Origin of the sequence: Synechococcus sp. CCY9202 (genome assembly GCF_034931685.1) — a bacterium.
Classification (GTDB): Bacteria; Cyanobacteriota; Cyanobacteriia; order PCC-6307; family Cyanobiaceae; genus CBW1002.
In genome coordinates this window covers 1-40,789 of the sequence record NZ_JAYGID010000010.1, presented here as the reverse complement: position 1 = coordinate 40,789, position 40,789 = coordinate 1, and the positions used below count along the sequence as shown (strand labels likewise).

The window sequence follows — 40,789 nt, the reverse complement described above, 5'->3', positions numbered from 1 at the left end:
GGGAAACGGGCCTGCCCACCCCTTGCAACGTCAGCTGTGGAGCCGATCGACTGAGGTGCGCGGCCCACCCCGGCTACGCCGGGGTGGGAATGCCGGGGGATTTACACCACTGCAGGGGACGCAGGCAACCGGGCCCACTAGCATTTTTGCACTCCTTGGACACGGCGCATGTAATTGCGAGACCTGAATCAAGATCGCCAAATACTACTCTTGACTGCTTGGCAAGAGCTGCATTAAAGAACTTTCCGATCTTCTCTACACATGCAATGTTGAAGGAAACTGGCTTTTCTCGCTCCTTTAGCTCACTTCCACTTGGGGTGGCTTCGCTTTGATCGTCGCCGCCTAGCTCTTCTGGGGTTTCCTCCAAAATATCTTCTGCTGTCGAAAAGACAAGATCAATGATCTCATCTACTCGAGTGTATTCTCGAGGAATGAGAACTTCGCGTATCCTGGCCTCAACGGAAGGACTATCAAGATCCTGGCGAATCTTCATTAAACTCAAGAGAGCGTCAATGGATATAAGACGTACATCCCAAGCATAGCGAGAGCCACGAATCTGGGCCTCAAGCTCTCCAGTGTCTTCGCGACCCACAATGATTAGTATTGAGGACTGATCTTCGGTTATTCGACCCGTCTTGATGAGCCGCCTGCGATACGTCGCGACAGTTTCTACTGGGAGACGATATGCATCAGTCGTCTTGACCTCGGCAACTATGGAATGATTGTTCGGCGCAGTCCAGATGCCATCATGCCCAATATCACTTTTGGTTCCTCGATACCGACCCGGTTCAACCTTAAATCCCAGGCGAGCGGCTATTTCGTTGACGATATCCTGCAGAGCCAGGCCGGAATCCTTGAATGCACTCTCAAGGCAATCGTTGTCGTACTTGCCAAAGGATCACCAGGGACTCGAGCCAGAAAGTCGCGGAATTCTTTCGGAGCCGAGTTGTTATCGCCTAACTTGCCGTCGCCTGCGAATCCAATGATCTGGTCTACGCGCTTTGCTCGAATCTGTTCAGGATTTTCCTTCCAGATCTGAATGAGAGTCATGGGTCACTATTCGTCCCTGAAGCCTAGCCAACGGTTGCCATCAGCTGGCCGCAAAGAGTATGACTGAAAACTGCTTCATGGAATCACCGAACTTCAGGAGGTGGTTCAGATGAATAGCATGGTTGAAGATTGCCCTTTGCCCTGAGAGGAAACCTCTCGGGATTGCGTATCGACTCAACGGACAAGTCAACGTCGAGCTCAGGCCAATAGAGATGATCAGCGGTGGGACGCATAACGTTCATTACTTGCTCAATCGTGGCGGCCTTGAACCACGGAAATTCAGAATATGGGAGAGCCAATTCTTCGTCATCAATAAGCATCCAGATGCAAAATCTGGAAACATTGGTGACCTCAACTTCCAAAGTGGTTGTTCCAGGCATCGATGATCTCCTGTTGACGTGAAACTGCTAGGCGTTCGGCATCCTTGATCTTGGAGGAGCTTAGCCCGATGTTGCGGGCAAGTTCAATGGAAGGACTCAGCCAAAACTTCGCCTCGCCATCTGGATGGCTGACATGGATGTGCATGCGGCTCTCCTCGCGTGAGAAGAAGAAAAACCGAAATTCGCCGTCCCGGAAGACAGTTGGTGACAAGCATGCTCCCAGACTTGAGTTCCAGCATAGCCCTGCTGTCAGGCTGGCAATTCAGTAGATCCGAGCAGGGCTTGATGGCGATTTTACTATCTCGTTATACTTGGGATAGCTGTTTCCATCGTTCTAACGCTGCCCCTGAGTGGCAGGCAGTACCAGTGGAGTGGCAGAGGAGGGCTGGTGGCGGCCTGTCCCTTGGGGGGCTTGCCAGGCATTCTCACGCGCCCATTGATCGACCTGACGGAACACCCAGGCCCACGTGGCAGGGTTGATTTTTCCCTGGCCCCAATGTCTACTGGTCTTTGAAAATATCTCCTCGACAATATCAGTACCTTTATGCATGAGCTCATCGCGTTGAGCAAGACCCAAGAACGGCTTTTCGCCATAAATAAGTTCATATTCCCGAATTCCTCGTTCTTGCCAGTACGTACCATAAAAGGGAACGGCGTGTACACGAAGCCAGACCCACATGAATTCTGGGTCTGCAACATTTGGAGTTTCCGTATGGCACTGAGCGCACAAGAGCACTGGGCTACCGGGACTTTCGCCCCCGCCAAGAGAGCGCGGAATGATGTGGCAACGCTGAAGTTTGCGCTTATGCGCACAGCGCCAACACAATTGTTCTGCCTCCGCCCAGTCGACGGACAGTAGGCATTCGCCCTGGTGGCCAACCCAGTAGTCAACAATTTCGCGGTGAGTCGTGTCCATGACCTTGCTGCCTAACGCTGCCCTTGAGTGGCAGCAAAGAAGTCAGCGCGATGGATCCCGCCGCACGTCCTCCAGATGCCCCCGCTGCACCGGCCTCCCTACGCTGGCTGCGATTGTCGCCACGCCCTGCCTTGATCCCTTGCCTGCCTGACGGTCCCCAGGCCCGGCCCGAGGTGGAGTCGCTGCAGTCCTACAGCGCCCCGCTGGAGGGCAGGCGCGGCCTGTTGCGGCTCGACTTCAACGAGAACACCGTGGGGCCGAGCCCCCGGGTGGTGGAGGCGATTCGCGCCATCCCGGCCGACCACTACGCCATCTATCCCGAATACGACGGCCTGCGCGAGGCGGTGGTGGCCAACCTCATCGCCACGGCCCCAGGGCTAGCCCGGTCGCTCGCCCCCGAGCAGGTCGGCCTGTTCAACGGCGTGGATGCCGCGATCCACGCCCTGTTCCAGGCCTATGGCGCGGCAGGAGACCGGCTGCTCACCACCAGCCCCACCTTCGGCTACTACACGCCCTGCGCCCGGATGCAGGGCATGGCGATCGAGGCGATTCCCTACGAGGCGCCGTCGTTCACGTTCCCGCTGGCCGCGATCCGGGCCGCGCTTCAGCCACCGGCGGCTGGTGATGCGGATGGCGATGCAGCTGGCGATCCAGATGGCGATGAAGCCCAGGCGGGCTGGACGCCGCCTCGCATCCTGTTGCTCTGCAATCCCAACAACCCCACCGGCACCCGACTCGCACCGGAGCGGATCCTGGAGCTGGCGGCGCTGGCACCCCACACCCTGGTGGTGGTGGATGAGCTCTATGAGGCCTTCACCGGCGACAGCGTGCTGCCGCTCCTGCTGCAGGCCAGCGGCGCCGCTGATCCCTTTGCGGCCCACCCCAACCTCCTGGTGCTGCGCTCCCTTGCCAAGACAGCCGGTCTGGCGGGGCTGCGCATCGGTTTCGCGATCGGGCCAGCCGCCGTGGTGGACCGGGTGAGCCGGGTCACCGGCCCCTACGACATCAACAGCTTTGCCGTGACCGCCGCCCATGCCGCCCTGGCTGACCAGCCCTATGTGGAGGCCTATGTGGCGGAAGTGCTGCGGGCCCGGGGCTGGCTCGTGCAGCGCCTGCAGGAGGCCGGTGTGCAGCACCACGTGGACGGCGGCAACTATCTGCTGATCTGGCCCAAGGGAGATCCCGGTGTTGTGGAGGCCGAGTTGCGGCGAGCCGGCATCCTGGTGCGCTCGATGGCGGGCAAGCCCCTGATCGATGGCTCCCTGCGGGTGAGCCTTGGAACGCTGGACCAGATGCAGTGCTTCTGGGCCGCCTATGCCGCCATCGAGCTCAGCGCATCACCATGATCTCGGTGCCCTCACTGAGCTTGCCCGGCAGGGTCACACTGCTGCCCACCCGCTTCACCGGGGTCCCGGCCATGGCCTGCAGAAAGGGTTCGACGCTGCCCTGGTCGCAATCCGGCTTCTCCTTGCCGCTGTTGTGCTGAACGGGGATCACCCGGCGAGGCTTCAGTTCCCGCACAACCTCCGCCGCCTCGGCACCGGTATAGACCTTCGCGCCACCGCCGACCCCGATGATCAGCACATCCGGTGTGCCCAGCAGCACCCGATCGGCCGGGGCCAGCCTGGCGGCGGTACCGCCCAGGTGGGCGAAGGTGAGTCCACCCTGCTGCCAGCGCCACAGGGTGGACTGCCCGAAGCGGCGGCCCCCGACCCGGTCATGGGGTGCGGCGATCCCCTCGATCTGCAGGCCCGCGACGCGATAGGAACCCGGAGTCACCAACATGCGGCCGCTGGCCACCGGGGCTCCTTCATCCAGCAGGCGACTACTGGCCAGGATCACATCGGCACCCACCCGCGGCTCGCTGAGTCCCGCGGCACAACCCACGGCCTTGAACGGATTCACCAGCACGGTGGCGCCGCCGCCACGGATCAACAGGGCGCTGTGGCCATAGCTGGTGATGGTTACCCCGCCTGCAGCCAGCGCAGCCGGGGTGAGGGCCGCTCCTGCCAGGGTGGTTCCCGCCAGCACGCTGGTGGCCGTGAGCGTCGCCAGGGGGCGGAATCGGCGGAAACCGGCAACAGCCATGGGATGGGGGAGGCGGCCCCAAGGGCCCTTGCGTGGCGCGAAACTAGCAGCGATGGGGCGCCAGAACAGTTTGGCCGGGCTGCTCAGCGACTGGCCAGATGCTGGTTGCTCGGATGCAGGCTCGCCTGCCGCAGAAAGTTGGATAGCAGCGCATGGCCGTTCTGGGTGAGCACGCTTTCGGGGTGGAACTGCACCCCCTCGATATGGGGATGGTCACGGTGCCGCAGGCCCATGATCGTGCCGTCGTCGAGCCAGGCCGTGATCTCCAGGCACTCCGGCAGGCTGGCGCGCTCGGCGATCAGGCTGTGATACCGCGTGGCGGTGAGGGGATCAGGCAGGCCGGCGAACACCCCTTCGCCGCCATGGCGCACCGGAGAGGTCTTGCCGTGCATCAGCTCCGCCGCCCGCACCACTCGCCCTCCATACACCTGGGCAATGGCCTGGTGGCCCAGGCACACCCCCAGGGTGGGCACGGTGGGGCTGAGCTGCCGCAACACCTCCAGGCACACACCCGACTGATCTGGATCGCCCGGGCCGGGGGAGATCAGAATCGCGGCGGGGGCGAGTTCCCGGATCTGCTCCAGGCTGAGGGCATCGTTGCGTTCCACCCGCAGCTCAGCAGCCAGGGGATGGTCCGTCGCCAGCTCGCCCAGATACTGCACCAGGTTGAATGTGAAGCTGTCGTAGTTGTCGAGGACCAGCAGCATGGGAGCCTTCGGGCGCCGGCAGGCGCCGCATCGATCGCCCCATTCAACGTTGCCGCCTCAGCAGCGGGATGGCTTGGCAGGGCGCAGCCTCAGAGGCCCAGCCGCAGCATCAGCGGCGGCAGCAGCAACAGGCCCGCCACCAGCAGCGAGGCCAGGGCCGCCACCAGCACAGCGGCGGCGGCGCAGTCTTTGGCGATCTTGGCCAGGGGGTGGAAGGATCGCCCGATCGCAAGGTCGACCACGGCTTCGGTGGCGGTGTTGAGCAGCTCCAGCACCAGCACCGTCGCCACCGTGAGCACCAGCACCGCGAGCCGGTCGGCGCTCAGCCCGAGCCAGAGGCCCAGGGAGAACACCACCACCCCCGTGCCCACATGGATGCGGAAGTTGCGCTGGCTGCGGAAGCCATAGATCACGCCCTGCGCTGCGTAGCGAAAGCTGGAGGGCAGATCCCCTGCCACGGTCCAGGCACCCAGTCGGGGTTTGCGGCTGCGGGAAGTCCCTTGCGTGCTCATCGCCAGGCCGCTGGGCTCATGCAGCGTGAGGATGGGGGGCTCGTGCGGAACCTGCATGGCATCGGTACCGGCAACGCGTCTCTTGGCGCACCCTACCGCCGGTTTTCGGCCTGACCAGTCCTGATCAAACGCTCCTGCAGGGCCAGCATGGCCGCGAGGCTGGGCTCATCGGGATGGTCCCAGCCGAGCAGGTGAAGCAGGCCATGGCTGGCCAGGAACAGCAGCTCATCCTCAAGCGTGTTGCCAGCATCTCCGGCCTGGCGAGCGGCGGTTTCCAGCGAGATCACGATGTCGCCCAGCTCCAGGGCCTCCAGCTCCATCCCAGCCGCCATCGGCAGATCGGGGAACTGTTCGCCTTCAGCGGTCTCCTGGGCGGCGAAGGCGAGCACGTCCGTGGCGCCATTTTTCTGCCGCCAGGAGGCGTTGAGTTCGGCGATTGCGGCATCGCTGCAGAGGCTGAGGCCAAGGCTGTAGGCCGTTGCCTGCAATGTGCCGGGCAGCTCCGGCCTCAGCTCCGCCAGCCAGCGCCCCAGGTGCTCGCTCCAGGGTTCCAGCCCCGCCACGACATCGGCCAGGGGCGCTGCCGCTGCCAGCAGAGCGGCTTCAAGGCTGTCGTCCGCCTGGAAGGCCAGGTCAAGGTCGATCTCGTTGGGGTCGATCTCGATGGTGGAGTCGGCGGGCATGGCGTCAGCCCGTGGGGGGCAGGGTGGGCCGGCCCAGCCAGGCGATCAGCACCAGAAATCCGCACAGGCCCAGGGCGGTGAGGCCGAAATGCACCAGGCTCTGGCGTCCCTTGCGCACCATGTTGCGCATGGCCAGTTTCACGAAACTGGCCGGTGGCGCCTGCGGGTCTGGTGAAGAATCCGGCATCAAGGAAAAGAGACGGGAGAGCGTTCGTTTGCGCCTGTTCAGTGTCGGCGTTTCAGACGCCGATCGTGAGCCCGGAGGTTCAGTCGATTGCTTCAGTCCTGCGCATCGGTCCGGCGCCTCAGTCCGGCGCTTCGGTGGCCATCTCCACCCCCTGGTGCAGCAGGCTCTCGATGAAGGGGTCCAGGTCACCATCCATCACGCCCTGCACGTCGGTGGTTTCGTGCTGGGTGCGCAGATCCTTCACCATCTGGTAAGGGTGGAACACGTAGTTCCGGATCTGATTACCCCAGGCCGCTTCCACGATGTCGCCACGGATGTCGGCGATTTCGGAGGCCCGCTGCTCCTGGGCGATCACCAGCAGCTTGGCCATCAGCAGCGCCATCGCCTTCTCCTTGTTCTGCAGCTGGGAACGTTCCTGGGTGCAGCGCACGAACAGGCCGGTGGGGATGTGCAGGATCCGCACGGCCGTCTCCACCTTGTTGACGTTCTGGCCACCGGCACCGCCCGAACGGGAGGTGGTGATCTCCAGGTCCTTGTCGGGGATGTCGAGTTTCACCTCCTCATCCAGCTTCGGCATCACCTCCACACCAGCGAAGCTGGTCTGGCGCTTGTCGTTGGCGTTGAACGGCGAGATCCGCACCAGCCGGTGGGTGCCCTTTTCATTGCGCAGGTAGCCGTAGGCGTAGCGGCCCTCGATCTCGATCGTGCAGCTCTTGATCCCCGCCTCCTCCCCTTCCGAGAGTTCGTCCACGGTCACCTTCATGCCGTGGTCTTCAGCCCAGCGCGTGTACATGCGCATCAGCATCAGGGCCCAGTCCTGGGCGTCGGTGCCGCCGGCACCGGCATTGATCGAAATCACGGCGCCCTCCTTGTCGTAGGTGCCGGAGAGCAGCCGCTCCAGCTCCCAGCGGTCCAGATCGGAACGCAGGGTGGCGAGGCCGCTGCTGGCCTCCTCCAGCAGGTCATCGTCGGGCTCCAGCCCGTACAGCTCCAGGGTGGCTTCGGCGTCGTCCACGGCGCCGCGCCAGCGGGCCAGCTGCTCGAGCTGGCTCTTCACATCGTCGAGCAGGCGCATCTGGCGGCGCGCCTCCTGCTGGTCATCCCAGAAATCGGGCTGGGAGGCCAGCTGCTCGAGGTCGCGCTGGCGGGCTTTCAGGGCCGGTACGTCAAAGACAGTCCTGGGCATTGCCCAGGCGGTCGGTGAGCTCGGACAGATCGCGTTTGAAGTCGGTGAGGTCGAGCACCGTGGAGGGAGGTCGCATGGGGCGACCGTATCAGCGCAGTTGCTCGTCGAGCCAGTCGAAGACGATCTCCTCCGCCACCTGGGCACCCACCGGCTGGTCGTGCAGGGAGGCCCCTTCGGCCGCCGTGAGACGCACCAGCCGCTTCTGGCTCGGAGGCAGGGCGGTCAACAGGGCAAAGGCCTGCTCCGACTGGTCGGCAAAGGCCCAGTCCCCCTGGTTGGCCAGCACCAGGCTGGGAATCCGGATGCGCTGCCAGTCGCTGCGGAAATCGAAGGGCAACATCGCTTCGAGCAGGCCGTAGTAATCGGAGGGCGGCTGGCCCGCCCTGGCCTCCAGCAGCACCTGGCGGCTGAAGATCTCGCCCCGCTTGTGAATCTGGAACCGCTCGGTCGGGCTCAGGGAGGGCCAGGCGGCCTGCAGGCCGGCATTCACCTGGCGGCACACCTGCTGCTGCTCGCGGCTCCCAGCCCCCTGGCTGCGTTGCACGGCGGCCATGCTGGTCTGATCACCCCAGAGGGGGGTAAAACTCCAGGCCGCCGGTTCGAACACCACCGCATCCAGCCCGCTGAGCGCAGCCGCGGCCCGGGCGCAGAGCATGCCGCCGAAGGAGATCCCGATCAGGGCCACCCGCCCCACGTCGCTGCGTTGACGCACGGCATCCAGCACCGGACCCACCACCTGGTCCCAGTCAGGGGTGAAGGGGATCTGCCGCTGGAACAGCAGCGACATCTGGCCGGGCCCCTCGAACAGGACAACGTTGTATCCCCGGGCCAGGGCAGCGGTGACGCCGAACTGCATCGTTTCGACGTTCTGCCCGTCGCTGCCCTCGCTGATCAGCACCGTGGGGCGCGCTCCGCTTCCGCCAGGGGCGGGGAAGAAGGTGACAGGAAGCTCTCCGAAGCGCGAGGCCACCACGAACCGTTCGACCCGGGGCTCCAGGAGGCGGATCGCCTGCAGCCAGCGGCGCTGGGCAGAGGCAAAGAGAGCCTCCTCTCGCGCGCCATCGCCGCTGCCGAACACGAAGAACAGCTGCTGGGCGGCGCAGGTGGCGGCGCGGAACCAGCGGTGGCGGGAGGTGACGGGGTGCGCACTGGCCTGCTCGGCCAACTGTTCGAGCCGATCTCCGGCGCTACCGAAGGCCTCGACCAGGGCATCGAAGGCAGCCGTGGGTGGATCGGAAGGGTTGCCGCTGCGGGCACGGATCACCTGGGCGATCCGCAGCACTTCTCCCACCTCCGCCGTCTGGGAGCTGGCACCGCCGAGGGCGAACAGAACCTGGTCGTTGAAGACGGGCGCCGCCAGCAGCTGCAACGGCGTGACCGGCAATCCCGAAGACTCGCCTGCCGACGGCCTGGCCTGCGCCCTCCAGGGAACCGTGCCGGCCACTGCACTCGACGCCGCGACCAGCAACAGGTGGCGGCGTGTCCATGTCATGGCCCAGCCCTCAGCCCCCTGATCACCATGCCCAGCCGTGCCGCTATTCACTTCTAGGATCCACCCTTCCGCCTGAGTTGAGGAGATGGCCGCCAACGTTGAGATCTACACCTGGCGGTATTGCCCGTTCTGCATTCGCGCCAAGCAGCTGCTGGAGCGCAAGGGAGTGCCCTACACCGAGTACGGCATCGATGGCGACCATGCCGCCCGGGCGGCGATGAGCGAGCGGGCCGATGGGCGCACGAGCCTGCCCCAGATCTTCATTGATGGCCAGGGCATCGGGGGCTGCGATGAGTTGCATGCCCTCGATCACAAGGGCCAGCTCGATCCCCTCCTGGGCAGCTGACGGTGAGCGTCCTTCCGCCCCCCGGTTCCGCCTCCCAGCTGTTCCTGATCGATCCGATCGCCCGGCTCAATCCCGCCAAGGATTCGAGCGTGGCCCTGATGCAGGCGGCTCAACGGGCCGGCCAGGAGGTCTGGGTGGCCACCATCGCCGACCTGTCGGCCGCACCGCCAGTCAGCGGCGTTGACGACCGCGGCCATCGTGCCTGGGTGTGGGCCCAGCCGGTATGGCTGGAGCCGATGGTGGCCGATCCGACGGGCTGGCAGGTGCCCCAGCCCTGGTACCGGGCCGAGTCGCCACGCTTGCTGCCCCTCGAAGCGTTTCCCCGGGTCTGGATGCGCAAGGATCCGCCCGTGGACGAGGCCTACCTCTATGCCACCCATCTGCTGGAGCTGGCCGAGCGCCAGGGGGTGCGGGTGCTCAACCGGGCCGCCTCCCTGCGCGGCTGGAACGAGAAAGTCGGTTCCCTGCGCTTCAGCCACCTGATGGCGCCCTCGCTGGTGAGTGCCCGGGTGGAGCAGTTGGCCGCCTTTGCCGCCGAGCACGGCGATGTGGTGCTCAAGCCCCTGGGTGGCCGGGCCGGTCAGGGGGTGGTGCGCAGTGCGGCCTCAGCCCCCGGACTCCCGGCCCTGCTGGAGCTGGTGACCCAGCAGGAACGGTTGCCGGTGATGGTGCAGGCCTTCCTGCCGGGGGTGACGGCCGGCGACAAGCGCATCCTGCTGGTGGACGGCGAACCGCTCGGGGCCGTGAACCGCAAGCCCCTGCCGGGTGAGTTCCGCAGCAACCTGGCGGTGGGTGGGGCGCCGGAGGTCACCGAGCTGACGGAGGCGGAGCGGCGGATCTGCGCCGAACTGGCCCCGGTGCTGCGGGCGGAGGGTCTGTTCTTCGTGGGGATCGATGTGATCGATGGCCGCCTCAGCGAAATCAACGTGACCAGCCCCACCGGTGTGCGGGAAGTCGAACGGCTGGCGGGGCAGCCGCTGGCGGATCTGACGATCGAGCGGTTGCTGGCACAGGGCTGAAGCAACCCCACCTGAACCACGCCGGCGCGCCCCCTCAGAGCCCGTTGCCGCACTGGTGGCAGAAGCGGGCATCGCCCTGGTGCCCCCCCTTGCCGCAGCTGGGGCAGCGCCGCACCGGCTCCTGGCGGCGGCGTGCCTGCTGAATCCCCACCGTGAGGATGCCGGTGGGCACCGCGATGATGCTGTAGCCCAGCAACATCACGATCGAAGCGACGAAGCGCCCCAGGGGGGTGACCGGCGCGACATCGCCATAGCCCACGGTGGTCACGGTGACCACGGCCCAGTAGATCCCGACCGGGATGCTGACGAAGCCGCCGGATTCGCCCTCGATCAGATACATCAGAGCTCCGATGATGACCACCAGGAGCACCATGGTCATCAGAAAGACGAGGATCTTGCGCCGGCTGGCTACTATCGCCCTCCAGAGCAGCTCCGATTCCTGCAGATATTCGCCCAGCTTGAGGATCCTGAAAACCCGCAGCAGCCGCAGGATGCGTACCACCAGAAAGAATTTGGTTCCCGCCAGCATCAACCCCAGGAAACTGGGCAGGATCGCGATCAGATCCACCACGCCGAAGAAGCTGGTGGCATACCGCAGCGGCTGACTGGTGCACAACAGCCGCAGCACGTATTCGAGACCGAACAGCAATGTGAAGCCCCATTCCAGCCCCTCGAAGAGATGGGGATGGCTCAAGGCCACGCGGCTGTCGCTTTCCAGGATCACCGCGAACACGCTGGCGCTGATGGCGATCAGCAGCAACAGGTCAAAGGCCTTGCCCGCCGGCGTGTCCGCCTCGACAATCACCCGATGGAGGGTGGCGCGGCCAAAGTGCTGGCGCAGCAGCAGGCCACTGACCAGCAGACCGCTCAGCAGCAACAGCAGAACGAGCAGGGGGGCCATGGCCGGCTAGGGGCAGGGGCGGTGCCGAAGGCCGAAGCAGCGCTCGTGGCTCAAAGCGGCATCGGAGCCAGCGGCAGATTGAGCTGCTGCTGCAGCACCCCCAGCTTGAGGGCCACCTCCTGCAGTTCCCGCTCCGCCACCGAACCCTGCACCAATCCGGCGCCGGCGGTGAGTTCCAGCTCACGGCCGCGCAGGGTGCCGCTGCGGATCGCCACCCGCAGCTCGGCATCCCCCTCGCTGTCGATCCAGCCCAGGGGCGCGGCGTAAGTACCTCGCTCGAAGGGCTCGAGGCTGCGCAACCAGGCCATGGCCTCCCGCCGGGGCAGGCCGGCGACCGCCGGGGTGGGATGCAGGGCCGCGGCCAGGGCCAGGGGTTGCTGCTCCCCGAGGCTGGCGGTGATCGGGGTGTGCAGATGCACCAGCTGGCCGTGGCGGGCCAGCCGCGGTCGCCGCGGCCGGCGCGGATCGAGGCCGGCCTCGCGCAGCACTTCGGTGATCGCCTCCACCACCAGCTCGTGTTCATGCCGGTCTTTGACGGAGCCGGGCAGCAGGTCGGCCGCCGGGCCGATCGGGGCGGTGCCGGCCAGGGCATCGCTGCGCAGCTGGCCCTGGCGCACCGTGAGCAGCCGCTCCGGTGACGCGCCCAGCAACGCCCCACCCTGGGCCTGCTGCCAGAGGAAGCGACAGCTGCCGGGCTGGCGCAGGCGCAGCTGGGCCAGGAGCAGGAGGGGATCCAGGGGGCGATCCAGCTCCAGCCGCTGGCGCACCGCCAGCACCAGCTTGCGCAGCGCCCCCGTCTCCACCAGCTCCAGGCCTCGAGCCACCGCCTCGCGGTAGCCCTCCTGCCAGGGGGAGCTGTGCAACAGGCGGACCCCCAGCAAATCGCCCGCCGGTTCGGCAGACGGCGGCAGTGTGCGCAACAGCTCGGCCTGCTCCCAGAGCTCCTCCGCCACCGAGCGGGGGGTCACGTCGCCGCCGAGGCTGCGCTGCAGCCGCAGCCAGCAGTGGCGCCCCTGGCGGCTGAGCTGCCAGCGCGGCAGTACCGCCTCCACCCCGGCCACGCCCTGGCCGTCCTGCAGGGGGCTGTCGAAGAAGGAGAAGGCCAGCAGCACCCGCGGCCGGGCCAGGGGCGGGCAGGCCTGCGGCGCCACCGCCAGCCGGCTGAGGCTCACGGCGCTGAAGCGCTGGGCCAGCTCGAAGCGGCGCGGTCCACTCAGCTCCAGACTGTGGGTCTTGCCGCTGGCGGCCAGGCAGAGGCCGGGGGCGCTGTCCCAGAGGAAACGGAACCGCTGGCCGTTGGGCAGATGGGCCAGCAGCGCCATCGGGTCTCGCGCGGCCAGCGGCAACGCCAGGCTCAGCACCCCGTCGTCTTCCAGCTGGCTGGCCCCCTGGGCCGCCGCGGCAAGGAGCTCCGTGAAGCTCGCCTCCGGCAGGGAGGGCTCCGCGAGAAACGACGGGAGTGGGGAGGTGACGCTGGGTGGAGCCTGCACCGGGTGGCGCCGAAGCGGCTGCTCAAATGTATGGACCTTCTCGCATCAGCAGCTGCCGGCATCCATGTCCGAGCCCCAGGTCGTCGCAAGCCTTCACGCCGCCGAGGCGCCACGGCAAGGGCCACCGCTGGATCGGCGCCGCCTCTGGAAGGCGGCGATCAAGTGGCCCATGTATGCCGTGGCGGTGATGCCGGCCCTGATCGCCGCCGGCTGGCGGCTGGGCCGCGGTCTGCCGATGCGGCTCGATCAACTGCTGCTGTTTCTCCTGGCAGCTGTCCTGCTGCTGGCCTGGGAGAACCTGGCCAACGACGTCTTCGATGACGAGACCGGCGTCGACACCCATGGCAAGCCCCATTCGGTGGTGGCCCTCACCGGCCGGCGTGACCGGGTGGCGGCCCTGGCCAACGGGGCCCTGGTGCTGGGTCTGCTGGTGATGGCCGTGGTGGCCCTGCGCAGTTCCGCGGCGGTGCTGCTGCTGGTGCTGGCCTGCTGCGGACTGGGTTACCTCTACCAGGGGCCGCCCTTCCGCCTTGGCTACCGGGGTCTGGGGGAGCCGCTCTGCTGGCTGGCCTTCGGCCCCTGCGCCACGGCGGCGGCCCTGCTGGCACTGGCACCGGTCGCCGAGGCCGGTGGGGCGGCGGGAGTCACGATCCCCTGGGCCGATGCCCTGGTGCTGGGGGGAGGTCCGGCCCTGGCCACCACCCTGGTGCTGTTCTGTTCCCACTTCCATCAGGTGGAGGAAGACGCCACCCATGGCAAGCGCTCACCGGTGGTGCAGCTCGGCAGCGATCGGGCGGCGACCCTGGTGCCCTGGTTTGTGGCGGCCACCCTGGCCTGGGAGTGGGCACCGGTGCTGCTCGGCTGGTGGCCCCTCACGGCCCTGCTCGGTGCGATCGGTCTGCCGCCGGCCCGGGCCCTGATCCGCCTGCTGCGCGAGCACCATCATGTGCCCGAGCGCATCAGTGGCAGCAAGTTCCTGGCCCTCCGCTTCCAGGCCCTCAACGGGCTGGGGCTGGCCCTGGGCCTGGCGCTGGGGCCCTGGCTGGCGCGGGCCGGGCATTGAACTCCAGCCCTGGATTCGGAGCGGCCGTTGCGCTGCGGCTGCGGTGGCGCCCGTTCCACCTGGCCTTGCCCCAGCCCCTGCGCACCTCCCAGGGCTGGCTGCGCCAGAAGCAGGGCTGGCTGTTGCGACTGCAGTCGCCCGATCACACCGCCTTGGGCTGGGGCGAGGCGGCGGCCCTGCAAGGCGAAACGGCGGCTCTGGCGGTTGCGATCGCCCGTTGCACGCCTGGACCAGACGCCACCATGACGCGTGTCGCCCTCGAGGCCCTGCTGCCCGGCCTGCCAGAGGTGCTGGCGTTCGCGATCGGTGCCGCCCTGGCGGAGCTGGACGGGCTGATCGGCCCCATCTGGCTGCCGCCGCCGCCCGCCGCCCGGCTGCTTCCGGCCGGAGAGGAAGCCCTGGCTGCCCTTGAGCTCCACCTGAACGCAGACGGGGCCAACAGGGCGGTCTGGCCGAGCTGCAAGTGGAAGGTGGCCGCCAACCCCGATCCACTGGAACGGCAGGTGCTGGAACAGCTGCTGGAGCGGCTGCCTGCCGACGCCCGGCTGCGGCTTGATGCCAATGGCGGCTGGAGCCGCGCCACCGCAACGGCCTGGGCAGAGCGGCTGGCGGAGGAGCCGAGGCTCGAATGGCTGGAGCAGCCGCTCGAACCCTTCGACCTGGAGGGCCATGAGGCCCTGGCCCGACTGCTGCCGGTGGCCCTGGATGAATCCCTGCAGCACAGGCCGGAGCTGCGCCAGCGCTGGCCCGGCTGGCAGGTGCGGCGCCCCTCGCAGGAGGGGGACCCGCGCCCCCTGCTGGCGGCACTGGCAGGGAGGGGGGGCGGGCCATTGCCGCGGCTGGTGCTCAGCACCGCCTTCGAGACCGGCATCGGCCAGCGCTGGCTGAACCATCTGGCGGCCCTGCAGGCTCACCAGGGCGACGCCCCCGCCCCCGGCCTGGCACCGGGCTGGCTGCCAGGCACGGGACTCGGCAGCCTGGACCCTGTGGAGGTGTGGGAGGCGGCGGCTCGATGAAGGATCCGGAGTTACACACGGGCGCCGAACCGCTCTTGTTGCAAAGCGGTGAGGCTGGCGACCCGGCGGAATTGATCGCGACTCTCGAACGTGCCTGGCAGGAGCAGCGCCTGGTGGCCCTGGCCGATCCCGCCGAGGCGCAGCAGCTGCAGAGCGAGTTGATCGGCGCCCAGTTGCCGGTCGGCGCCGGCGTGCTGGTGGGCAGCGGCGGCAGCAGCGGCGGGCGCCGCTGGTGCCTGCAGCCCCTGGCCCACCTTCAGGCCTCGGCTGCGGCCACGGCGCACTGGCTGGAGCAACTGGAGATCGATCCGGCCCGTTGTCTGCACCTCAATCCCCTGCCGCTGCATCACGTCAGCGGTCTGCTGCCGCTGCTGCGGGCTCAGCAGTGGGCACAGCAGCGGACGCGGCCGCATCCCTGGGCGGAGAGCCACCGGTGGCTGCCAGCGACCCTGCTGCGCCAGCCCCAGCACCTGGCAGACGCCCTGCCGCACCCTGGCGATCGGCCGGTGCTGCTCTCGCTGGTGCCCACCCAGCTGGCGCGGCTGCTGGAGCATCCGACTGCCGTGGCCTGGCTGCGTGGCTGTGCCGTGATCTGGGTGGGTGGTGCGGCCCTGCCGCAGGACCTGGCCCGCAGGGCCCGGCACTGGGAGCTGCCGCTGGCCCCCTGCTACGGCGCCACGGAAACCGCCGCCATGGTCTGCGCCTTGGCGCCGCAGCAGTTTCTAGCCGGCGATCCGGCCCAGCCTGGTTGCGGCTTCCCACTCGAGGATGTGGAACTGCGGCTGGAGCCCCAGACCGGCGCCGTGCAGCTGCGCACCGCACGGCTCAGTCCCGGCTGGCTGGCGCAGGGCTTGCTGCAGCCGCTGCCCCGCACCCCGGACGGCTGGTGGACCAGTGGGGATGGTGGGGTGCTGACACTCCAGGGCCTGCACATCCAGGGCCGTCTGGATGGCGCCATCAGCAGCGGCGGTGAGACCGTGTTTCCCGAGCAGCTGGAGGAGCGGCTGCGGCAGCTGGCCGCAGCGCTGCCCCTGCAGGAGGTGTTGCTGCTCGGCGTGGAGGAGCCCCCCTGGGGGCAGCGGCTGGTGGCGCTGGTGCGCGGTCACTCGCCTGACGACTGGGAGTCGCTGCAGCAGGCGCTGCCGGCACTCACGGCCGGCTGGCGGGCCGCTGAACGGCCGCGCCGCTGGTTGCTCTGCCCCGATCTGGCACCCACCGCTACTGGCAAATGGCAACGGGGGCGTTGGCAGCAGTGGCTCGCCTCGCTACAAAACCCTTGACCCAGGCCCTCAAGACATGAACGGCGTTGATCCGGAAGTGAGCAACAAAAAGCTCGCCGCCGGCCTGCTTGGGATCTTCCTGGGTGCCTTTGGGATCCACAAGTTCGTGCTGGGCTATACGAACGCCGGCATCATCATGGCCGTTGTCACGGTTGTGACGTGCGGATTCGGCGGCTTCGTGATGGGTGTGATCGGCCTGGTTGAAGGGATTATCTATCTCTCCAAAACACCTGAGGAGTTCAAAGCCGCCTATCTCGACGCCAAGCGGGAATGGTTCTGATGCCGTTGGGTCTTCCCCTCGCCAACCCTGCATCGCCCGGGGTCTCACAAGGTTCAGCACCGCGTTCCGGCTCCCCGGCATCGACCGCCTTCCCCATGGCCCTGCGCCGAATGCCGCTCCTGCTGTTGGTGCTGGCCAGCCTGATCAGCCTCGCCGCCTTCAACGCCATCCCAGATCAGGGGCTCCACCCTCTGGCCTGGATGGCCAGCCTGCTCCCCCTCCAGCTCGCGGCCCTGCTATGGGGCCTCAGCCGGCAGCGCTGAGGTTGGAGGCCTCCAACCAGCGCTGGATCGCCAGCGGCAGAGGGCAGCGCCTTCGGGTCTCCACCGTGATGGCCACATGGCGCGTCAGGCCAGTGGCGACGTCATGGCCGTCGCGGCGGAAGCTGTAGCGCACCTCGAAGCTGCCGGGATCGAGGCGTTCCGGTTGCAGCCACACCCTGAGCTGATCGCCGCAAACCAGCGGGTGGCGGTAATCGGCGCTGCAATGCACAATCGGCAACGCCACGGCGAGCGGCTGGCCAGGACGCGGGAAGATCTCCTCGGCGCTGATGCCGTAGCGCGCCAGGCTCTCCTCATAGGCCTCATGGCACCAACGCAGCAGCTGGTGAAAGTGCATCACCCCGGCGGCATCGGTGTCGCCGAAGCGCACGGTGCGCTCGATCTGCAGCCAGTGGCTCGATGCCATCGATCCTGTCCCCGGGTCTCCCTTGTGCGGCTTTGGTGGCCCCATTACATTCCGGCCATCTTCGCCCCGCTGGTGTGGCCGCTGCGTTCGCCTACGAGCCGCCCAGCCTGAATCGGGCCTGGGAGGCCTTCGTGGCCCATCTCCCCACCCTGCTGGTGATCTGGCTGATCACCATGGCGATCACGGCGGTGGGCGGCGGGGTGTCCCTGCTGTTTGCCTTGCTGGGCGTGAGCCTGGGCGGCGCTGATCCGGCGGCACTCACCCAGGGAGCCCTCGATCCCACCGGCGCGGCTGCCCAGATGGCCCTGCTGCTCGGCCAGCTGGGTCAGGTGCCCTTTGCCATCCTCTCCAGCCTGGTGGGGGTACTGCTGGTGGCGGTGCCGGCCCTGCACTACGAAACGGGCACCACCATCACCGTGTCCGAGGCCCTGCGGATCCTGCAGGATCGACCGATGCGCTATCTGCTGGCGGGCCTCTTCTTCGCGCTGGTCACCTGCGTCGGCCTGTTGCTCTGCCTGCTGCCCGGCTTTGCGGTGCTGCTGGTGGCGCCGGTGTATGTGAACCGCATCTTCGCCACCGATCAGGGGGTGCTGGACGCTTTTGCCAGTTCCTTCCAGGCCGTGTTCCGCTCACCGCATGGCATGGCCTTTGTGGGGGTGCAGGCGCTGGTGGGAACGGTGGTGCTGGTGGTGTCGATCTGCACCTGCGGCCTGGCGGCGCTGGTGGCGATACCGGTGGGAAACTTCTACATCCAGAACTCCGCGTATCACCAGGGCGTGATCTCCTGATCCCGGCTCCGATCAAGGCCGCTCTGCTGGGCCTCTGATCTGCTGATCAGATCTTGCCTTCTGATCTGAATCTTGTCTTCTGAGCTTGTCGTCCTTCTGATCTGAATCCTGTCGTTTGATCTGAATCTGGTCACTCCTGGCCTGTCCTGCTGCGGAACCCTCAGCCCGTCGGGAAGGCCGGCAGCCCCAGTCCGTACTGCAGGGTCATGCGCACCCCCCAATAGAGAACCAGCGCCACACTGATCACCACCAGATGGCTCCCTTTCAGCTGGGGTGGCACCAGCCGCCGGCTGCAGATCGACGCCACCGACCAGACCAGCAGAGCCACGGCCGCCGCAGGTCCGAAGGCATGCCAGTCCATCGCCTCACGGATCTGGCCCTGGAGGCTGGAGCAGACAGCCCGGGTGAGGAAACAGGTGGGGCAGGGAATACCGGTGAGCGCCCGCAACGGACACGACCAGCCGGGCAGGAGGCCATGGCCCAGCCAACCCTTGAGCCCCAGGTAACCGGTGAGAGCAGCAGGCAGGAGGAAGCCAGACTGCCGCAGCCGCTGCAGCCAGCGCTGGCGCGTGGATCGAGGTCGGGTTGCTGCGCGGCTCAGCGGTCCACCGAGCCCATGATCACGTCGATCGAGCCAAGGATCGCCATGATGTCGGCCACCTTGTTGCCCTTGAGCAGGTGGGGCAGGATCTGGAGGTTGTTGGAATCGGCGGCGCGAATCTTGAAGCGCCAGGGGGTGACGTCGTCGTTGCCCTGGATGAACACACCGATTTCCCCTTTGCCGGATTCGAGGCGTGTATACAGCTCGCCCGAAGGAATCTTGAAGGTGGGAGCCACTTTCTTGGCCACGTACTGGTAATCGAAGCCATACCACTCGCTCTTCTTGCCCTCGGCCATGCGCCGGGCTTCCAGGTTCTCGGTGGGGCCGCCGGGGATCATCTGGCAGGCCTGGCGCAGGATCTTCAGCGACTGGCGCATCTCCTCCACCCGCACCCGGTACCGGGCGTAGCAATCACCTTCGCTGGCCCAGGCCACGCTCCAGTCGAAGTCGTCGTAGCACTCGTAGTGATCGACCTTGCGCAGGTCCCAGGGCACGCCGGAGGCCCGCAGCATCGGGCCCGAAAGGCTCCAGTTGATCGCCTGCTCCCGCTCGATGGTGCCGAGCCCCTCGATGCGGCGGCGGAAGATGGGGTTGTTGGTGATCAGCTTCTCGTATTCATCGATCTTGGGGCCGAACCAATCGCAGAAATCGAGGCACTTCTCCAGCCAGCCCCAGGGCAGGTCGGCAGCCACACCGCCGATGCGGAAATAGTTGTTGTTGATCAGCCGCTGGCCGGTGGCCGCTTCCCAGAGGTCGTAGATCATCTCCCGTTCGCGGAAGATGTAGAAGAACGGCGTCTGGGCGCCCACGTCCGCCAGGAAGGGGCCGAGCCAGAGCAGGTGGTTGGCGATGCGGTTGAGTTCCAGCATCAGCACGCGGATGTAGCTGGCCCGCTTCGGCACCGGCACGTTGGCCAGACGCTCGGGTGCATTCACCACGATCGCCTCGTAGAACATGCCGGCCGCATAGTCCATGCGGCTTACGTAGGGCACGAACATCACGTTCGTGCGGTTCTCGGCGATCTTCTCCATGCCGCGATGGAGGTAGCCGATCACCGGCTCGCAGTCCACCACGTCTTCGCCATCGAGGGTCACGACCAGCCGCAGCACCCCATGCATAGAGGGGTGATGGGGCCCGAAGTTGACCACCATCGGCTCCGTGCGCGTCTCCAGCTGCGTCATGGGGCCGTGGGCTGCGGATCGAATGGCGGGATCTTAGGAAGGGAGAGCCCGCTGCATGGCCTCTTCTGGCACAGGCCTTCGATCACGTGCCGGTGCTGGCGGAAGCGGTGCTCGCCAGCTTCGCGGTGCTCCCCCCCGCGGCGGCGGGCCCGCAGGGCGGCCTGCTGATCGACTGCACCCTTGGCGGCGGCGGCCACAGCGCCCTGCTGCTGGAGGCCCATCCCGGCCTGCGCCTCATCGGTCTCGACCAGGACCCCACCGCCCGCGCCGCCGCCGCCCAGCGCCTGGACCCCTACGGCGATCGGGTGCGGATCGTGGCCACGAACTTCGCCGATTTCCTGCCCCCCGAGCCCGCCGCCCTGGTGCTGGCCGACCTGGGGGTGAGCAGCCCCCAGCTGGACGTGGCGGAACGAGGGTTCAGCTTCCGCGTCGATGGCCCGATCGACATGCGAATGAATCCCGCTGCCGGCGAGCCGGCAGCCGCGCTGCTCGATCGGCTCTCGGAAACCGAGCTGGCCGATCTGCTGTATGCCTATGGCGAAGAGCGGCTATCGCGCCGCATCGCCCGCAAACTGGTGGAGCTGCGCCCCTGGAGTGATCCCACAGGAGCGGAGGGGAGGGGTACAGCCGCCCTGGCCTACGCGATCGCCGGCTGCTACCCGCCCAAGGCGCGGCGCGGCCGCATCCATCCCGCCACCCGCAGCTTCCAGGCCCTGCGCATCGCTGTGAACAACGAACTCGCCGTGCTGGATCGCCTGCTGCAGCGCGCCCCCGACTGGCTGCTGCCCGGCGGGCTGCTGGGTGTGATCAGTTTCCATTCGCTCGAAGACCGGCGGGTCAAGACCGCCTTCCTCGCCGATGAACGGCTGGAGAGGATCACCCGCAAGCCCCTGGTCGCCAGCGAAGCGGAGCAGGAGGCCAATCCCCGCAGCCGCTCCGCCAAGTTCCGGGTGGCCCGGCGGCGGGTTCTGGAGGAGGGTTGATGGCCCTGGCCGCGATCGCCCTGCCGGCGCTGAGCGCCACGGCACGCACCGACCTGCTCTGGTGGCTGGCATTCCTGATTCAGCTGGCGGCCCTGCCCGGCACCCTGCTGCCGTTGCTGCCCGGTCTGGTGCTGCTGCCCCTGGGGGCGCTGCTCTGGCCCCTGGCGGTGGGCTGGAGCGTGGGCTGGCCGCCGCTGGCGCTGGCCGTGGTGCTGCTGCTGCTCGGCTGGGGGGCCGAGGCGCTCGGGCTGGTGCTGGGTCCGGCGCGGCTGCAGGCCACGCGCTGGGCCTATCTCGGTGCCGGCATCGGGCTGCTGGTGGGGTTGCTGGGCCTGCTGCCCGCCCTGCCCTTCGGTGGACCCCTGCTCGGGGCACTGGTGGGGCCTCTGCTGGGGGCGAGTGTGGGGGAGCTGGTCAGAGCACCGGCCTCGCTGGCACCCACCCCGCTGCTGCGGTTGCGTCGCTGCCTGCTGGTGGGGCTGGCGGTGGTGAGCGGGATGCTGGTGAGCCGGGTGGCCCAGGCCCTGCTAGCCGTTGTAGGGGTGGTGGGCTTCGTGCTGCTCACCACCCTGTGGGGCCCGAGCGGAGCTGGTTGACGGCCTCACGCACGGCCGTGATCGCCGTGCTGATGTCGGCCTCGGTGGTGCCGCGCCCCAGCCCGAAGCGGATCGAGGCGGCGGCCTCGGCGCGGCTGCGCCCCAGGGCCGCCAGCACGTGGGACGGACTGCCCTGGCTGCAGGCCGAGCCACTGCTCACGGCGATCTGGCGGCGCAGCCGCTGATGCAGTCGGGTGCCGTCCAGGCCTGCCACGCTCACATTGAGGCTGTGGGGCAGGCGGGCCGTGGCGCACCCGTTCAGGGTCACCCCCCCGAGGTTCTCGAGCGCCTGCTGCAGCCGGTCGCGCAGGGGCCCCAGCCGCAGGGCCCGCGCCTCCCGGTCGGCCAGGGCCTGCTCCACCGCCACCCCCAGCCCCACGATCAGCGGCACCGGCAGGGTGCCGGCCCGCAGCCCCCCCTCCTGCCCGCCGCCGTGCTGCTGCGCCGCCAGGGGCACGCCGGGGCGCACCAGCAGCGCTCCCACCCCCTTGGGCCCATACAGCTTGTGGCCGCTGAGACTGAGCAGGTCGATGCCGAGCTCCTCGGCGGCGAGCGGAATCTGGCCCACCGCCTGGGCGGCATCGCAGTGAAACAGCACGCCCCGATCGCGGCAGAGCCGGCCGATCGCCGCCAGGGGCTGCAGCACGCCGATCTCGTTGTTGGCGGCCATCACCGAGAGCAGCAGCACGTCCGGGGTGAGGGCCTCCTCCAGCCGGTTCAGATCGAGCAGCCCATCGGGCTGCACCGGCAACAGCGTCAGCGGCACACCGTGGCGTTGCAGATGGGCGAGGGGATCCCGCACCGCCCGGTGTTCGCTCACCAGGCTCACGATCCGCCGGCGGGAGAGACCGCGCTCCGACGCCGCTTCCACAACGCCCTTGAGGGCCAGGTTGTTGGCCTCGGTGGCGCCGCTGGTGAAACACACCGTTTCCGGAGCCACGCCGAGGGCCCTGCCGATGCGGCCGCGGGCCTGCTCCACCGCCGCGGCCGCCTGCAGGGCCGGCCGGTAGAGGCGGCTGGCGGGGTTGGCGAAAGCCTCACTCCACCAGGGCGCCATGGCGGCGACCACGGCCGGATCGCAGGGGGTGGTGGCGTGGTGGTCGAGGTAGGCCAGCATGGATTCATGCTGACAACTGCACGGGCAACCGCGACACCCAGGCTGGCCGGTGGGCTTCTGACTCGCGGGCTGACGACCATGGCGGGCCTGCTCGCCTGCTGGGTTCTGGCTGCGCCAGCCTCGGCCCAGGGCCTGAACTTGATCCCCTCGAAGGCGAGGCCCAAGGATCTGATTCTTCTGGAGGAACGGCAGGTGCGGGGCGGCAAACAGGCCACCGGCGTCTATGGCGCCACGGCCGATCCAGCCGAGCCCGGGCTCTGGCGGATCAAGGTGTGGGAGGAGCTTCCCGACGACATCAAGGTGCGCACCGAGTCGATCCGCTGCAACCCCGCCACGCCGATGCGGATCACCAGCGACGGCCGCAACCTGATCGTGCTCGAGCTCAACCCCGGCGGCCAGATCACCCCCGGCAACCGGCTCCATCACCTGATCTGGTGGGCCACCTGCTTCCCGGAGCAGGCCGGCAAGGATCCGGCCACCCTGGGGGCGGTGGCCCGCCAGCTGGGCTATCCCGGCCACCTGCAGGAGCGCCGCCAGGTGCTGCCGGGAAGCCGTCGATAGATTGATCGTCATGACCCCCGACCCCACCGGCTCCCGACCCGCCGATCCCCATGCGGCCGCAACCAGCCCCGCTGGTGCCAGCTCCGCAGCGGCCGGAGCCGCTTCAGCCGAGGCCGCCGAGCCGGCTCCGCAGGCACCGGCCCGTCTGCTGCTGGTGGACGATGAACCCGGTCTGCGCACCGCCGTGAAGGCCTACCTCGAGGACGAGGGCTTCGTGGTGACCACCGCCAACGACGGTGAGGAGGGCTGGACCCTGGCCCAGGAGCTGCTGCCTGATGTGATCATCAGCGACGTGATGATGCCCCGCCTCGATGGCTACGGGCTGCTGCAGCGGCTGCGGGGCGATGAGCGCCTGGGGGGCACCCCGGTGATCTTCCTCACCGCCAAGGGGATGACCGCCGATCGCATCGCCGGCTTCAATGCCGGCGCCGACGACTACATCCCCAAGCCCTTCGATCCCGACGAGCTGGTGGCCCGCGTCCACAACGCAGTGCGACGTCAGGAACGGCTGCTGGCCGAGGCGGCCCGCTTTGCCGATGCGGACATCGGCCAGATGGCCAAGCAGATCACCGAGATCCGCTCCCTGCTCTCCAGCAGCGGCAGCAAGAAGCCGCCGGCGGCGGTGCGGCTGGAATTCACGCCCCGCGAGGCGAGCGTGCTGCAGCTGGTGGCGGAGGGGCTGATGAACAAGGAGATCGCCCGGCGGCTGGAAACCTCGATCCGCAACGTGGAGAAGTACGTGAGCCGGCTGTTCACCAAGACGGGCACCTCCAGCCGCACCGAGCTGGTGCGCTACGCCCTCGAGCACGGCCTGGTGGAGTGAGCTCCGGGGCCCCTCCGGGCGAGGCAGCTCCGCTGGAGGAAGCTCCGCCTCCGGACTGGCTGCCGGAGGGCCTCAACCAGGGTCACGTGTATCGCGAGCGGATCAGGGCCGCTGATCTACGCCAGTTGGACACCCTCTCCAGCCCAGATTCAGTGGCTGGGGTACCGACGGCCAACCCCGCAGGCGTGTTGTCTTACTTGGCGTCCCGCTTCACCCATTCGGCGGCGGCACTGTGGCGCCAGCGGCTCGCCGCCGGTGAGCTGTGGCGGAACGGCCACCAGCTCCGGGCCGATGGGCCTCTCGCAGCCGGGGATCGGCTGGACTGGCATCGGCCCCCCTGGAAGGAGCAGGCCGTGCCGGGGTCGTGGAACGTTCTGTTCGACGACGGCGACCTCTGCGTGATCGACAAGCCCAGCGGCCTGCCGGTGCTGCCCGCCGGTGGCTTCTTGGAGCACACCCTGTTGCGGCTGCTGGAGCGGCGCCACGGCGGCGATGCCGCTGGGGTGCCGCGCCCCGTGCATCGCCTGGGCCGCTCCACCTCCGGCCTACTGGTCTGTGCCCGCCGCCCCGCCAGCCGCGCCTGGCTCAGCGCCCTGCTGCGCGACAGCAGCAGCAGCCAGCGGTCAGGCACCGGCCAGCACGGACAGCGCAGCTGCAGCAAGATCTACCGCGCGCTCACGACTCCGCTGCCGCCGGATCTGGCGGGGCTGGCCCCGGGGGAGAGCCTCACCATCACCACCCCGATCGGTCGGCGTCCCCATCCCTTGCTGGGAACGATCTGGTGTGCCGCCGAGACGGCCGAAGACCCCGCTGCCCTGGCCGCCGAGAGCCGCCTGACGCTGCTGCAACGCCGCTGCGGCGCCTGCCTGGTGGCCGTGGCCATCACCACGGGCCGCCCCCACCAGATCCGCATCCACACCGCCGCGCTCGGTGCCCCCCTGCTCGGCGATCCGCTCTACCAGCCGGGCGGGACCGCCCATCCGGCGGTGCTGCCCGGCGCCGGCGGCTATCACCTCCATGCCCACCGGCTCAGCCTGCCCCTGCCCGGGGGTGGCTGCCTGGAGCTGGAGTCGCCGTTGCCGGCAGTCCTTGCGTACGCAACGGAGCCCATGACCGCAGGGGACTCGCTCCGAAAGGCCGAAAGCCAATCCTTTGCATCAGTCCCTGGCTAGCAAGGGGGAGTCCCCGTACACCTCCATGGCCCATCCATCCCGATCCCGCTGGGGGAGCCGGCCCCAGGGCCTGCTGCTCAACCCTCTGCTGCTGACGCCCCTGCTGTTGCTGCCCCTGCTGCTGTCGGCACCGCAGGCCACGGCCAGGCCCATGCGGGGCGGCGGAGTCGGCGGACCGGCCTCCGGTGCCGGGGTGCGGCCTGGTGCCGGTTTTGGAGAGGCCGGACCCGGCCTGTACAACCGCGGAGGCGTGGGAGGACCGGCTTCGGGGCGGGGCGTGCGGCCCGGCGCCGGCTGGGGTGCGCCCGGTGCCGGGGTGGTGCGGAGGCCTGGGGTGGGCACCTGGAATCCCGCCTGGCAGGGCGGCCGCTACTGGCAGGCCAGGCCATGGACTGCCGGCTGGTACCGCGTCAACCCGGCGGGCTGGGGCTGGTGGGGAGCGCGGTCGGCCGCCTGGGGAGTCGCCAGCCTGGCCACTGCGTCGGCCGTCACCGATCTGGTGGACGCGGCGGTGGAGGAGCACAACACCGTGATCGTGGTGCCCCAGACCTCGATTCAGCTCGACTACGCCTCGGTGCAGGCCGTGCCGCCGAAGGGCGCCAGCTTCGCCTATGCCATCAGCGGCGGCAGCTATTCCTATGGCCAGGCGGATTGCGACCAGGGCCTGTTGCAGGGCCAGCCCCCCAGCACGGCAGATCAGGCCCAGTTGCTCAATGCCGTGTGCCAGATCGCCTATGGACCCGGCTGACGCCGCTCCGCAGGCGTGCAACGGTGGGGCACAGCTCCCTTGCACCCGACGTTCGGAGAGCCGTCCGCCACCAACAGCAACAGATCGATGCCCGCCACCCCACCTGCGTCCATCGAGCTGGTGGCCGGCGCCACTGCGGAGCTGCTCACCTGGGCCGAGGCCATCGAGTCCAGCGATGCCACCACCTTCGAAAAGGCACGCCTGCTCGCCACCCGCCTCGGGGCCCGTGGACGAGCCGATGGGCTGACGGAGATCGGCTTCTGGACGCCGGAGCTGTCCACCGGTGTGATTCAGCCGAAGAACATCGTGCTGGAGGTGTTCACACCCCGCCAGGCGATTGATCCGGCGTTGGCCGACCAGGAGGTGCGCTTCCGCCGCGACTACGTGCAGCTCGAGAAGCAGGGCGATTACCACTGGGGGGTGCTGCGTGGCCTGCAGCTGGGCAACCGCGAGATAATCGGCTCCCTCTACTGGCTCCGCTATCTCAGCCCGGAAACCAACGCTGTGTGCATCGTGGGCGACTGCCTCGGCACCTCCTTCCCCTACGGCGTCTATGCCCCAGCCGAGCTCTACGACCTGGAGTCACTGCAGCGCACGCGGGCGGATCTGGCCTATTTCCAGACACAGAATGAAAATCCTACCGTTGTTCCAGCGCCGCGGAACATTCTCCAGCTGCATGTCAAAACGGCATCCCCGAATGGCTACCTCTCGGGGCTGACGACCCTGTTCCGGGAGCTGGGCCGCAAGCTCAGCCGTGGGGAGAACCTCTCCCCGGCGGAAACCAATTTCCTCGGCTACGACGCCGTGCAGCTGCTGCCGACTGAACCCACGGTGGAATACCGGGGAGGGAGGCCCCATGAGGACGGCTTCTTAAGCCTGCGGGACGGCGATGAAGAGAGGCTGGATCCGGAAACCGAAGGCATCGTCAGTGAATCCGCAACCGTGCGGGTGCAGCTGCGTCGCCCCGATCTCCAGAACTGGGGCTACGACGTGGTGATCTTCGCTGGAGCGGCCACCAACCCCGCCCTGCTGGAAACCCTGCGGCCGGATGAGCTGGTGGATTTCATCGCCACGTTGCATACCTTCCCCACCGGGCCGATCCGGTTGATCTACGACCTGGTGTATGGCCATGCCGACAATCAGGCGATCGACCTGCTGAACGGCCGTTTCCTCAAGGGGCCGAACATGTACGGCCAGGATGTGAATCATCAGAATCCCGTGGTACGGGCGATCCTGCTGGAGATGCAGCGCCGCAAGGTGAACACCGGCGCCGACGGCATCCGAATCGACGGCGGCCAGGATTTCAAGTTCTTCAACCCGATCAGCGGCCGGGTCGAGTACGACGATCCCTATCTGCTGGCGATGGGCGATCTCGTTCAGGAGATCGGCGGCGATCAGTGGCGTCCCTTTGTGATCTATGAGGATGGTCGACCCTGGCCGGCGGAGGGCTGGGAAGAGATCTCCACCTACCGAGACCTGGTGGAGCTGCGCCCGGATTCCTACCAGTGGGGACCGCTGATCTTCGCCCACAACACTCCGGCCCTGAAGGGTTTCTGGGCGCACAAATGGCACCGCGTCTGCGAGAAGATGCAGTTCGGCTCCCACTGGATCACCGGTTGCGGCAACCACGACACCCTGCGGCGCGGCACCCAGGTGGATCTGAACGAGCCGATCAATCACCACCTGGGCAGCAATCTTCAGCAGGTGCTCAACAATGCCTACGACAACCCGGCGATCGCGGCACTCACCTATGGCTTTGCGCCAGGGCTGCCGATGGATTTCATCCACTGTCTGATGCGCGCCCCCTGGGGCTTCTTTCGCAACACCGACGACCGCTATGCCGTGAAGGTGGTGGCAGAGGAAGCGCCGGAATTCCTCGATTGGCAAGTGACGCCGGAGTTGTTTGCAGAGGCAGCACTGTTTCCCCGCATCAAACAGCTGGGGTTCGCTGAGCTGGGGCAGCTCCGGCGGTTTCTCGCCCTGCTGGTCGAGACCATCACGGACACCGATTACGACCTTGAACGGATGGCCGAACACTGCGCGCGGGCCGTGCCGGTGGAGACCGCCGGCATCGATGTGTTCTGGCTGAAATCATTCGCCCGCCAGTTCATGGAAGACGTGCACGAGGCCTGCAATGTCTGGTTGCACGCCGATCGGCTGCAGCCCACCCAGGCCGACTTCAACCTCTCGCTGCGGCGCTTCCGCCAGGCCCGGCCCTGGCTGGGCGACAACCTCGCTCCGGCAGAGCGGCTCAATCTGCTGGCCATCCCATCCACCACCATCTTCTATGGGCTGCGCTGGGAGCCACCGATCACGATGGATCCATCCCGGCATGGGGTGGCCCTCGTGGCCCACATGGGCGGCGAGACCATGGAGGTCCGTCTGCAGGAACTCTTCCCGAGCCACTGCGGTGGCTGGCAGCTGCTGCTCGCCTCACCGGGCCTGGAGCTCACCGCAGTCGACCTGGCTGGCGATGCGATCGCGCTGAGTGACAGCCAGGCGCTGCTCTTGGAGCCCCTGGCAGGCTGAGGGTTCAGGCCACCAGGACTGCGGCCTGGAACCTCAGCCCCGCTTCTCGAATTCGATCAGCCGCGAGAAGTAGAAGGGGGCCTTGTTGAGGCTGCGGCGGATCGGCTGGAAGCCGCAGGCCATCGCCGCCTTGACGATCCCTTCTTCCCGCAGGGTGTAGGCGCGGGTGGTCTTGCTGGGGCCGGGGAACAGCTGGCCGATCCCCTTGAGCAGCGCCAGCAGGGGGGTGTAGGGGGCAAAGCTCACGATCAGGCGCTTCTGCGCCATGCCGGCCAGATGGCGCACCATCTCCTCCGCGGCCGCCTGGGGGTAATGGATGAACACATCCAGGCAGATCACCGTGTCGTAGTGGCCCTCGAGGCTCTCGAGATCAGAGGCCGTGAAACGCAGCTGCTCGCTGGAGATTCCGGCAGAGGCGGCCCGGCGGCCGGCTTCCTCCACCATGGCGGCGGACAGATCGCTGGCGGCGATCGAACCTGCCCCCAGCTGGGCCAGGGGCAGGCTGAGGCTGCCCACGCCACAGCCGGCATCACAGAAGCTGCGGTTGGCCAGATCACCCTGCTCCTGCAGCCAGGCCAGCACCTGATCGACGGTCTTCTGGTGGCCGATGCGGATATTGCGCTGGACCCGGTTCACCTCGGAGCTGTCGCTGTAGATGCGATTCCAGCGCTCGAAGCCGGTGCTGTTGAAATAGGCCTCCACCACGGCTTTCTCGGCTTCTTTCGTGGGCATGGGGCTGGAATTCGTCGCTGGGAATCGTGGCGCGGATCCTAGGCAGCGCGTCGCCAGGCCAGACCCGTGCCGTCCTGATGCCAGCGCAACGCCTCGCTGAGCGGGGTGCCCACCAGCATCGTTTCCACGGAGCGTTCGTCGCCAAGCACCCGCCGCGGCGACACCGTGGCCGCGGCGATCGCCTGCTCCGGCCGGCCGCTCCAGCTGGCGAGCCGCCGCACCCCCTCCAGCAGGGGCAGGGTGACGCCAGCCAGGGTGCCGTCCTCCAGGCGGCAGGAGCCGTCTTCCACGAGCAGCAGCCGCTCATCCCAGGGGTGAGCGCCTTCCCCCAGTCCGTAGGGCGCCAGGGCGTCACTCACCAGCACCAGCCGATCCGGCGCCAGCCGCTGCAGCAGCACCGCCATCGACGGGGCCACATGCACCCCGTCGGCGATCAGGCCCAGGGCCACAGTGCCCGCCAGGATCGCCGCCGCCACCGGTCCGGGGCTGCGGTGCTGCAGACCGTCCATGGCATTGAAGGTGTGGGTCACCATGGTCACGCCGGCCCCATAGGCGTGCTGCGCTGCCGCCTCATCGGCGCCGCTATGGCCGAGGCTCACCACGATCCCCCGGGCCCGGAGGGCGTCGATCACGGCCTCGGCGCCGGCAAGCTCCGGGGCCAGGGTCACCAGATCGATGGCGTCCTCATGGCCGCCGATGCGCTCCTGCAGGGCCTCCAGGCTGGGCGGGCAGAGGTGCTGCGCTGGGTGGGCACCACGCCGTTGCGGCGCCAGAAACGGGCCTTCCAGGTGGGCGCCCAGCAGCCGGCAGCGCCCGGGCTGGTGCTGCTGGCGGGCCTGGTCCAACACCGTCAGGGCCTGGCGCAGGGGACCCACACCACAGGTCACCAGGGTGGGGCAGATCGCCTCCACCCCATCCGTCCAGAGCCGCTCCAGCAACTGCAGCAAGGTCGGCAGATCCGCCGGGGTGAGTTCCGGGAAGGCGAGGCCGAGGCCACCGTTGATCTGCAGATCCACCCCGGCCGGGCTGAGCCAGTCGCCCCCCCAGGCCTCACCGGCGGCGGCGCTGCCGGCCGGGATCGGCTCCACCACAGCGATCTGACCCGCCTCATCGATGCCGATCCGCCAGGAGCGGTTGTGGCCATGGCGGCAGGGGGAAGCCTGGGGCAGGCGGACGTGGCTGAGCCAGCGCATGGCGAAAGCCGACCCGGCGGCGGGGCAGGCGGAAAGATGCCATCCTCTCTGGCTTGCTCCCTCGGCCCGTCGTCGGGCGTTGCCCTTTGGTGTCCTCCCCTTCCGCTGCCGCTGCCGGATCCGCTGCCGACGCGGTGGCGCCCCAGGCCCAGCCCGTGCGGGTGGCGGTGATCATGGGCAGCGATTCAGACCTGCCGACCCTGCAGCCCGGGGTGGCGATGCTGGAGCGGTTCGGGGTGAAAGCGGAGGTGCGGGTGCTCTCGGCCCATCGCACCCCCCTGGAGATGGTGCAGTTCGCCCGCGAGGCGGCAGGCCGCGGCCTGAAGGTGATCATCGCCGGCGCCGGCGGCGCCGCCCACCTGCCCGGCATGGTGGCCTCGCTCACCACCTTGCCGGTGATCGGCGTGCCGGTGCAGACCCGGGCCCTGGGGGGCGTGGATTCCCTCCATTCGATCGTGCAGATGCCCGCCGGCATCCCGGTGGCCACGGTGGCGATCGGCAATGGCACCAACGCCGCCCTGCTGGCCCTGCAGATCCTGGCCACCGCCGATGCGGAGCTGGCCGCCCAGCTGGAGGCCTACCGCAGCGACCTGCACGACCAGGTGGTGGCCAAGGACACCCGCCTGCAGGAGCTCGGCAGCAGCACGTATCTGGAGCAGATGCCCCATGCTTGAGCGCCTGGTGCTGCCCCCCTGGCTGCGGTTCGGCCTCGCCCTGCCGCTGCTGGTTCTCAACCTCTGGGTGCTGCGGCAGCTGCTGCTGCCCCTGGCGCCGTTTCCGGCCCTGTTCCTGGGGGCAGCCCTGATCGCCTTTCTGCTGGATCTGCCGGCCCGCTGGCTGAAGGATCGCGGCATGCCGCGGCTGCTGGCCCTGGCCCTGGTGCTGGGGGGCGCCCTGGGGCTGGTGGCCCTGGCGGTGCTGTGGCTGGTGCCGCGGCTGGTGCAGCAGCTCGGCGATCTGATCAATGCGCTGCCCTCCTGGCTGGCGGAGGGGGAACTGCTGCTGCAGAACCTGCAGGACTGGGCCGTGCAGCGGGGCCTCCCCAGCGACTTCGGCAATCTCAGCAGTGATCTGATCAGCCGCACCAGCCGGATTGCCAGCCAGGTGAGCCAGCAGCTGCTGGCCCTGCTGGGCACCACGCTGGGGATCACGATCAACACGCTGATCGTGCTGGTGCTGGCCGCCTTCCTGCTGCTGGGCGGCGACGCCATTGTGGCGGGGCTCGGGATCTGGTTACCGGCGGGGGTGCGCTCCCTGGTGCTCACAACCCTGGGACGCACCTTCCGCGGCTACTTCGCCGGCCAGGTGGTGCTCGCCCTGATCCTCAGCGGCGCCCAGATCGTGGTGTTCACCCTGCTGGGTATTCCCTACGGCGTGCTGTTCGCCGTGGCGATCGGCTTCACCACCTTGATCCCCTACGCCAGTGCTCTCACGATCGTGGTGGTGAGCGTGCTGCTGGCGCTGGAAGACCCCCGCACCGCTCTGGAGGTGCTGGCGGCCGCGATCAGCGTCGGCCAGGTGGTGGATCAGGTGATCCAGCCGCGGCTGATGGGCAGCATCGTGGGGCTGCAGCCGGCCTGGCTGCTGGTGAGTCTGCCGATCGGGGCCCGGGTGGGCAGCCTGATGGGCTTCGGGGAGCTGCTGGGCCTGCTCCTGGCGGTGCCCCTGGCCAGCTGCGTCAAGACCTTCCTCGATGCCTGGGGTGAACGCTTGCGGGCAGGGGAGGCACCGGGCGAGCCACTCAGTTGACCGCCGGAATGATGCCCTGACTTTCGAGGTGGCTGATCACCTGGGCGACGCAATCGTCCAGGCTCTGGCCACCGGTGTCGACCCGCAGCTCCGGGTTCTCCGGTTCCTCGTAGGGGCTGGAGATGCCGGTGAATTCCTTGATCTCGCCGGCCCGGGCCTTGGCATAGAGACCCTTGGTGTCACGTTCTTCGCAGATGCCCAGGTCGGCGGCGCAGTGGATCTCGATGAAATCACCGCCATCGACCAGGGAGCGGGCCTTGTCGCGATCGGCCCGGAACGGCGACACGAAGGCGGTGAGCACCACCACACCGGCATCCAGGAAGAGCTTGGCCACTTCACCGATGCGGCGGATGTTTTCCTCCCGATCGGCATCGGAGAAACCCAGGTCCTTGCAGAGCCCGTGGCGGATGTTGTCGCCGTCGAGCACGTAGCAGGCCAGGCCCTGCTCGAACAGGGCCGAGTTGACGGCGTTGGCCAGGGTGCTCTTGCCGGCACCGCTCAGCCCGGTGAACCAGAGGATGGCGCTGCGGTGGCCGCGCTGGTGGGCCCTGGCCGCCCGGGTCACCGTGGAGTGGTGCCACACGATGTTGGTGGAAGCCCCCCGGCTGGTGAGCTCGCCGTAGGCGGGATTGGAGGCGGGGCTGGCAGTCATCGGCTGGCGCGGGACAGGGGGACGCAGGCAGGCATTCTCCCCCGCACCTGCCGCTGCCGGCCTCAGACGCTCTGCAGCCGGCAGCGCAGCAGCGCCAGCGCCTCATCCGGCAGGCCGAGAAAGCGATCCAGCCACGGATCGCCGCAAGGAGGCACGGTGGCGACTCCCACCAGCACCCCCTCCCCGGCGGCATCCAGCGGCCGGCCGGCGAGGCGATGCCGCCGGCTGGCCACCGCCCCGGTGCTGAGCCTGGTGTCCACCAGCAGATCCGGAGCGGCGTAGAGGCTGCCGATGCGGAAGCGGAAGCGGGCCTGGAACTGCAGGCTGAGCTGGCCGCTGGCCGGATCCAGCTGACCGGCCAGGGCGGTGGGCACGATGGCGATGTGCAGAAACGGCGGCAGAGGAAGGCCTAGCTGACGGGTGTTTCGGCTGCACAGCTCAGGGATCACCACGCCGGCTGGATCGAACTGCACGTCGTGCAGACCCTCAGCCCCAGGGGAGGAAAGGTGGCCAAGCGCTCCACCACCGCGGGCGTCGTAGCGGAAGCGCGGATACCCGCCGATCGCCAGGCCACAGCCATCGAGGGTGTCGAGCTGGATGGAGGGCATGGGGGGTGTTGCGTCGTGCTGGATGTCGCGCTGGACATGGCGCTGAATGCCGTGCAATCAGTCGCGCTGGATCGAAACGCTTTCAGGAGCGAACAGGAACACCTGATCGCCGGCCCGTTCGGAGGAGCCATCGAGGGCGAAGACACCGCCGGCGAGGAAGTCGACCACCCGCTGGGACACATCCTCGTCCAGCTGGGAGAGGTCCACGAGGATGGTTTTCTGCTCGCGCACCAGCACCAGGGCCGCACATCCCTCCGAGAAGGAGCCGGGATGCACGACAACCACTTCGATCGGACGGATCCAGAAGGGGTCGTCGATGGCCTGCAAGGTGCCCTCAAGATCCATCGGGGGGATGGTGCGTCGACCGGATGCCGGATCATCACCCGGGCATCCAGCCTGCCCTGCCGGCAGCTGGCCTGGCGTTCATCCGGCTCCAGAGGATCAGCAGGGCAGCAGATCGCACGCTTTGATCAGGAAGCCTCCTGATAGAGCGCTTCCAGCCGCTCGCGTTGAAGATCCACGTAGAGCACCGGCTCACCAGGCATGGGAGCTTCGGGATGACGGGGCGCCGCTGGGGGACTGGGGCGGCGGAATCCCTGGCTCATCAGGGCGAAGGAGCCGCCGAGCAGCACCGCAAAGACAATCAGATAGAGGATGGGGAACAGGACGTCCACGGGCGCACCGACGGTCCCCCAGACTAATGTAAAGATCTGTTAACCGTGACCGACGCGCCAGCGACTCCCCTCCTGTTCCTGGTGGTGCTCGGCGGTCGGACGGCCCGCTGCCACGTGGAGCTGCACGATGTGCGCTTTGTGGCGGGCGACTGCATCGAGGCCACCATCCCAGCCCTGCGCGCCCAGTGGTTCGGGCAGCGGCGCGGGCTGCACATCGACAGCTATGTGGCCGTGCATCTTGTGGACGGCTTTCAGGTGATGCTGCAGCCAGAGCCCCAGCAGGCCAGCGCCGAACGGCTCTACTTCGTGAACCTCGGTGCCTACGACCCTCGGCAGCTGGCGGAGTTGCACCAGTTCGGACTGGTGGTGGCCCGCTCACCCCAGGCCGCCAAGGCCAGGGCCAAGAGCCGCTGGCTGGTGGGAGCCACCGAGCAGCACAAAGACGATCTCTCCCTGCTCCAGGTGCTGCCGGAGGCGGACGACTGCCTCCCCCTGGCGCAGGTGGGAGCGTTGCACGTGCACCTGATCCCCGATCCGCAGGGGCGCCATCAGCCCCTGGTGCCCGACTGGTTCGGCTACCGGCGCATCGATCGGGATGACGTCTGATCGCGATCAGGCTGATCGTGATGCCAACGAACGCGATCAGGGCCTTCAGGCCGGCACCACCTGGCGGTAGCCGTTGGCGGTGCACACCTTCAAGGGGGTGTCGAACAGGGCGCTGAGGGGAGCGTCCTGCAGCAGAGCGTCGGCGGGGCCCTCGTTCACCACCCGCCCCTGGTTCAGCAGCACGGCTCGGCTGATCTCGGGAAGGATCGCCTCGATCTGATGGGTGACCAGCAGCAGGGTGGTGCCGGACTGGGCCAGCTGCCGCAGGATCGCCAGGAGCTGGTGCTTCGCCTGGAGGTCGAGGCCGTTGGTGGGTTCATCGAGCACCAGCACCTCGGGGTTGTGCACCAGGGCCCGGGCCAGCAGCAACCGGCGCCGCTGGCCATCGGACAGCTGGGCATAGGGCCGTTCCACCAGATCGGCCAGCCCCAGCTGCTCCATCAGCTCGGCCACCCGCTGGCGCTGGGGGAGGGTGGGCTGCTGACTGCGGCCGATCCCCACCGAGCCGAAGAAGCCGGAGAGCACCACATCAGCAGCGGGCACGCGGCCGACATAACCCGCCTGCAGATCCTGAGACACCAGGCCGATCCGGCCGCGCAGCTGCCAGAGGTTCACCGTCTCGCTGCCGAAGATCCGCAGCCGGGAGCCTGACCTGACCACGGGGTAGAGCTCGCGGCTGAGCAGCTTGATCAGGGAACTCTTGCCGGAGCCGTTGGGCCCCAGGATCACCGTGTGTTCGCCCAGGTGCAGCTGCAGGGAGAGGTCGTCGAAGACGCGGCGAGGTCCAAGCCAGACCTCGACCGCCTCAAGCTCCAGATAGGGGGTGGGGGTGAGCAAGCGGAGCCCTGACCATCGACCCACATGGTTGCGCACCAAGGCGGAGACAGCTGAAGAGGATCTTTCAGACGAAGCATCCAGCCATAAAATGATGTCTTGCGCAGGACGCGGCTGAGTATGGGATGACAGCTTCCGATTCACCGCTCGATTCCTCCTTCCCAGGCCTGCGGGCCCTTCACGACGCCACGCATCACCTGGGACTGGTGGAGCGGACCCGGCTGGTGATGGAACTCCTCAGCCACTACCAGGTGCTGGTCTGCAACCCCAACCGCACCTTCGGGGTGCTGCTGTTGAGCCATCTTCAGGAGTGGCGTGCCACTGGAGTCAGCCAGCGGCTGGTAGGCATCGCCCACACCAGCAATGAGGGGCGCTCGCTGATCGAGCGGGTCCAGGGGCGCCTGCTGGTGGTCACCACAGTGGCCCTGCAGGATGGCCCGGTCTACGGGTGGTCAGGAGAGTTGCACCGTCGCAGCTCACCCACCAAGGTGCTGATGCTGATGGATGCCGCCCATCGCACCACTGTGAAAACCGCGATCGATGCCGGTGTGGATGCGCTGCTGGTGCAGCACAACATCGGGCAAGGCGCGTTGCTGGAGGCCCTGGAAGCACTGGAAACCGGCCAGCGCTACCTCGATCCGGAGTGCCGGCTCGCCCTGGAAACACGCGAGCGGGCCAGCGACGAGCTCTCGGAACGCGAGATGGAGATCCTGCAGCTCGTAGCAGAAGGCTGCTCGAACCGGGAGATCGCCGGTCGGTTGTCCATCGCCGAGGTGACGGCCCGCGACCACGTCCAGAACATCCTGCGCAAGCTCCGGGTGGATAACCGCACCGCGGCCGTACTGGCGGGCGTGCGGCAGGGATATCTGCACTGGACGAACACCTGAGAACAGGATCCTTCAACTGCAGGGATGTTGCACTGCACCCCTGCAGTTGAAGGATCCTCCAGAGCCATCCTGCATGTGCAGGATGGAATCAAACGGCGCTGATTGCACTCTGGGATCAAGAGAAATCAGATCCGCCATGAACCCTCTCACCCTCCATCCAGAACTTCCCATCTCGAGCGAACCGATCACGGCTGTGACTCCTGAGATCAGCGCCTACGAATCCCTGGATTCCGAAGGGGATCTACTGGTTCAAGAAGCAGAAGGGTTGCATGCAGACCCCGACCCAACCAGCACCTGGGAAACGCTTTCTTTACCCCCCTCCACAGAGACCCTCCATTTCTCGACGGCAACAGAAAGCATGGGCGGAGCACCCAGCGGAACCCTGCTGCACCACAGCAGGCACTATGTAGGCATGGGTCGCTGGACGAATGCATGGGTGTATTCCACCGGCGCGACGCACATGGCAGAAGGCTCGACCAACCTGGACAAACCCAACTGGGGATCACAACAACAGTCAGGAGGCACCGGCTTTTACGTTCCCAGCGAGATTTACGGCAATTCCCAGGACAACCTCATCGTGGGATACAACTCGGCGAAAACATCAAGTGGCGAGGAATTCTACCACCACAATGACCGCATCGATGGTGGCGGAGGCAATGACACGATCTATGGCCAAAATGGCTATGACCTACTCCGAGGAGGAAGCGGCAACGACCATCTGCTGGGCGGCAACCACAACGACACGCTCGAGGGAGGCGACGGCCAGGACTTGCTGGAGGGAGGCAACGATCACGACCTGCTCCACGGCGGAGATGGCAACGATCGCCTGCTGAGCGGCACCGGCACAGACACCCTGATGGGGGGCGCCGGAGATGACTGGCTGATCGTGGATACGATGGCAGGGAGCGACCAGAACCGCCTGAGCGGCGGCAGCGGCTTCGACACCTTCGTGCTGAGCCCACTGGTGGCACCTGCGCTTCAATTCAATGAAGGCGTGGAAACCGCGTTTTCCCACTCCGTCGCCGCAAAGGGGCTTGGACGCGCGAGCGTAGTGGCACTTGCCACAGGGAACTTTGCTCTCTCTTCAGCCCTGAATCTGGGACAGGGACTGCTCGAATACCTGAACTCCAACGACAGCACTGCCCCCTCCTACTCACTGCAGTGGAGCAAGGCGCAGATCATCACGGACTTCAACCCCTACGAAGACTCCCTGATCCTCAACCTGCATCCGGACAAAGACAAGCCCCAGATCGTGGCCAAGCAGTTCTCCAGCAACAGCGGAGGCTTCTATGTCATGCAGGAGATCAATGGCGCCCCCGCCTATCTCGCCGATGTCACCATTGACATGGATGCCATGCTCGCCCACGCGCAGCGCAACGGACTCGGCCATCTCTCCAATACCGACCTGGCAGACCTGGCCTTCTCCACCCTGCGCCGCAGCTACGTGATCGCCGATGGCACTTCATCGCAACTGCAGATGCAGGAAGGCGAGCGGAGCGTGAACCTGGATGGCCTCGATCAGCTGGGCGGCGATTCGATGATCATCCTCGGTGCCCACGGGGCTACCACCGTCAGCAAGGGGGTCAACGGCGTCTCCTCCTTCAGCGGCACAGCGCTCGACGACATCCTGGAGGGTCACCACTCACCCAGCGCCAACCATCCCGACATGAGCCGCGCCGTGCTCTACGGACTCGCGGGGGACGACATCCTCATGGGCGGCGGCGGCTCCAATCTTCTCTATGGCGGGGAGGGCATCGACACGGCCTTCTACGGCTATGCCAGCAACAGCGCCACCCAGGGCATCACGGTGGACATGGCCACCACGGTGGATGGAGCGGTGCTGCTGCACAACGGCATCCGTGAGCTGGGCAAGCCGATGGTGGCGGAAGGTGCAGACCTGGACTACCTCTATGGGATCGAGAACATCGTGGGTTCGGACCGCGATGACATCATCCGCGGCGACCATGCTGACAACCTCCTGGTCAGCGGCCAGGGCAACGACACCCTCGCCGGCCGTGGGGGTCGCGACACCTTCCTGCTCAATGGCGGCACTAACACCATTGAAGACTTCACAGGAGGCGTTGATCAGATTCAGATCGTCATGGAGGCCTACGACGGGGTCAGTTCAGGCTCTGATCTCATGATCACCTATTCCGAGACGGACGGATTGGGCAGGATCTCCACAACAACTGGCACCAACATTGCGATTCTTGAGGATTTTGATCTTTCTAAGTTTGATATAGCCCGAGATGTCCAGCTCCTCGATGCCAAAGGCCAGGCCCTTGCAGGCACGGGCAGAGTTGAGCTGATCTCCGACGAGGAGCACACAGACCCAGAGTCTGACGTGATCACAGGCGAGCCCATCCAGCCGCTCCTTCCGTGGGCTATCCAGCCACTGATTCCAGATGACGACATCACCGATGGGCTTTCGGATCCAGGCAACGGCTCGCAGGTCGATCAGGTAACCGGCATCTTGGTCAACAGCACGGATACGTATCTGATGGCACAGAGTGGCGTGGCGGAGCGCATCGTGATCCCCTACGCCTGGGGACAATCGCTCACGATTGATGGCTTCAATCCCAGCGAAGACGTGCTGGATCTGACCGTCTTCCGGAACGAATCCATCCTGCCGGGATTCATGGATCAGCCCGGCGGCACGCTGGTGGATCTGGGCTTCAATGCTCAAACTATCAACCTGAGCGAGATTATGGTCGCAGATCTGACCCAGGGGGCGGTGCTGCTGAGCTGACTCATCGCGCCCAGGAGGATGCCGATCTCTCCCCTCAGGGGCCGCGAAGGCTTCTGGGGGGAATCAGGATGGGTTGGCCCCTCGGCTCATTCCAGGTCGACGGATTCGAGCAGGATGCGGCTGCGCATCAGCCGGTCAGCATCGATTGACCAGGCAACGATCTGGCTGTGCTTGGCCTGCTCGTCGGCCTTCATCTCCTCCACCACCTCATCGTGGAAACCCTCCAGGTGGCGGACCAGCGTCAGGGCGATCTGCTGGTCTTCGGCGGTGCTGATATCGAGCTGTTCGATCAGATCGAGCACCTCCTGCACCCTGGCACTCAGCTCCCGGTCGGGCTTCTCCGGACGCTCGGACCTGGCCTGCATGGCGATCAGTTCATCGGGGCTGCCGGGAATGCCGGTCGCCGGCGGCTCAGACGGGTCGGAGTCGACCATTTCGGGATGCACGCCCTCGTTGGGATCAGCGGGCTTGCCGCCGTGGTAGCGGTAACGGCCGCTGCGGCGCTGGGGCTCCCCCGACGAGGATTTCAGCGGCTGATCGGAAGGAAAGCCCATCGCAGAGGGGGGTGTCATTGTTCCCAGGATCGGGCCGATGGGGCGCAGCTGCCGTGTGTGTCGCGGCGGCCAGGGAGGCATCCAGGGAAATGCAGTCTGTGGGGTCAGGTCGGCGGAGAGGGCGAGGTCGGCGGAAAGGTCGGCGGTCCGGCCTGACGGTCCAGAAGGTGGAGCAGCAGCAGCTCCAGGCGCTCCAGGCGCTGCTCCATCCGCTCGAGGTGCAGGATGATTCGCTGTTGGGTGGCCGCCAGGGCCTCGCCATGGCGGAGCGTGTCACGGCTGGGCCCGCCGACGGATCCTTCCGCTTTGCCCTGCGGCCACTGACCGCCTTCGACCGTGCGTTGGACCAGGGCCCAGGAGACCCTGCCGATCCCTGCCGGTGGGGGGCCGAGCCTCTCCTCAAGGAGGGCCCGGGCCGGGGCGAGGGTACGGAATGGATCTGTGATCACTCCTTCCAACGAAAGGGCTGAAGCGGATCTTTCAGCCGAAGCATCCAGCCATACAATGAAATCTTGCGCATGACGCCGGTAAGCATTGGAGGAAAGCTTCCGATTCACAGCTTGATTCCTCTTTCCCAGACCTCCGTGCCCTGCACGACCCCACGCATCACCGGGGACTGGTCTGCAACCCCAGCCGCACCTTCGGGGTGCTGCTGTTGAACGATCTTCAGGGGTGGAGTGCGACTGGAGCCAGCCAGGGGCGCCGGCTGGTGGTCACCATGGTGGCCCTGCAGGACGGTCCGGTCTACGGGTGGTCAGGGGAGTTGGACCGTCGCAGCTCACCCACCAAGGTGCTGATACTGATGGAAGCCGCCCATCGCGCCACGGTTAAAATCGCAGCCGATGCCGGTATTCATGCACTGCTGCTGCTGCATCACAACAGCGGGCAAGGCGCGCAGCTGGAGAACCCGCAAAGCCAAAACGAAGTTGATCAGGATCTGCCAGGACAGGAGACATCACGCACTCCCCACCTGGGCACAGGCAAGCATGACTTCTCGGTTTCACTGCGTGATCCTCAATCCCCTTCCACCCATAGGACGTCTTTAAGAGTTTGCTGAAAAACCCCGCCACCTCTGCGAGAATGGGCCAACTGCCCCAGGTTTGATGCGAGGTCAGCAGGAGCGCAGCGGCTCCTTGTTCTCCTACGTCTCGATCGAGGAGCGGATCCCG

47 protein-coding genes are annotated in these 40,789 nt (G+C 67.2%); 22 read left to right on the top strand and 25 right to left on the bottom strand.

Features of this window, described 5'->3' with window-relative positions; genetic code table 11:
- Window positions 1-73: 73 nt before the first annotated feature.
- The 3 genes from VB777_RS01625 to VB777_RS01615 form a co-directional block, all read right to left on the bottom strand.
- The gene (locus tag VB777_RS01625; protein ID WP_323246639.1) at window positions 74-592 is read right to left on the bottom strand and encodes a hypothetical protein; all 519 of its coding nucleotides are present in this window, start codon (window positions 590-592) and stop codon (window positions 74-76) included.
- A gap of 541 nt (window positions 593-1,133) precedes the next feature.
- On the bottom strand, window positions 1,134-1,370 hold the full coding sequence (locus VB777_RS01620) for a DUF2442 domain-containing protein (protein ID WP_323246645.1): 237 nt from the start codon (window positions 1,368-1,370) through the stop codon (window positions 1,134-1,136).
- A 31-nt stretch (window positions 1,371-1,401) separates the two neighbouring features.
- A complete protein-coding gene (locus VB777_RS01615) occupies window positions 1,402-1,641 on the bottom strand; it encodes a DUF4160 domain-containing protein (protein WP_323246637.1) in 240 nt (79 codons plus the stop codon).
- Between the two features lie 836 nt (window positions 1,642-2,477).
- On the opposite strand from VB777_RS01615, the gene VB777_RS01610 reads away from it, so the two are divergent.
- Complete coding sequence (locus VB777_RS01610) at window positions 2,478-3,692, top strand: histidinol-phosphate transaminase (RefSeq protein ID WP_323246636.1); 1,215 nt, start codon at window positions 2,478-2,480, stop codon at window positions 3,690-3,692.
- Here VB777_RS01610 and VB777_RS01605 read toward each other — a convergent pair.
- The 7 genes from VB777_RS01605 to VB777_RS01575 form a co-directional block, all read right to left on the bottom strand.
- A complete protein-coding gene (locus tag VB777_RS01605) occupies window positions 3,676-4,434 on the bottom strand; it encodes an MBL fold metallo-hydrolase (RefSeq protein WP_197170847.1) in 759 nt (252 codons plus the stop codon). The two genes, VB777_RS01610 and VB777_RS01605, sit on opposite strands and share 17 nt — an antisense overlap.
- A gap of 83 nt (window positions 4,435-4,517) precedes the next feature.
- A complete protein-coding gene (locus VB777_RS01600; protein WP_323246634.1) occupies window positions 4,518-5,141 on the bottom strand; it encodes an aminodeoxychorismate/anthranilate synthase component II in 624 nt (207 codons plus the stop codon).
- An 89-nt stretch (window positions 5,142-5,230) separates the two neighbouring features.
- Window positions 5,231-5,653, bottom strand: a complete 423-nt coding sequence (locus tag VB777_RS01595) for a diacylglycerol kinase family protein (RefSeq protein ID WP_197159046.1) — start codon at window positions 5,651-5,653, stop codon at window positions 5,231-5,233.
- A 92-nt stretch (window positions 5,654-5,745) separates the two neighbouring features.
- A complete protein-coding gene (gene ybeY / locus VB777_RS01590; protein WP_323246632.1) occupies window positions 5,746-6,336 on the bottom strand; it encodes an rRNA maturation RNase YbeY in 591 nt (196 codons plus the stop codon).
- A gap of 4 nt (window positions 6,337-6,340) precedes the next feature.
- On the bottom strand, window positions 6,341-6,523 hold the full coding sequence (locus VB777_RS01585; RefSeq protein ID WP_197158546.1) for a DUF3285 domain-containing protein: 183 nt from the start codon (window positions 6,521-6,523) through the stop codon (window positions 6,341-6,343).
- A 118-nt stretch (window positions 6,524-6,641) separates the two neighbouring features.
- Window positions 6,642-7,767, bottom strand: a protein-coding gene (gene prfB, locus VB777_RS01580; protein ID WP_197159045.1) for a peptide chain release factor 2 whose coding sequence is annotated in 2 segments (ribosomal slippage) — window positions 6,642-7,691 and window positions 7,693-7,767 — 1,125 coding nt in all. Because the reading frame shifts where the segments join, the coding sequence is not laid out codon by codon here.
- A gap of 30 nt (window positions 7,768-7,797) precedes the next feature.
- The gene (locus tag VB777_RS01575; protein ID WP_323246629.1) at window positions 7,798-9,201 is read right to left on the bottom strand and encodes an alpha/beta hydrolase; all 1,404 of its coding nucleotides are present in this window, start codon (window positions 9,199-9,201) and stop codon (window positions 7,798-7,800) included.
- Window positions 9,202-9,286: 85 nt separating this feature from the next.
- Here VB777_RS01575 and grxC point away from each other — a divergent pair, with 85 nt between their 5' ends.
- A complete protein-coding gene (gene grxC / locus VB777_RS01570; RefSeq protein WP_197158544.1) occupies window positions 9,287-9,547 on the top strand; it encodes a glutaredoxin 3 in 261 nt (86 codons plus the stop codon).
- A 2-nt stretch (window positions 9,548-9,549) separates the two neighbouring features.
- Window positions 9,550-10,566: a glutathione synthase gene (gene gshB, locus VB777_RS01565; RefSeq protein ID WP_323246628.1), complete on the top strand. Its 1,017-nt coding sequence runs from the start codon at window positions 9,550-9,552 to the stop codon at window positions 10,564-10,566.
- 34 nt (window positions 10,567-10,600) lie between these two features.
- On the opposite strand, the gene VB777_RS01560 is transcribed toward gshB, so the two are convergent.
- Together VB777_RS01560 and VB777_RS01555 are read right to left on the bottom strand one after the other, a co-directional pair.
- A complete protein-coding gene (locus tag VB777_RS01560) occupies window positions 10,601-11,467 on the bottom strand; it encodes an ion transporter (protein ID WP_323246627.1) in 867 nt (288 codons plus the stop codon).
- Between the two features lie 50 nt (window positions 11,468-11,517).
- A complete protein-coding gene (locus VB777_RS01555; protein ID WP_323246643.1) occupies window positions 11,518-12,900 on the bottom strand; it encodes an isochorismate synthase in 1,383 nt (460 codons plus the stop codon).
- Window positions 12,901-13,021: 121 nt separating this feature from the next.
- On the opposite strand from VB777_RS01555, the gene menA reads away from it, so the two are divergent.
- The 5 genes from menA (at window position 13,022) to VB777_RS01530 (ending at window position 16,859) form a co-directional block, all read left to right on the top strand.
- The gene (gene menA, locus VB777_RS01550) at window positions 13,022-14,020 is read left to right on the top strand and encodes a 2-carboxy-1,4-naphthoquinone phytyltransferase (RefSeq protein ID WP_323246625.1); all 999 of its coding nucleotides are present in this window, start codon (window positions 13,022-13,024) and stop codon (window positions 14,018-14,020) included.
- Window positions 14,017-15,036 (top strand): o-succinylbenzoate synthase, encoded by a 1,020-nt coding sequence (locus tag VB777_RS01545; protein WP_323246623.1) that lies wholly within the window; start codon window positions 14,017-14,019, stop codon window positions 15,034-15,036. Before menA ends, VB777_RS01545 begins: the two co-directional genes overlap by 4 nt.
- Complete coding sequence (locus tag VB777_RS01540; protein ID WP_323246621.1) at window positions 15,033-16,316, top strand: AMP-binding protein; 1,284 nt, start codon at window positions 15,033-15,035, stop codon at window positions 16,314-16,316. Before VB777_RS01545 ends, VB777_RS01540 begins: the two co-directional genes overlap by 4 nt.
- Window positions 16,317-16,332: 16 nt before the next feature.
- Window positions 16,333-16,596 (top strand): TM2 domain-containing protein, encoded by a 264-nt coding sequence (locus VB777_RS01535; RefSeq protein WP_322758227.1) that lies wholly within the window; start codon window positions 16,333-16,335, stop codon window positions 16,594-16,596.
- A 95-nt stretch (window positions 16,597-16,691) separates the two neighbouring features.
- On the top strand, window positions 16,692-16,859 hold the full coding sequence (locus VB777_RS01530) for a hypothetical protein (protein ID WP_197158537.1): 168 nt from the start codon (window positions 16,692-16,694) through the stop codon (window positions 16,857-16,859).
- Here VB777_RS01530 and VB777_RS01525 read toward each other — a convergent pair.
- Entirely contained in the window at window positions 16,843-17,283 is a 441-nt protein-coding gene (locus VB777_RS01525) for a thioesterase family protein (RefSeq protein WP_322758226.1), read from the bottom strand. The genes VB777_RS01530 and VB777_RS01525 overlap by 17 nt on opposite strands.
- A gap of 35 nt (window positions 17,284-17,318) precedes the next feature.
- Between VB777_RS01525 and VB777_RS01520 the strand changes: the two genes are divergently transcribed.
- The gene (locus VB777_RS01520; protein ID WP_323246617.1) at window positions 17,319-18,071 is read left to right on the top strand and encodes a hypothetical protein; all 753 of its coding nucleotides are present in this window, start codon (window positions 17,319-17,321) and stop codon (window positions 18,069-18,071) included.
- Window positions 18,072-18,231: 160 nt separating this feature from the next.
- On the opposite strand, the gene VB777_RS01515 is transcribed toward VB777_RS01520, so the two are convergent.
- Window positions 18,232-18,519, bottom strand: a complete 288-nt coding sequence (locus VB777_RS01515) for a DUF2752 domain-containing protein (protein WP_322758224.1) — start codon at window positions 18,517-18,519, stop codon at window positions 18,232-18,234.
- 149 nt (window positions 18,520-18,668) lie between these two features.
- Window positions 18,669-19,853: an NAD(P)H-quinone oxidoreductase subunit H gene (locus tag VB777_RS01510; protein WP_197158534.1), complete on the bottom strand. Its 1,185-nt coding sequence runs from the start codon at window positions 19,851-19,853 to the stop codon at window positions 18,669-18,671.
- A gap of 65 nt (window positions 19,854-19,918) precedes the next feature.
- Here VB777_RS01510 and rsmH point away from each other — a divergent pair, with 65 nt between their 5' ends.
- Both rsmH and VB777_RS01500 read left to right on the top strand, forming a co-directional pair.
- A complete protein-coding gene (gene rsmH / locus VB777_RS01505; RefSeq protein WP_197159042.1) occupies window positions 19,919-20,836 on the top strand; it encodes a 16S rRNA (cytosine(1402)-N(4))-methyltransferase RsmH in 918 nt (305 codons plus the stop codon).
- Window positions 20,836-21,432 carry a DUF456 family protein gene (locus tag VB777_RS01500; RefSeq protein WP_322758223.1) on the top strand — a complete coding sequence of 199 codons (597 nt, stop codon included), beginning with the start codon at window positions 20,836-20,838 and terminating at the stop codon, window positions 21,430-21,432. The genes rsmH and VB777_RS01500 overlap by 1 nt, the downstream gene beginning before the upstream one ends.
- On the opposite strand, the gene VB777_RS01495 is transcribed toward VB777_RS01500, so the two are convergent.
- On the bottom strand, window positions 21,398-22,549 hold the full coding sequence (locus VB777_RS01495; protein WP_322758222.1) for a cysteine desulfurase family protein: 1,152 nt from the start codon (window positions 22,547-22,549) through the stop codon (window positions 21,398-21,400). The genes VB777_RS01500 and VB777_RS01495 overlap by 35 nt on opposite strands.
- Before the next feature lie 78 nt (window positions 22,550-22,627).
- Between VB777_RS01495 and VB777_RS01490 the strand changes: the two genes are divergently transcribed.
- The 5 genes from VB777_RS01490 to gghA all read left to right on the top strand — a co-directional run bounded on the left by VB777_RS01490 (window position 22,628) and on the right by gghA (window position 28,382).
- Window positions 22,628-23,110, top strand: coding sequence for a hypothetical protein (locus tag VB777_RS01490; RefSeq protein WP_197158531.1), 483 nt, complete (start codon window positions 22,628-22,630; stop codon window positions 23,108-23,110).
- 10 nt (window positions 23,111-23,120) lie between these two features.
- Window positions 23,121-23,933: a response regulator transcription factor gene (locus VB777_RS01485; RefSeq protein WP_323246611.1), complete on the top strand. Its 813-nt coding sequence runs from the start codon at window positions 23,121-23,123 to the stop codon at window positions 23,931-23,933.
- Window positions 23,930-25,105 carry an RluA family pseudouridine synthase gene (locus VB777_RS01480; RefSeq protein ID WP_323246610.1) on the top strand — a complete coding sequence of 392 codons (1,176 nt, stop codon included), beginning with the start codon at window positions 23,930-23,932 and terminating at the stop codon, window positions 25,103-25,105. The genes VB777_RS01485 and VB777_RS01480 overlap by 4 nt, the downstream gene beginning before the upstream one ends.
- A 25-nt stretch (window positions 25,106-25,130) precedes the next feature.
- On the top strand, window positions 25,131-25,853 hold the full coding sequence (locus tag VB777_RS01475; protein WP_197170869.1) for a hypothetical protein: 723 nt from the start codon (window positions 25,131-25,133) through the stop codon (window positions 25,851-25,853).
- 87 nt (window positions 25,854-25,940) lie between these two features.
- On the top strand, window positions 25,941-28,382 hold the full coding sequence (gene gghA, locus VB777_RS01470) for a glucosylglycerol hydrolase (protein ID WP_323246609.1): 2,442 nt from the start codon (window positions 25,941-25,943) through the stop codon (window positions 28,380-28,382).
- 33 nt (window positions 28,383-28,415) lie between these two features.
- Here gghA and bchM read toward each other — a convergent pair whose 3' ends face one another.
- Window positions 28,416-29,114, bottom strand: coding sequence for a magnesium protoporphyrin IX methyltransferase (gene bchM / locus VB777_RS01465; protein WP_197158527.1), 699 nt, complete (start codon window positions 29,112-29,114; stop codon window positions 28,416-28,418).
- A gap of 38 nt (window positions 29,115-29,152) precedes the next feature.
- A complete protein-coding gene (locus VB777_RS01460) occupies window positions 29,153-30,307 on the bottom strand; it encodes an N-acetylglucosamine-6-phosphate deacetylase (RefSeq protein ID WP_323246606.1) in 1,155 nt (384 codons plus the stop codon).
- Between the two features lie 173 nt (window positions 30,308-30,480).
- Between VB777_RS01460 and purE the strand changes: the two genes are divergently transcribed.
- A complete protein-coding gene (purE, locus tag VB777_RS01455) occupies window positions 30,481-30,981 on the top strand; it encodes a 5-(carboxyamino)imidazole ribonucleotide mutase (protein WP_197159040.1) in 501 nt (166 codons plus the stop codon).
- Window positions 30,974-32,056 carry an AI-2E family transporter gene (locus VB777_RS01450; RefSeq protein WP_197170876.1) on the top strand — a complete coding sequence of 361 codons (1,083 nt, stop codon included), beginning with the start codon at window positions 30,974-30,976 and terminating at the stop codon, window positions 32,054-32,056. Before purE ends, VB777_RS01450 begins: the two co-directional genes overlap by 8 nt.
- Here the strand turns inward: VB777_RS01450 and cysC are convergent.
- The 4 genes from cysC to VB777_RS01430 all read right to left on the bottom strand — a co-directional run bounded on the left by cysC (window position 32,049) and on the right by VB777_RS01430 (window position 33,990).
- Complete coding sequence (gene cysC, locus VB777_RS01445; protein ID WP_323246603.1) at window positions 32,049-32,708, bottom strand: adenylyl-sulfate kinase; 660 nt, start codon at window positions 32,706-32,708, stop codon at window positions 32,049-32,051. The genes VB777_RS01450 and cysC overlap by 8 nt on opposite strands.
- 62 nt (window positions 32,709-32,770) lie before the next feature.
- Complete coding sequence (locus VB777_RS01440) at window positions 32,771-33,316, bottom strand: hypothetical protein (protein ID WP_197171964.1); 546 nt, start codon at window positions 33,314-33,316, stop codon at window positions 32,771-32,773.
- Window positions 33,317-33,373: 57 nt separating this feature from the next.
- Window positions 33,374-33,661 (bottom strand): cell division protein SepF, encoded by a 288-nt coding sequence (locus tag VB777_RS01435; RefSeq protein WP_323246601.1) that lies wholly within the window; start codon window positions 33,659-33,661, stop codon window positions 33,374-33,376.
- A gap of 125 nt (window positions 33,662-33,786) precedes the next feature.
- Window positions 33,787-33,990: a hypothetical protein gene (locus VB777_RS01430; protein ID WP_323246599.1), complete on the bottom strand. Its 204-nt coding sequence runs from the start codon at window positions 33,988-33,990 to the stop codon at window positions 33,787-33,789.
- A 45-nt stretch (window positions 33,991-34,035) separates the two neighbouring features.
- Between VB777_RS01430 and VB777_RS01425 the strand changes: the two genes are divergently transcribed.
- The gene (locus VB777_RS01425; RefSeq protein WP_323246597.1) at window positions 34,036-34,596 is read left to right on the top strand and encodes a DUF1543 domain-containing protein; all 561 of its coding nucleotides are present in this window, start codon (window positions 34,036-34,038) and stop codon (window positions 34,594-34,596) included.
- 45 nt (window positions 34,597-34,641) lie between these two features.
- Here VB777_RS01425 and VB777_RS01420 read toward each other — a convergent pair whose 3' ends face one another.
- A complete protein-coding gene (locus tag VB777_RS01420; protein ID WP_323246595.1) occupies window positions 34,642-35,433 on the bottom strand; it encodes an ABC transporter ATP-binding protein in 792 nt (263 codons plus the stop codon).
- A 122-nt stretch (window positions 35,434-35,555) separates the two neighbouring features.
- On the opposite strand from VB777_RS01420, the gene VB777_RS01415 reads away from it, so the two are divergent.
- Together VB777_RS01415 and VB777_RS01410 are read left to right on the top strand one after the other, a co-directional pair.
- Window positions 35,556-36,317, top strand: a complete 762-nt coding sequence (locus tag VB777_RS01415) for a response regulator transcription factor (RefSeq protein WP_197158520.1) — start codon at window positions 35,556-35,558, stop codon at window positions 36,315-36,317.
- 136 nt (window positions 36,318-36,453) lie between these two features.
- The gene (locus VB777_RS01410) at window positions 36,454-39,066 is read left to right on the top strand and encodes a calcium-binding protein (RefSeq protein ID WP_323246593.1); all 2,613 of its coding nucleotides are present in this window, start codon (window positions 36,454-36,456) and stop codon (window positions 39,064-39,066) included.
- A gap of 86 nt (window positions 39,067-39,152) precedes the next feature.
- Here the strand turns inward: VB777_RS01410 and VB777_RS01405 are convergent, their stop codons facing one another.
- Both VB777_RS01405 and VB777_RS01400 read right to left on the bottom strand, forming a co-directional pair.
- Entirely contained in the window at window positions 39,153-39,638 is a 486-nt protein-coding gene (locus VB777_RS01405; RefSeq protein ID WP_323246591.1) for a hypothetical protein, read from the bottom strand.
- Between the two features lie 86 nt (window positions 39,639-39,724).
- Entirely contained in the window at window positions 39,725-40,069 is a 345-nt protein-coding gene (locus VB777_RS01400) for a hypothetical protein (protein WP_323246589.1), read from the bottom strand.
- 197 nt (window positions 40,070-40,266) lie between these two features.
- On the opposite strand from VB777_RS01400, the gene VB777_RS01395 reads away from it, so the two are divergent.
- On the top strand, window positions 40,267-40,677 hold the full coding sequence (locus tag VB777_RS01395; RefSeq protein WP_323246587.1) for a hypothetical protein: 411 nt from the start codon (window positions 40,267-40,269) through the stop codon (window positions 40,675-40,677).
- Window positions 40,678-40,789 lie beyond the last annotated feature (112 nt).

Coding starts and splice junctions, on each gene's coding strand:
- VB777_RS01450 (WP_197170876.1), top strand. CDS start 30,974: ATGCTTGAGCGCCTGGTGCTGCCCCCCTGGCTGCGGTTCGGCCTCGCC.
- VB777_RS01525 (WP_322758226.1), bottom strand. CDS start 17,283: ATGGCATCGAGCCACTGGCTGCAGATCGAGCGCACCGTGCGCTTCGGC.
- VB777_RS01435 (WP_323246601.1), bottom strand. CDS start 33,661: ATGGATCTTGAGGGCACCTTGCAGGCCATCGACGACCCCTTCTGGATC.
- VB777_RS01415 (WP_197158520.1), top strand. CDS start 35,556: ATGACAGCTTCCGATTCACCGCTCGATTCCTCCTTCCCAGGCCTGCGG.
- VB777_RS01485 (WP_323246611.1), top strand. CDS start 23,121: ATGACCCCCGACCCCACCGGCTCCCGACCCGCCGATCCCCATGCGGCC.
- VB777_RS01595 (WP_197159046.1), bottom strand. CDS start 5,653: ATGAGCACGCAAGGGACTTCCCGCAGCCGCAAACCCCGACTGGGTGCC.
- VB777_RS01460 (WP_323246606.1), bottom strand. CDS start 30,307: ATGCGCTGGCTCAGCCACGTCCGCCTGCCCCAGGCTTCCCCCTGCCGC.
- VB777_RS01530 (WP_197158537.1), top strand. CDS start 16,692: ATGGCCCTGCGCCGAATGCCGCTCCTGCTGTTGGTGCTGGCCAGCCTG.
- VB777_RS01540 (WP_323246621.1), top strand. CDS start 15,033: ATGAAGGATCCGGAGTTACACACGGGCGCCGAACCGCTCTTGTTGCAA.
- cysC (WP_323246603.1), bottom strand. CDS start 32,708: ATGACTGCCAGCCCCGCCTCCAATCCCGCCTACGGCGAGCTCACCAGC.
- VB777_RS01575 (WP_323246629.1), bottom strand. CDS start 9,201: ATGACATGGACACGCCGCCACCTGTTGCTGGTCGCGGCGTCGAGTGCA.
- menA (WP_323246625.1), top strand. CDS start 13,022: ATGTCCGAGCCCCAGGTCGTCGCAAGCCTTCACGCCGCCGAGGCGCCA.
- bchM (WP_197158527.1), bottom strand. CDS start 29,114: ATGCCCACGAAAGAAGCCGAGAAAGCCGTGGTGGAGGCCTATTTCAAC.
- VB777_RS01605 (WP_197170847.1), bottom strand. CDS start 4,434: ATGGCTGTTGCCGGTTTCCGCCGATTCCGCCCCCTGGCGACGCTCACG.
- VB777_RS01620 (WP_323246645.1), bottom strand. CDS start 1,370: ATGCTTATTGATGACGAAGAATTGGCTCTCCCATATTCTGAATTTCCG.
- VB777_RS01510 (WP_197158534.1), bottom strand. CDS start 19,853: ATGACGCAGCTGGAGACGCGCACGGAGCCGATGGTGGTCAACTTCGGG.
- VB777_RS01475 (WP_197170869.1), top strand. CDS start 25,131: ATGGCCCATCCATCCCGATCCCGCTGGGGGAGCCGGCCCCAGGGCCTG.
- purE (WP_197159040.1), top strand. CDS start 30,481: ATGGGCAGCGATTCAGACCTGCCGACCCTGCAGCCCGGGGTGGCGATG.
- VB777_RS01585 (WP_197158546.1), bottom strand. CDS start 6,523: ATGCCGGATTCTTCACCAGACCCGCAGGCGCCACCGGCCAGTTTCGTG.
- VB777_RS01490 (WP_197158531.1), top strand. CDS start 22,628: ATGGCGGGCCTGCTCGCCTGCTGGGTTCTGGCTGCGCCAGCCTCGGCC.
- gghA (WP_323246609.1), top strand. CDS start 25,941: ATGCCCGCCACCCCACCTGCGTCCATCGAGCTGGTGGCCGGCGCCACT.
- VB777_RS01405 (WP_323246591.1), bottom strand. CDS start 39,638: ATGACACCCCCCTCTGCGATGGGCTTTCCTTCCGATCAGCCGCTGAAA.
- VB777_RS01440 (WP_197171964.1), bottom strand. CDS start 33,316: ATGCCCTCCATCCAGCTCGACACCCTCGATGGCTGTGGCCTGGCGATC.
- VB777_RS01560 (WP_323246627.1), bottom strand. CDS start 11,467: ATGGCCCCCCTGCTCGTTCTGCTGTTGCTGCTGAGCGGTCTGCTGGTC.
- ybeY (WP_323246632.1), bottom strand. CDS start 6,336: ATGCCCGCCGACTCCACCATCGAGATCGACCCCAACGAGATCGACCTT.
- grxC (WP_197158544.1), top strand. CDS start 9,287: ATGGCCGCCAACGTTGAGATCTACACCTGGCGGTATTGCCCGTTCTGC.
- VB777_RS01410 (WP_323246593.1), top strand. CDS start 36,454: ATGAACCCTCTCACCCTCCATCCAGAACTTCCCATCTCGAGCGAACCG.
- VB777_RS01495 (WP_322758222.1), bottom strand. CDS start 22,549: ATGCTGGCCTACCTCGACCACCACGCCACCACCCCCTGCGATCCGGCC.
- VB777_RS01500 (WP_322758223.1), top strand. CDS start 20,836: ATGGCCCTGGCCGCGATCGCCCTGCCGGCGCTGAGCGCCACGGCACGC.
- VB777_RS01535 (WP_322758227.1), top strand. CDS start 16,333: ATGAACGGCGTTGATCCGGAAGTGAGCAACAAAAAGCTCGCCGCCGGC.
- VB777_RS01600 (WP_323246634.1), bottom strand. CDS start 5,141: ATGCTGCTGGTCCTCGACAACTACGACAGCTTCACATTCAACCTGGTG.